The following is a 53,884-nucleotide window of genomic DNA, read 5'->3' as shown; positions in this document are numbered from 1 at the left end:
CCCTGGCGCTGCTTGTGCCGGGGGTTTTCGCAGATAACTCGAAGCACTCCCTTGCGCCGGATCACTTTGCACTTGGGGCATATTTTCTTGACGGAAGGTCTGACTTTCATCGCATATCTCCACTGATAGCCGTTTGGCCGTTGTGACGGCCCGTCCTGACGGCCCCGGCTATTTCGGGGCAGGAACAGGCATCTTTATCTATCTTTGCCTATTCTGTCAACCATCAATTGTGTGCCGGTTCAGACCGCGATCCGAAATACTCAGAATTCTCGGCCCTTCCGGGGTGATCGCCACGCTGTGCTCAAAATGAGCGGCCCATTGGCCGTCACGGGTCACAGCGGTCCATTTGTCATCCAGGATGTCCACTTCATAGGTACCGGCAGTGACCATGGGCTCAATGGCAATGACCATGCCGTTCTGCAGGGTCAGCCCATGCATGCCGGGCCTGAAGTTGGGCACCTCCGGCTTTTCGTGCATCTTCGCGCCCACGCCGTGGCCCACGAAGCGACGCACCACATTGAAACCGGCGGCTTCCACATAGTCCTGCACGGCGGCGCCGATATCATAGACGTCATTGCCTGCCCGCGCTTTCTCAATGCCCACATAGAGACTTTCCTCGGTCACCCGCATCAGCCTGCGGGCCTCGTCGCTCACCTGCCCCACCGGGTAGGTACGGGCGGCGTCGCCCACGAAACCTTCGAAGACCACTCCCATGTCGATGCTGACGATGTCCCCCTCCTGTAGCAGCCGCGCGGAGGGAAAGCCGTGCACCACCTGCTCGTTGACCGAGCAGCAGACGGCAAAGGGATAGCCGCAGTAACCGAGAAAAGCCGGTTTCACCTTGTAGTCGGCGCACATGTCGCGCGCCAGTTCTTCCAGGCGCATGGTGGGAAGGCCGGGCGCCACCATATCGCCCACGGCGTCAAGAATATTGGCGACCATGCGGTTGGCTTCACGCAGACAACCCACTTCCCGCTCATTTTTAATGAATGCGCCGTGATATTTTTTCATGCTCCACGCCCCGCGCTATGCTTTTCCGCCCTTGCGCGCTTTCTGCATCAAGCCTTGATACTGGCTTGAAATCATGTGTGATTCAACCTGATTCATGAAGTCCATGGCCACGCCCACCAGAATCAGCAGGCTGGTGCCGCCGAAGTAGAACGGCACGTTGAAGTTGCTGATCAGCAACATGGGCAGCAGGCAGACGAGGGAAATATACACCGCGCCCGAAAGCGTCAGCCGCGAAAGCACGGTGTCAATGTATTCCTGCGTCTTTTCGCCCGGACGGATGCCCGGAATGAAGCCGCCGGCCTTCTTCAGGTTTTCGGACATATCCTTGGGATCAAAGATGATGGCCGTGTAGAAATAGCAGAAGAAGAACATCAGGGCCACGTAAATGATATTGTACAGAATGCCGTGGGGCGAAAAGAGCTCCGCCGCCCGCTTCACATACTCGTTGGTCGAAAACTGGCCGATGGTGGCCGGGAAGAGCAACAACGAGGAGGCGAAAATGGGCGGAATAACGCCCGCCGTGTTCAGGCGCAGAGGCAGATGCGAATTCTGCCCGCCGAACATCTTCCGGCCCACCTGACGCTTGGCGTAACTGATGGGGATTCGCCGCTGAGCCCGCTCCACAAAGACGATGCAGACCGTCACGGCGGCCATGAACACCACAATGACCACGGCCATGAAGATGCTCATGTCACCGGCCTGAATCAGGGCCACGGACTGAATGATGCCGCGCGGAATACCCACGACGATGCCGCAGAAGATGATCAGCGAAATGCCGTTGCCGATGCCCCGTTCGGTGATCTGCTCACCCAGCCACATGACCAGCACCGAACCCGCGGTAAAGGTCATCATTGTCACCAGCCGGAAATGCCAGCCCGGATTGAGCACAATGGGCGAACCGGCGGGACTGGTCATATTTTCCAGGCCCACAGCGATGCCCAAGCCCTGCACCAGTGTGATCAGCACCGTGAGGTAACGGGTATACTGGGTGATTTTGCGACGGCCCGCCTGCCCTTCTTCCTTTGCCATGCGCTTGATGTCCGGGCTGACCACCTGCAAAAGCTGCATGATGATGGACGCCGAAATATACGGCATGACGCCCAGCGCAAAGACGGAAACGTTACGCAGGCCACCGCCCGAGAACATGTCGAAGAGGCTGAACAGGGTGCCGGACATGCTTTCAAAGAAAGAAGCCAGGGCCGCGGCGTCCACGCCGGGCACCGGCACATGCACGCCGATCCGGTAGCAGCACAAAATCAGGAAGGTCCAGCCCAGGCGTTTGGCCAGGGCGGGCTGGCCCGCCATATTGTTTGCCGATCCTACTGCCATGAAAGACTCGTTGCGTTTGCGCGCCCGAGGGCGCCGTATGCGCGTAAGCGTCATAGCCCGCCGCGCGCGGCGGGCTATGACGCCGCAATATTCCGTTCCGGCCGCTCGCGCGGCCGGGGATTATTCGGCTGCGGGAACCGCTTCCAGCTCGCTGACTTCACCACCGGCCTGGCGGATCTTCTCCGCCGCGGCCTGGCTGAACTTGTGGGCTTCCACCTTGAGGGCGGATTTCACTTCACCGCGCGAAAGAATTTTCACCGGCGCGCCCAACCGGGCGAGACCCCGGGCGTAAATGTCATCCAAGGTAATGCTGCCCTTGCCCTCAAAGGCCTGGGTCAGCACATCCAGGTTGATCACGTCGTACGTCACTTTGAAGGGCGCGTTCTTGAAGCCGTGTTTAGGCAGACGACGCTGCAGAGGCATCTGGCCGCCTTCAAAGCCGGGGCGCACGCCGCCGCCGGCACGGGCGTTCTGGCCTTTGTGACCCTTGCCCGACGTGCCGCCCAAGCCGGAACCACCGCCCCGGCCCACACGGCGGCGGGTCTTGCGCTCTTCCGGAAAGGGAAAGAGATTGTGCAGTTGCATACTATACTCCTCGCGCGGCCGTTAGTCCACGACGGCCACAAGGTGCGAAACTTTGGCAATGATGCCCCGGATGGCCGGGGTGTCCTTGAACGTCTTGACCGTCTCGCGACGCTTGAGGCCAAGGGAGTCCAGCATTTTGCGCTGGGCCGGCGTGGTGCCGATGCGCGAGCGCACGAGTTTGACCTTGATTTCCGTCATGGCTACTTCCTCGGAGCTTCCAGCTTCTTGCCGCGCAGGACCGACACATCCTCGGCGCTACGCAGGGAAACAAGACCCTGTATGGTGGCGCGAAGCACGTTATGCGGATTATTGGTGCCGATGGCCTTGGCCAGCACGTCGCGCACGCCCACGGCCTCCATCACGGCGCGCACGGCGCCGCCGGCGATGATGCCGGTACCCTCGGAGGCGGGTTTGAGCATGACGCGGCCCGCGCCGAAGCGGCCCAGCACCTCATAGGGCAGGGTCCCTTCGACCAAGGGCACATGCACGCGGTTTTTGCGCGCGCGCTCCGTAGCCTTGCGCAGAGCCTCAGGCACTTCCTGGGCCTTGCCCAGACCAAAGCCCACGCCGCCCTTGCCGTCGCCCACCACCACAAGGGCGCTGAAGCTGAAACGGCGACCGCCCTTGACCACTTTGGCCACACGGTTGAGGGAGACGATCTTTTCGATTTCGCCCAGCTCGTTCTGCTGGGTTTCGCTATTGTTCGAGTTATCCTGACGCATATTAGAACTCCAGACCGCCTTCGCGGGCGCCGTCGGCTACAGCCTTGACGCGACCGTGATAAATATACCCGTTGCGATCGAATACCACCTTGCTGATATTCTTTTCCTTGGCCAAGCGGGCAATTTCCTTGCCCACGCGTTCGGCGCCGCTCTTGTTGCAGTGCAGGCCGGATTCGGTTTTGGAAAGGCTAAGGGTGGAGGCGGACACCAGAGTCGCGCCTTCCAGATCGTTCACGATCTGGGCGTAAATATGCAGGTTGGACCTGTAGACCACGAGACGCGGACGTTCAGCCGTGCCGTTGACCTTTTTACGGATGCGGATCTTGCGGCGCTGACGGGATTCATTCTTGCTATAATTCATGACGCAGCCCCTACTTCTTGCCGCCGGACTTGCCCACCTTGCGGCGGATGGTCTCGGTCACGTACTTGATGCCCTTGCCCTTGTACGGCTCGGGCTTGCGGATACGGCGGATCCTGGCGGCCATTTCGCCCACCAGTTCCTTGTCCACGCCGCTGATGGTCAACACCTGGCCTTCCACGGCGGCCTTGATACCGGCGGGCAGTTCCAGCACCACGGGGTGGGAAAAGCCTACGGCCAGTTCAATGATGTTGCCTTTCACGGCCACGCGATAGCCCACGCCGATGACTTCCAGGGCCTTGGAAAAGCCCTTGGTCACGCCGTCGATGCAGTTGGCCAGCAGCGTGCGGCGCAGGCCGTGCTGCGAACGGCTTTCACGGGTTTCTTCGAGGCGGGTCAATGTCACATGCCCGTCGGCCAGCTCATACTTGAGCAGAGAGCAGAGAGGCGTGCTCAGCGAGCCCTTGGGGCCTTTCACTTCCACAACATCCGTTCCGATCTTGACTTCGACGCCATTGGGAACGGGAATGGGCAGTTTACCTATGCGAGACATAACGCACCGCCTACCAGATTTCACACAGAAGTTCGCCGCCCACCTTCTTCTCGTGGGCGGTCATGCCGTCCAGCACGCCGCTGGACGTGGACAGAATGCAAATGCCGAGGCCGTTCTGCACCTTGGGGATCTGACGCGAATTCACGTACACCCGGCGGCCCGGAGTGCTCACGCGCTTCAGGCCCGAAATGACGGGCTTGCCCTTCAGGTACTTGAGAGTGATGGTGATGGTACTGTCGGCCACGGCCACGTCTTCGACGTAACCTTCCTGCTTGAGGATGGCGGCTAACGATTCCTTCATCTTCGAGCGCGGCACATTCACTTCCTTGTGCAGGGCCAAATGTGCGTTGCGGATACGGGTCAGCATATCCGCAATGGGATCTGTCAACATCGAAAGCTCCTGAGAGTTTTGAGCGCGGGGTTAACGGCCCGATGCCGCCACTTCCCACAGGCGCGGTGTTCTCCGCGCCGCCCGGACGCTCCCGCGTCCGGCAATGCTTTTACCAGCTCGACTTGCGCACGCCGGGCAACTCACCGCGCAGGGCCATGTTGCGGAAGCAGATACGGCAGATGCCGAACTGGCGCAAAAAGGCGCGGGAACGACCGCACAGCGGGCAACGATTGTAGGCGCGCGCACTGAACTTGGGCTTACGTTTGGCCTTCACTTCCAGCGAAGTACGGGACATACGGCAGACTCCTATTTACGGAACGGCATGCCCAACTGGTCCAGAAGGAACTTGCCTTCCTTGTCCGTGGCCGCCGAAGTAACAATGGTGATGTTCATGCCCTTGGGATTTTCCACACGGTCGATTTCCAGCTCGGGAAAGATGGTGTGTTCCTTGATGCCCAAGGTGAAGTTGCCGCGCCCGTCAAAGCCGCGATCCGGAATGCCGCGGAAGTCGCGCACCCGGGGCAGGGCAAAGTTCATGAGCTTGTCCAGGAAGTCCCACATGCGGTCCTTGCGCAGGGTGACGCGAGCGCCGATGGGCATGCCTTCGCGCAGCTTGAAAGCGGCAATGGATTTCTTGGCGCGGGTCACCACAGCTTTCTGGCCGGCAATGGCGGTCAGTTCCGCCACGGCCTCCTCCATGATCTTGTTGTTCTGGGTGGCGGCGCCAAGGCCGATGTTCAGAGAGATTTTTTCAATCCCGGGCAGCTGCATAGAGGAGGTATAATTGAACTCCTTCTGCAACACCGGAACCACTTTCTCTCTATATATCTTTTCAAGGCGTGTCATCGTATCACCTTATTCCATGACTTCGTTGCACTTTTTGCAGAAGCGCACTTTCTTTTGCTTGCCTTCGGACTCGATGTACTTGTAGCCCACCTTGGTGGCTTTGCCGCACGCCGAGCAGACCACCATGACGTTGGAGACATGGATGGGCATTTCCTTTTCCACGATGCCGCCGGGCTGCTGGGCATAGGGATTGGGGCGCATGTGGCGTTTGGCCATATTGGTCTTTTCCACCAACACGCGATCCTTTTTGCGCAGGATCTTGAGCACCTTGCCGATCTTGCCCGCGTCCTTGCCGGTGATCACCATCACCTTGTCGTCCTTGCGGATGCGATACGTTTTCATGACGATCTCCTAGAGCACTTCCGGGGCAAGGGAAATAATTTTCATGAAGTTCTGGGCGCGCAGCTCACGGGCCACGGGGCCGAAGATACGCGTGCCCACCGGCTCGCCCTGGTTGGAGAGCAGCACGGCGGCGTTGCCGTCGAACTTGATGTAGCTGCCGTCCATGCGCCGCACTTCCTTGGCGGTGCGCACGATAACGGCCTTCATCACGTCGCCCTTCTTCACCTTGCTGTGGGGCATGGCTTCCTTGACGGAAACCATGATGATGTCGCCCACCGAGGCGTAACGGCGGTGCGAACCGCCCAGCACCTTGATGCAGGCCACCTTTTTGGCGCCGGAATTGTCGGCCACCTGAAGCGTTGATTCTACCTGGATCATGGCACTACCCTACACGGCTTTTTCAATGATGGAGACCAGATGCCAGCGCTTGTTGCGCGACATGGGACGGAACTCCACGATTTTGACCTTGTCGCCCATACCGCATTCGTTCATGGGATCATGAGCCGTGAACTTCTTGCGGCGCCTCACATACTTTTTGAGCAGAGGGTGCTTGACCAGGGTCTCAACGCGCACGACAATGGTTTTGTCGTTCTTGTCGCTCACCACAATGCCGGTCAGCGTTCTGCCCTTGCGTTCTTCCAGAGCTTGCATTTTCAGGCCCTCTGTTCCTTTTCGTTCAACACGGTCTCAATGCGCGCCACCTGCTTCCGCATGGCTTTCAGCTCGGAAGTCTTTTCAAGCTGCGCTGCGGCGTGCTTGAAGCGGGCGTTCATCAGTTCCTGCCGCTGCTCGGTCAGCTTGCCGCGCAGTTCTTCCGCGCTCATATCGCGCAGCTTGCCGGCGGCATCCCGGACAGCCTTGTCACTTTTTTTCTTGGCAGCCATTAGAAGCCCTCCCTCACCACGATGACGGTCTTGACAGGCAGCTTGTGCGCCGCGCGGGTCAAGGCTTCGCGGGCCAGTTCCAGGCTGACGCCCTTGATTTCATATAGCACGCGGCCGGGTTTGACCGGCGCGCACCAGCCCACCGGCGCGCCCTTACCGGAACCCTGGCGGGTTTCCAGAGGCTTGGAGGTAACCGGACGGTCCGGAAAAACGCGAATCCAGACTTTGCCGCCGCGCTTGATGTGACGCATCATGGCGATACGGGCGGCCTCAATCTGCTGGCTGGACAGATGTCCGTGCTGCACGGCCTTCAGGCCGATGTCGCCGAAGGCAATGGAGGCGCCGCGCGTAGCCAGCCCGCGCAAACGGCCTTTCTGCCACTTGCGGAATTTAACTTTTTTGGGCGCAAGCATTATTGTTCAACCTCTTTGTCAAGGATTTCACCCTTGTAGATCCACACCTTGACACCAATGATGCCATAGGTGGTACGCGCTTCGGCAAAGCCGAAGTCAATGTCGGCGCGCAGGGTCTGCAAGGGCACGCGACCGTCGCGATACCATTCGGTACGGGCGATTTCAGCTCCGGCCAGACGACCGGCGCACGTCACCTTGATGCCTTCGCCGCCGAACTTGCGGGCCATGGACACGGTACGCTTCATGGCGCGCCGGAAGGCCACGCGGCGCTCCAGCTGCTGGGCGATATTCTCGGCCACGAGCTGGGCGTCCACTTCAGGACGACGGATTTCATTCACTTCCAGGGAGAATTCGCGCCCGAACTTCTGGCGCAGGTCTCCACGCAGCTTTTCAATTTCCACGCCTTTGCGCCCGATGACGATGCCGGGACGGGCCGTGGAAAGAATCAGGCGCACTTTGCCGCCTGCGCGTTCAATCTCGATCTTGGACAGCCCCGCATGATAGAGGAGCTTTTTGACGAACGCGCGGATCTTGCTGTCTTCGTAGACAAAGGCAGGATATTCCTTCTTGCTGAACCAGCGGGACTGCCAGTTCTTGTTATACCCAAGCCGGAAGCCGAACGGATGTACTTTCTGACCCATAGCCTATTCCTGCCCTTCTGCGAGTATGACGGTGATGTGGCTGGTGCGCTTGTGAATCTTGCTGGCCCGGCCCTGAGCGCGGGGCATGAAGCGCTTCCACGAAGGGCCCTCGTTGACCACGATTTCCTTCACCACCATGGCATCCACATCCACGCCGCCCAGCTGCGAGGCATTGGCCAACGCGCTTTTGAGCACGCCGAAGAGCACGCCCGCGGGCTTGTTGGGGGTGAAGCGCAGAAGATTCATGGCTTCCTCAACCCCAAGGCCCTGCACGTTTTTAGCCACAAGCCGGGTCTTGCGCGGCGAAACGCGCTGGAATTTCGCAATAGCTTTCGATTCCATAGTTCTACCCTACTTCTTGCCGGCCTTGGCCTTTTTATCGGCAGCGTGCCCGTGGAAGGTACGGGTGGGCGAAAATTCGCCCAACTTGTGGCCCACCATGTTTTCGGTGACAAACACCGGCACGAACTTCTTGCCATTGTGCACCGCGAAGGTCAGACCCACCATTTCCGGCAGGATGGTCGAGCGGCGCGACCAGGTCTTGAGCACGCGACGGTCGCTGTTGGCCACCGCGCTGTCGACCTTGTTCATCAAATGGCCGTCCACGAACGGCCCTTTTTTCAATGATCTCGGCATGAGCTACTCCTACTTCTGGCCGCGGCGTTTGATGATCAGCCGGGAAGAGGCCTTCTTCTTGTCACGGGTCTTGTAACCCTTGGCGGGCATGCCCCACGGCGACACAGGATGACGGCCGCCGGAGCTTCTGCCTTCACCGCCGCCCAGCGGGTGGTCGATGGGGTTCATGGCCACGCCGCGCACCTGGGGCCGACGGCCCAGCCAGCGGTTACGGCCGGCTTTGCCCAGCGAGATGTTTTCGTGGTGGATGTTGCCCACCTGCCCCACGGTGGCCACGCAGGAGGCCAGTACCTTGCGCACTTCGCCCGAGGGCAGGCGCAGCAGGGCGTATTTGCCTTCCTTGGCCACAAGCTGGGCATAGGTGCCCGCGGCACGGCAGAGCTGGCCGCCCTTGCCGGGGTAGAGCTCCACATTATGGATCACGGTACCCACGGGAATACGGGCCATTTCCAGCGCGTTGCCGGGCTTGATATCGGCCGTTGCGCCGCTGCGGGTGTTGACACCGCTCATGACCACGTCGCCCTGGTTCAGGCCCACGGGCGCGAGGATATAGCGCTTTTCGCCGTCCGCATAGTGCAGCAGCGCAATGCGGGCGGTGCGGTTGGGATCGTATTCAATCTGCGCCACAGTGGCTTCAATGCCGGTCTTGTCCCGCTTGAAGTCGATGAGGCGGTACAGACGTTTGACGCCGCCGCCGCGACGGCGACTGGTGACGCGGCCACGGTTGTTGCGGCCGGCCTTCTTGGGCAGACCTTCGGTGAGCGACTTCTCAGGGCGCGTCCGGGTGATTTCCTCAAAGTCGGAAACCGTCTGGAAGCGACGCCCCGCGGAGGTCGGTTTCAGCTTGCGGACAGCCATGATTACACTCCCTCGAAGAACTCGATTTTATCGCCCTGGCGCAGCGTCACATACGCTTTCTTCCAGCCGGGCTTGCGGCCCACAACGCGGCCCTGGCGCTCCCTCACGGAAGGCGCACGGCGCACTACGTTGACCGCTTCCACTTTCACATCAAAAGCCTTTTCCACAGCCTGCTTGATCTCAAGTTTGTTGGCCTTGGGATGGACATAAAAAGCCACCTGTTGCGCCTCATCCTTGAGCAGCGTCGTTTTTTCCGTCAGCAGGGGCTTGAGCAGAACGTACGTCGTTTCCATCTTAAGCCCCCTTCTTGGCAAAACGCGCCTGCACAGACTCCACGGCCCCTTCCAGAAGCACAAGCTGCTTGTGCTTGAGCACGTCCAGCACGCTCAGGCGATCGGGCGTGGTCAGGGTCAGGCCGGGGATGTTGCGGGCCGAGCGGCTCAGAGCCTCATTGTCCTCGGGCGTCACGATGAGCGCCTTTCCGAGGCCGAGAGCACCGGCCACCTTGGCAAAATGCTTGGTCTTGGCTTCGGGCAGTTCAATGCCCTTGACCACCAGCAGGCTTTCACCGGCCAGACGGCTCGACAGAGCCATCTTGAGAGCCAGGGCGCGCACTTTGCTGTTGACCTTGAAGCCGTAGTCGCGCGGGCTGGGTCCGAAGATGATGGCGCCGCCGCGCCAGATAGGCGAACGGTTGGAGCCGGAGCGAGCCCGGCCGGTGCCCTTCTGCTTCCAGGGCTTGACGCCGCCGCCGGAGACGAACGCGCGGGTCTTGGCATTGTGCGTGCCGGCGCGTTTGGCCGCCATCTGGGCGCGCACCACGAGGTTGAGGATTTCAGGCCTCACCTCGATTTCGAACACGTCAGAAGCCAGCGTCATTTCGCCGCTTTCCTGCTTGTTCTGGTCGTATACTTTCACGGTAGCCATGTTGCTTCCCCTACTGCTTGCGGATCAGCACCAGCCCGTTCTTGGGGCCGGGCACGGAACCTTTGACCAGAATGACGTTGTCCTCGGGACGCACGCCGACGATCAGAAGGCCCATTTCCGTCACGGTTTCATTGCCCCAATGGCCCGCCATCTTACGTCCTTTGAAGACGTGGCCGGGGAAGGTATTGTTACCTACCGAACCATTGTTGCGGTGCACCTTTTCGCAGCCGTGCGTATCCTTGGAGCCGGCGAAGTTCCAGCGGCGCATACGGCCCTGGTAGCCCTTGCCCATGCTCTTGCCGGTCACCTTGACCACATCGCCGGCGGCGAAGATGTCCACGGTGAGCTGCTGGCCGGGCTGCTGCTCGGGCGCGCCCGAAAGCCGGATTTCACGCGTGTGGCGGAAAAGCCCGGTGCCGGCCTTGGCGAAGTGGCCGCGCATGGCTTTGCCCACATGCTTTTCCTTGGCTTCGGTCAGCGCGATCTGCAGGGCGTTGTAGCCGTCCTTTTCCACGGTTTTGACCTGGGTGACGGGGCAGGGCCCGGCCTCAATGACCGTCACGGCCACGGCGGCGCCGTCACCGGCGAAGATGCGGGTCATGCCAAGTTTGCGACCCAAAATTCCCATTTTCTCAGCCATGACTGCCTCTCGCTAGAGCTTGATTTCCACGTCCACACCGGCGGGCAAGGAGAGCTTGCCCAGCGCGTCGACGGTCTGCTGCGTGGGTTCCAGAATATCCATAAGCCGCTTGTGAATGCGCATTTCAAACTGCTCACGGGACTTCTTGTCCACGTGCACGGAGCGCTGAATGGTGTACTTATGGATGTTGGTGGGCAGGGGAATGGGTCCCGCCACACCGGCACCGGTATTGCGCGCCGTATCCACGATTTCCGCAACGGCTTTATCCAGAATGCGGTAATCGTAGGCTTTGAGCTTGATCCGAATGCGATCGCTGCTAACAGTTGTCATTGTGCCTACTCCGTTTGCAAAAACATCCCGCGCGGCCGACACGGCCCCGGCGGGCTCCTTCACAGCATACGCGGGCCATGAAGCACGGCCCGAAGGCCACCACACCCTGGCGACGGACGGAACAAGGCTACGTAAGGGGCTGCGCGAGTTGCGCGCATCACACCTGAAATCAGGAATTCGGAAGATGATGGACGCCTGGGCGCTCCGGCATCATCCGTGTGATGCTCCCCGGCGCAGCCCAGGCCTGGCCGCCGATGAAAACGGCGGCGCGGCGGTCCCGCAGGGTCACCAAATGGGGTTTACCCCCAATACCTTACAGCCCCGGGTCACTCCGGCCTCTCGGCCTCGGTGGGGTCCGTCCTCGGGCTGGAACGGCTCGACATTGTCCGGCATTTGGTAACGCCTGCGAATGTCAAAGCCCGTGGCGGCGATGGAACCATGATGGCATCCGAACCGCTTCCGGGCGCAGCAGGACAGGCTCAACCTGCCCTTCCCTGCCGTCCAGGGAATGCTTCCACGGGAAAACCCGTTGAAGCGACGTCTTGTTTAGCCAAAACCCGGCCTGACGTCAAGGCTTTTCCATAAAAAAATTCAATCGACCGCAAGACCGCCGCCCCTGCTCCGGCGCGCCGCGCGGGTCGGGCCATCTGCTTGACAAAGCAGGTCGGCCGGGCCTACATGCTTTCGATAAACTATGCCGTGCGCTTGCGTCCCCACGCCTTTTCCGCGCCCGGCCTTTATCCTACCTACGAAGTGCGGTAGCTCAGACGTGTTACGCAGCGCCAGGCCGGAGCGAAAAGTTATACTTTCCGGCCTGTTCGGCATGCCTTTTCAGACAACCAGCGGTCGTTTTGTCCGCGACAGCAGGAGCCATCCATGCCTATTGATCCGGCCCTCAAGGCCAAACAAAATCTATATGAAGATACTGTCATCCACTATATGAACAAGGAAGACGGCCACGTCATCGTACTCAGCGACGACCAGGCTTTCTCCACCCAACTGCGCCTGACACTGGCCAAGGAGCTGGGACTCTCCTCCCCCAACATGCTCACGGCCCTGTCCGACCCGCATCAGTTGCTGCGCGTGCTGCGCGAAGTGACCCCCAAGCACCCGGCCCCGATGCTGTTTCTGGAGCGGATCATGGGCGGCCAGGATCTCAGTTTTCTGGTCAACCAGATCAAGCAGGCCTACAGCAAGCTGCGGATCATCATCCTGACCACAGACGTGCAACGCGACCGGCTCATGCTTTTGCACGAAGTGGGCGCGGACAACTTCATCGCCAAACCGGTGTCCGTGAATACGCTGATCGAAAAAATGGCCTTCACCCTCAAGCCGCAAAGCAAACTCGGCCAGGCCATTGATCTGGCCAAGTCTTTTCTGGCCCACCAGAAATACGCCGAGGCTCTGGCCGCCTGCCAGAAGATCCTGACGCTCAAGCCCGGCAGCGCCGCGGCCTACCTGGTTATCGGTGATACCCAGCGTGCCATGAAGGATTATGAAAAAGCGCGCGTGGCCTATGAAACGGCGGCCAAATCCTCCGACCTCTACCTTGCGCCGCTGCAACGGCTGGCCGAAATGTATGAGGAACTGGGCGACCAGCAATCCCAGTTGCGCTGTCTGCAAAAGCTCGACACCATCTCGCCGCTCAACGTCAACCGCAAGGTGAGCCTTGGGGAAATCCACCTGGCCATGGGCGAGCCGGAAAAGGCCGAGGAGCTCTTCGACAAGGCCATGGCCCAGATCACCAAGGAGGCCATGGACGGCATCAGCGCCCTTTCAGGCCGCATCGCCTCCATCTATGCCGACCGCGACTCGGCCAAGGCCGAAAAATTTCTGCGCAACAGCCTGGAGGTCAAGGGCAAATATCTCTCCAAGGGCGACATCATGCTCTTTAACCAGCTGGGCATCAGCCTGCGCAAGCAGGGCCGCTGGAAGGACGCCATCACCGAATACAAACGGGCCATCAAGATCGCGCCCGAGGATGAAAATCTCTATTATAATGTCGGCATGGCCTTCGCTGAAGGCGGCGACTTTTTGCAGGCCAAGGCCAATTTGCTGAAAGCCGTGGACCTCAATCCGGACATCCCCGGCGCCAGCCCCAACATCGCCTATAATTTCGGGGCGGTCTTTCTTCAGTCCAAGGACCGCGAGCGGGCGGCCCAGTTCTTCAAACTGGCCCTGCAGCTGCGCCCCGATTTCCCGGCCGCCCAGGACGGCCTGAAACGGGCGGGGGGGTAATAGAGACGCGCCATGTCTTCAGAACACCGCGACGACACCTCGGACGACGAGAGCCTGGCCGAATCCACCATCGTCAATGAAACGGATTCGTTCATCTACATCAGCGATCCTCAGACGTATGATGTGCTCTATGTCAATAACTTCGGCAAAAGGGTGCTGAATCTGCGCGACGTCAGGGGGCACAAGTGCTACCGCCTCTTTCAGGGCAGGGAAACACCTTGTGAATTTTGCACCAACCACCTGCTCGGCAGCGAAGAATTCCACACCTGGGAGCATCTTAACGAGCTCACCGGCCGAAACTATCTGCTCAAAGACAAACTCATTGAGTGGAAGGGGCGTCAAGCGCGCCTGGAAGTCGCCGTGGACATCACGGACAAAGAGAACACCAGCCGCGCCGTCCGGGACAAGTTGGAAATGCAGCGCGCCCTGGTGGATTGTCTGCGTATCTTCTATACCGCTCCGACTTTCAACGAAGCCATCAATAGTATTCTGCGCATGCTCGGGTCAATTCATAGGGCCGACCGGGCCTATATCTTCGAGTATACGGACGACGAGCACGGCACGGTCTTTTGCAGCAACTCCCATGAATGGTGCGCCGAGAACATCAAACCGCAGATAGACAATCTGCAAAACCTGTCCCTGGACCTTCTCCCCGACTGGAAAACATTTTTCGGTCCCGAGCAAAGCATCGCTATCCGGGATATTGAATTAATCAAAGAGAGCCACCCGCAGACCTACGACATCCTGAAGATGCAGGAAATCAAAAGTCTGATGATCGCGCAGCTGAACGTGGACGGCGTCGCCACCGGCTTCATCGGCTTGGACAATCCCCGGCACATGGGGGAAGATCTTTCCCTGCTCTGGTCTCTGTCCTATTTTGTGACCATGGAACAGCAAAAACAGCGCATGGAAAGCAACATTCTGTTCCTGAGCCGACATGACAGCCTCACCGGGCTGGGCAACCGCCATAGTTATATGCGGCTTCTGAGCGAGTTGGAAAACGCGGAAAATGTCGAGACAGGCGTCGCCTTTGTGGATCTCAACGGACTGAAATCGCTTAATGACCGCGAGGGGCATACGGCGGGGGATATCTTTCTCAAAACTATGGGTGAAGTTTTCACCCGGCATTTCAGAAAAGATGAGGTTTTCCGCATCGGCGGCGATGAGTTCGTTATCGTCAGCCGGGGCATCTCCGCTCATCGCTTCAAAAAGAAGATCCGGGCCATGCGCGACGAGGCCGACGCGCTCTACCCCGGCGCCCTGGCCCTGGGCAGCGTCTGGAAAAAAAGCGGAACCAGCCCTTCCGAGATGGCCCGCCTTGCCGACAAACGCATGTATGCGGACAAGCGCCGTCATTACCGCGACCGGAACCGGAACGATCAGCCCGCCCGCGCCTGCCGTTCAGCGCCGTCCGACACCATGCAGAAAGCGCTTTAACGCCTCCGCCGTCTCCCTTTTGCGCAGGCGGCTGTAGCAGCGGCCGATTTCCTCATAAATCCAGGTCCGGAGCGCCGCGTCCTCCCGGGCCGCGAAAAGGGCCGCGCCCAGCAGTTCCAGTCCTTTTTCCGTCTCATCCCGCATAAAATGCAGATTGGCTCCCAGCATCAGGGTCAGGGGCGTGGCCTGATAGCGGCGCAACCGGGCGTAGCGCCGGAAGGCCCGCTCCATGTCGCCGGATTGCCCCAAGGCCGCGATGGCGGCGATCTCCTCCTCAGGACGGGCCGCGCAATCCCGCGTGACCACGGCGGCAAGTTCTTCAGGCGGCATGCGGCCGAACGCCTTCTGCACGGGCAGAAAAGGCGCAATGGCCATATCAGGCGTACCGGTCCGACTGCTCTGACGGTAAAAATCCTCCAGGGTCCAGCCGTCGCTCCCGCATACGGCGGTAGCCAGGCCGCGTTGGATTTTTTCCTCAAAATCCTGCTGTGATTTATAAAAATAATGATTGATGCGGATTTTTTCCGCCACGGGATAGGAAGAGGCTCCCAATACGGGCACGCGGTCCTCGTTGACGCAGAAGCGTCCCTCCGCATAGGCGAAGTGATGCGGTGACAGGGGCTTGAGCGCCCATTGCGGCTGCACCAGGCTTTTGACGTGATGATGCAGGCAAAGGCCGTCGGTATAGCTGCGCGTCACGCCCGCCGACGGCCTGCGCAAATGGCCGCCGGAGCCGAAGACCATCCAGTGCGCCGCCAGACCGGCCCAGGCCTCATAGTCTTCCAGCAGATCCCGCACGTCACGGCGGCCCAGAGGCAGCACGAATTCGTCAATATCAATGAAGGCCAGCCAGCGGCTGCGTGTTTTCCACTGGCGCAGACAATGGTAGTAGGCCGACAACTGCGGGGCCTCGCGCCGGGGAAAGTCAACGACCGTCAGCAGACCGGCGTCGGCCAGATCCGCCAGCGTCCGCGCCGCGGGCACGGCGCTGCCGTTGTCGTAGAGCACAATATGCTCGAAGCCCACGGCAAAATGGTGCAGCGCCCACTCGCGCAGATGGGGCGTCTCATCCTTGGCGATGGCGCAGACGCAGGCGTAGTACACAGACGGCCCTCCGGTTCGGTTAATTTCCGGCGGCGGGCTCACCCAGCAGGGCGCGGGCGTAATCCGCGCCGTTGAAGGGGCGCAGATCCTCCATTTTTTCACCCAGGCCCACAAAGGTGATGGGCAGATGATGCTGCATGGCCACGGCAATAGCCACGCCGCCCTTGGCCGTGCCGTCCAGTTTGGTCAGGATCAGCTCGTCCACACCGGCGGCCTCCTTGAAAAGCTTGGTCTGGGAAAGGGCATTCTGGCCGGTGGTGGCGTCCAGCACCAGAATGCTGCGGTGCGGCGCGCCGGGATGCTTCTTGCCCAGCACCTGGCGGATCTTGGTCAGCTCTTCCATCAGGTTGACCTTGGTCTGCAAGCGCCCGGCGGTATCCACAAAGAGCACGTCCACACCTTCCCGCACGGCCCGCTCCACAGCCTCAAAGGCCACGGAGGCCGGGTCCGAGCCCGCCGGACGGGCGTGGAACAGAGCGCCCACCCGCTCGGCCCAGACCTGCAACTGCTCAATGGCCGCCGCGCGGAACGTGTCCCCGGCCGCGATCATCACCTTCTTGCCCTGCATGCGCGCGCGATGCGCCAGCTTGGCGATGGTGGTGGTCTTGCCCACGCCGTTGACCCCGATCATCAGCACCACTTCGGGCGGATTCACGGCCGAAATGCGGCGCGGCGCGTGGAAGATCTCCTCCAGTTCGGCCAGCAGCAGTTCACGGGCCTGTTCGGCGCGGGTGGCTTTTTCCCTCCGGGCGCGCTCCTTGAGACGCTCCACCAGTTCCAGCGAAGGCTCGTAACCCAGGTCGGCCATGATGAAGAGCTCTTCCAGCTCTTCCCAAAACTGCTCGTCCAGTTCGCCGTGGCCGGCGAAAAGCGTGTCCAGGCGACGCGCGAACTGTTCGCGGGTGCGCGAGAGCCCTTCGCTGATCTTCAGAAAAAGGCGGCTGCGCTCATCTTCCTCATCCTCCAGGTCCAGGGCCAGGGCCAGGCGGTATTGCAGTTCCGAGCGGAATTCCTCCACATAGCGGTATTCCATGCGTTCAAGCCAGTCCTGAAAATCGCGCACAAAGGCCTGAACCTCGTCCTGCGGCGCGTCCAGGGAGCGCAGCAGAAATGCCAGGCGCTGCCAGAGCTGGTCGCCGACGCCGTCCACATCCTCCAGGATGATGCCCAGCCAGATTGAAAGTCGGGGTTCGGCCTCGCGCAGGCGCAGGGTCAGGGCCTCGTCTTCCCCGGAGATGCCGGAAGCCGGAGCGGGCGCCCCCGCAACACCCTTTTCCTCAAACAGAGTGGGGGCGGGTTCCGGAACAACTTCCGGGGCCGGGCTCACTGGCGCCGCGGCTTCCTGGGGCAGTGCGGCCCCGCCCCCAGGCTCACGCGCTGGCGCTGTTTCGGGCTCATGCCGCGCTTCAGCCCCAATTTCGGAAGATTGCGACTCGTCCGCGGCATCGGAAGGCTGCGGCGCATTTTCATCCTGGCGCGATCCGCCGAAGATTTTTTTGACGGCTGAAAAAAAGCCCATGACACACTCCTTGCTTGTGGAAGCCCCGCGCAAAAAGTTACCCAGCGCTTCCCTTATTTCTCTCCACCCAACGCCGCCAGCACATCCTCCAGGGCGCGCATGCACTCTTCCACGGCCAGCGCGGCGGTTTCACACTGCGGGTCATTGAGGGCCGCCTGCATGGCCCGTGCCGCCTCGGCCAGGCGGGTCGCGCCCAGACAGGGGGCCGCCAGTTCGAGCATGCGTCCCAGATGACAGAGTCCCGCCGTTTCGCCGTCCGCATACAGGCGGCTCAGGAGTTCGGGCGCGCGGGCAAAGCACTGGCGGAACAGCCCGGCGGTAATCTGCCAGGCGTCGGCATGCTTGCGCTGGAAACTCCGGCCCAGCGCCGGATTGACCGGCGCAAAACAAGGCACGGGCGCGCCGTGGGCCTGTGGAGCCCGGCCCTCCCCCCCGTCCGGAGCGTTATCGCCCTCGGTCGTGGAAGCGCTCAGACCCAGCACGATTTTTTCCGGCGCGGACGCATCAGGTCCGGGCAGGGCCGCATCCGCTTTTCGGGCCAGCAGGCGGCGCAGGCGGGCCAGATCCCCCCAGTGCCAGAGCAGCAAAAGCAGCGCTCCGGTCCAGAACAGGGCCGCCAGGGCAAACCGCCAGACTTCGCGCCGGGCCGTCAGGGCCTGCTCCTCCGCGCTCAAACGCGGCGAGAGATATACTTCCACCGAGCCGACGGTCCGGCCTTCCATCTTGAGCGGATTCATGCCCTGTACGGTGTTTTCCGCGATTTCATCGTCCCAGGGCACGGGCTCCCACTGATAATTGCGACGCTGGCCTTCCAGCATGCCCCGCTTGGTCTGGACCTTGACCGCGTAAATGCTGTCGTCCTCCATGGCGGCCATGACGATCGTGCGGGCCGTCAGCTCGTCCAGCTCCCAGGCGGGCAAAGAAAGCAGGGCCGCCAGTTGCGCGGCCGTGCGCCCGGCCTCGCTGATGAGCCGGTTTTCCGCATCCCGGCGGCTGCTGTTCAGATTCCAGAGGCCGAGCAGCAGAAAAAGCAGAAGTCCCGCCGCCCAGGCGGCCAAAGCCAGCCAGCGGCGCGTGCCGTGTGTAATGTAGGGCATATGTTTCGTGTGCGCAAAGCCGGCGGCCTTACGCCCTCCTTCTCATTTTGCGCGCAGATCGCGCAGGCGGCCCGTCAGAGCGGCCAAATCCTCATTGCCCACGGCGGCCAGACAGAGCAGCCATCCCGCCAGCCCGGCGGCAATAGCCAGGGCCAGTGCGCTCCACTGCCCGCCCCACCAGCAACCGGCCGTTTGGGCGGCATCAGCCGCGCGGACGGCCAGGGCAGCGGCAGTTCCGGCGGCCAGAGCCGCCACCGCCTGCTGCGCCAGCGCCCGCCGGGGCACTGCCGGAGCGGCCTGCCCGCAACGTCGCAAGGCCAGACGCAGCCCGCGCCAGAGCAGGCAGGTCTGGAGCCAGAGTCCCAAGCTCACGGCCAAGGCCGGGGCCATGGACGACCAAAGCGCGGGAAGACTATGGCCCAGCACGGTCCCGGCCGCAAGTGTCGCCGCCACGGCCCAGCCCGCGCTGACGGCGGTGCGCCGCGTTTCGGCCAGAGCGTTGCAGCCCGCCAGCAAACTGCGGTTGAGCGCAAAAGCGGGCAGGCCCGGCAGATAGGCCCAGAGCGCCAGCCCGGTTTCATACGCGGCCCGGTCGTCAAAAGCCCCGTGCCGCAGCAGGGCGTCCACCAGGTCCGGGCCCACGGCCCAGAGACCGGCGGCGGCGGGCAGGCTGAACAGCAGGGTCCAGCGCAGGGCCGTGCCCAGTTGACCGGCAAAGGCCGAAAAATTCCGTTCCGCCGCAAGGCGGCTCAAGGTGGGCAGGCTGGCCATGCCCAGGCAGACGCCCACCAAGCCCAGCGGCAGTTCCAGCAGGCGCTCGGCGTAATACAGCGCCGCCACCTGCCCCTGGCCCAGGCCCGACGCCAGGCTCATAGCCGCCAGCATGGCCAACTGCGGCGCGGCGGCCCCCAGCAGACCGGCGGGCAGCTGCGCCAGGCAGCGCCAGGCAACCCGGCCCGGATTTTCACGCACCGCTTGCGCCCGGATGTCGTAATCCGGACGGCCAGGCCAATCTGGACGATCAGGCCGATCCGGGCGCACCGGCTCCGGCAACGCCTCGCCCGGCAGCAGGCGGCGCAGGGCCAGCCACTGCGCCAGCCATTGGACCAGCCCGCCGCAGAACATGCCCAGAGCCAGGGTGGACGCGGGCGGCCAGCCGCCGAGGGCCGCAGCGGCCGTAAACAGCAGCATGGTCAGGTTGAACAGCGCGGGCGACAGGGCGGGCAGCCAGAAAATCCCCATGCTGTGCAGCAGAGCCATGCCCAAGGCGGCCATACCCGCCGTAAGCAGGTAGGGCAGGCAGATCCGCAGCAGATCCGTCACCCGCGCCGCTTCCGGGCCGGAAAAGCCGGGAGCCAGCGCCGAGGCCAGCCAGGGCGCCGACAGCAGGCCGGCCAGGGTCAACACGACCAGCACCAGGCCCAGGCGCACAGCCAGAGCCGACGCCAAGGGGCGCAAAGCATGCGCCCGCCCCCGTTCCTCCGCCGCATTGCGCGCCGGGCCGTGGGAACGGCGCACCAGACCGGCGGTAAGGGTCATGGACAAGGAGCCTTCACCCAGCAGGCGGCGCAGCACATGGGGCAGACGCATGGCCGCCACCAGGGCGTCCGCCGCCGCCCCGCCGCCCAGCAGCCAGGCCATGCCCATATCCCTGGCCAGGCCCAGCAGACGCGAACCGAGGGTAAAGCCGCCCAACAGGGCCGCCGTGCGCAGCATCCCGCCCGAAGCGGCCCGCGCGGGTTGAGGACAGGCGCGATCCGGCATGCTCAGATCCGTTTCTCCGACGCCGAGCCCTCAGGGCCGGTGCGGATCAATCTCCGACCGCCAGGCCCGCACGACCTCGCGCACGCGCCGGTCCTGCTCCTCGGGCATTTCCTTGAACTCCTCGGCGAAAACATGGATGCGCGTGCCGCCGCGCGGCACGAACAGGCCTTTGACCCGGCACCAGCAGGGCGCGAGCAGCTCGCGCAGGTCTTCCAGCACGGTGTTGGTGATCGTCTCCATGAAGGACTGGTGATTGCGGAAGGCGAACATATAGAGTTTAAAGCTCTTGGATTCCACGCAGAGCTTGTCCGGCACGTATTCCACACTGATGGTCCCGCAGTCCGGCTGGCCGGTCACCGGGCAGAGCGAGGTGAATTCGGGGAAACTGATGCTGACCACATAGGGCCGCTGCGGGTAACAATTGGGAAAGGACTCCAGCAGACCGACGCCGGGGCCGTCCTCAAAGGCCGGAAGACGGCCCGTGCCGAGGATATGCAGGTTCTGGGTCTGGTCCTGACTGCGGGTGGGCATGCGCTACTCCTTGGAACATTAATAACACATGAAATGCGCGGTTACGGCGGCAAAGACCGCCTGCTCGCATTTCGCGGCAAGGATTTGTCCGCAAATTCTTACAGAGCAGTCGAGGCATTTCATGCGTCAACCGTCTAGAGCAGATTAACTTTGAAATTTTACAAATTTCAAAGTTGACATTCTGGCGAAAAACGTGCTTTTCGCCAGAATCCACGCCGTTTCGCGGCGCGCCGCACCATGTGCGGCGTTAAAGCACTTTCAAAGTGAAATGGCTCTAACTCACATCATTCCGGCAACCCGCCGGAAAAAACACGGGAAGCCTCCGGCGCGTAACGGACTTGTAACCCATTGCGCTTACGGCTACAATATTCTATTCGGGCGCTGCCCGAGGCGCTGCCTCCGGAGCAGGTTGACGCTGAAATTAATTTGCTCTGAAAAAAATTTTGTCCTTCCTGCCCAAAAAACGCTTTTTGTGAAGGGCATACGTCCGCGAGGCAGGCGGCCGGAGCAAAAAATGCGTCTGTCTTGACTGCCGTCGGCATCGCAATACAACCGGAAGACAAAGGAACTTTTTCAGCAACAGCGCCGGGCGAGCAATCCCTTTCGGAGGAGCCATGCATCTCAGCCTGCGATTACAGCCCTGCCGGACCGGCGACGGTCTGCCGCTTTTTCCCGCCGCCCTGCCCGGCGCGGATGTCTGGCCCGCCCACTGCCTGACGGAAGCCGTTCCCCGCCCCATGCCCCGAATGTCGGTAGGAACCCGCCTGTACACAGAGGACGGGACGGCGCTGTTCTGCGTCACCGGGCGCATCTGGCTGACCACTCCGCCCAGGCTTAGCCATGCGCACGCCTACAGTTGCCCCATGCTCACCGCCCTCACGGATATCGCGCCGCTCCCCAATATGGACGACGCCGTACGCCTGGAAGTACGCAAGGAAGGCCATTCCCTGGCCTGGATCACGCTTTCGGACAAGGGCTCCCAGGGCATGCGCGAGGATTTGAGCGGCCCGGCCATCGCGGATCTGGCGGCAGCGCATTTGCCCCTCTGCCACAGCCAGGGGTTCCTGTTGCCGGACGATGCCGCGCTCTTGCGCGCCCTGCTTACGGATCTGGCCCTGAACCAGGGCTACGACCTGATCTGTACCACCGGCGGCACGGGGCTTTCCCCGCGCGATATCGCGCCCCAGGTCACGGCGGCCCTGCTGGACCTGCCCCTGCCCGGCTTCAGCCAGGCCATGATGGCGGCGAGCCTGAGCAAAACGCCGCACGCCGCCATTTCCCGCGCCGTGGCCGGGGTACTGGGCCAAAGCATCATCATCAACCTGCCGGGCAGCCGCAAGGGCGTGCAGGAAAATCTGGCCGCCGTGCTGCCCGCCCTGCCCCATGCCCTGGACAAACTGCACGGCGACCCCGCCGACTGTGGAGGATAACAGCATGCGCACGCCTTTTGGCCAGTTTGCCGACATCTGCCGGATGATCAAGATCGAGCATTCCGTCTTCGCGCTGCCCTATGCCTGGGCCGGAGCCTTTCTGGCCGCGCGGGGTCTGCCGCCGTTGCGCAGCCTGATCTTTCTGACCATCGGTATGGTGGCCGTGCGCTCCTTTGCCATGGCCTTCAATCGCCTGGTGGATCTGCCCTTTGACCGCGACAATCCCCGCACCATGGACCGTCCCCTGGTCACCGGCGACATCAGCGTCGCCCAGACCTGGGCCTTTTGCGGGGTCATGGCCCTGATTTTCATCATTGCCTGCGCCTGCCTGAACAGTCTCTGTTTCTGGCTGGCCGTACCGGCCCTGCTGTTCGCGGCCGCCTACAGCCTGCTCAAGCGTTTCACCGCCCTCTGCCACTTCTGGCTGGGAGCCACCCTGGGCCTGGCCCCTCTGGCCGGATGGATCAGCGTGAACCCCGCAAGCATGGACCTTTCGCCCGTGCTGCTCTTTCTGGCCGTGACCTTCTGGGTGGGCGCCTTTGATATTTACTATGCCTTTCAGGACCTGGATTTCGACCTGGCCTTCGACCTGCGTTCCGTGCCCTCGGTCTACGGGCCGGACACGGCCCTGGCCCTGGCGGCCTTCTCTCATGTGATGACCGCCATTTTCCTGCTGTTGACGGGCCTGGCGGCCCATCTCTCCTGGCCCTGGTACGCCATTTGCCTGGGCATCGGCGTTCTGCTTCTGGTAGAGCACAGGCTGATGCGCCCTCAGGACCTGCGCCATGTGAACACCGCCTTTTTCACGCTTAACGGGATCATCTCGCCGGTGGTGCTGATGGGCGTGATCCTGGGCATTTACATCTGACCGGAATCATCATGCCCCGTAAAAAAAGTTATCAGTGGCAGGCAGGCGGCAACGCGGACAATGCGGAAGCCCCCAGCCGTTCGGCCAAAAAACGCCAGAGCCTGGCCCTCCAGGCATTGGGCGAGGAACTGACCCGCCTGTCCCCGGCGGAACTGCAACATCTTGACCTGACGCCGGATCTCAGGGAAGCCCTGACCCTGTATGCCCGCATCCGCGATCATGAGGGCCGCCGCCGACAAATGCAGTATATCGGCCGCCTGATGCGCGAAACCGCTGCCGGGCCCCTGCGCGCGGCCCTGGACGCCAGGCGGGACGCGGCCGCGGCAGACACCGCGCGCTTCCATCAGGTGGAGCAATGGCGCGAGCGCCTCCTGGCCGCGCCCGAAACGGAAGTGGAAAGCCTGCTGGAAGCGCTGCTGCGGGCCATGCCGGACGCTGACGCCCTTCCGGCGGACCGGCCCGCGCCTGAGGAACTGCGCCGCTGTGTCCGGGAAGCGCGGGAGGCCCGCGCCGCCCAGGCGGCAACAACGGCCAAAATCACGCCGCATGCATCCCGCGCCCTGTTCCGGACCCTGGCCCGCGCGTTGGCTCCAGTCCAGGACAAAGCCTGACGCGGGACGCGGATTACATAAACATCTGCAACACGCTGGCCGCCAGCAATCCGGCCAGCAACAGGTTGAGCGCGCGCCCGTGCCGCCGGAACGTCTCCCGTAGCAGGCCCCCCGCCCCGGCCCAGAGCAGGTTGCAGGCTACGCCCAGCGCCGCGAACACGAGGGCGCAGCCCAGCACATGCGGCCCGTCCGGCGCGTGCGGCAGCACAAATCCGGTCAGGGCCGTGAGGCCGCAGAGCAGCACCTTCACATTGACGAATTGCAGCGCAAGCCCGCTCCAGAATCCCAGCGGGCGTCCCGCAGCGCCGCTGTCTCCCTCCTCTCCCACGCCGCCCGCCACCATGCGCCAAGCCAGCCGGAGAATATAGAGCGCCCCCGGCCAGACCAGCCAGGCGGCCAGCCCCGGCAGCACGCGCGCCAGGGCGAGCGCCGCGCCGCCGCAGAGCAGCATGACGGCCAGAAACCCGGTGCTGATGCCCGCCAGCAGGGGAACGCTGCGGCGCAGGCCGTGCGCCGCGGTACTGCTCAAGGCCAGGATGTTATTGGGACCCGGCGTCACGGCGGCGATCAGCGCGTAGTTCAGGAAGGAACAGAAGGCAACGAAAGACATGACATTCTCCTTGCTTTTTGCCAGCATAGCGTCGATAGTTTCATCGGAATAGTGAATATTTTTGCTTTTATTCTTTGATAAATCCGATGAAAAGGAGGCGGGTATGGACCTGCGCCGCCTGGAGGCCCTCAACGCCGTGGTGGACGAGGGCAGCTTCGAGAAGGCCGCGCGCCGCCTCTGTTGCGCGCAATCCACGGTCACCTTCCAGATCCGTCAACTGGAACAGGAGCTTGGCCTGCAATTGTTCGAGAAGGTGGGCCGCCGCATGCGTCTCACCGAGGCAGGCCACGGCCTCATGCCTCAGGTGCGCGAACTGGCCAGGGCCCTGGACGGCCTGCGCGCGGCTGCCCGGCGGGAAGAGCCGCGCGGCCTGTTGCGCGTGGTCGCGGGCGAAACCCTGCTGGCCTACAAACTGCCTGAGGTTTTGCGCCGTTTCCGGGCCAGCGCCCCGGAAGCGCGCCTGCACCTGCAATCGCTCAACTGCTATGTGATCCGGGATGCGCTGCTCAGCGGCGCGGCGGACGTGGGAGTATTTTACAGCCAGGGGCCGGACGCCTCGCTGGCGCAGGAATCTCTGGGGGATTTTCCCCTGGCACTGGTAGCCGCGCCGCAGTCGGCGGACATGGATTTCACCCGCCCGGACCAGAAGCTGCCCACCAGCCTGATTATCAACGAACCCCAGTGCATGTTCAGGCTGTTCTTTGAAAACACGCTGCGCCGCCGCAACATCAGCCTGAACGGAACCATCGAACTGCTGAGCATTGAGAGCATCAAAAACTGCGTGGCCGCCGGCCTCGGGATTTCCTATTTGCCCCGCTTCTGCGTGGAGAGGGAATTGCGCGAAGGCCTGCTCCGCGAGCTGCCCTTTGTCGAACCGGCCCACACCCTGCGCGCTGTCTGCGCCCGTCATGTCAACAAGGCCCGGAGCCCGGCCCTGCGTCTTTTCACTGCCCTGGCAGAGGAATACATCGGCGGCGTTTCGCTCCACGGCGCGGGATCTGACGGCCTGCGGGCGGACTGAATGCAAAAAACTCCGCCGCAAGACTTGACTGCGGCCCGCCGATAGGATAGAAGCCATCTTCGTCAACAGCGCCCTTGTAGCTCAGTCGGTAGAGTGCATCCTTGGTAAGGATGAGGTCATCAGTTCAATCCTGATCAAGGGCTCCAGAAAAAGTACCCGCGCCTATTGTTATAGGCGTCAGATTATGAAGACAAAGGCCCGGTTTCCACGAAACCGGGCCTTTGCGCCGCCTGCGGCGGTAAAAGCATCGGGCGGAAAGGCACAAAAGTCAGTAACGCCCGCATGCTTATGATTCCATGGGCATTTTTCGCGCAAGGCAGGCGGCCATGCAGATTCCCGTTCCCCTTGTCACCGTGGGCCTGCTCACGCTGTCCAATATCTTCATGACCTTCGCCTGGTACGGGCATCTGCGTTACAAGGGCGTGGCCCTGCCGCTGGTAATCCTCACCAGCTGGGGCATCGCCTTTTTCGAATACCTGTTGCAGGTTCCGGCCAATCGCATCGGTTACGGTTATTTTTCCGCCGCTGAGCTGAAAACTATCCAGGAAGTCATCTCCCTGACCGTCTTCATGCTTTTTTCGACATTCTGGCTGCATGAATCCCTGCGCTGGAACCACATTCTGGGCTTCGCGCTGATCGTGCTGGCGGCCTGGGTCATCTTCAAGGAATGGTAGGGCGGCATGTTCACCCTCACGCTGAGCACTATCCTGATCTGCACCGGCGCGGCCCTGGTGGGCGGCTTTATTGACGCCATCGCCGGGGGCGGCGGCCTGATCACCATGCCCGCCCTGCTGCTCACCGGCGTGCCGCCGCATCTGGCCCTGGGTACCAACAAGGTCAGTTCCTGCGTGGGCACCAGCGTGGCCTTGGGCAATTTCGCCCGCAGCCATCTGGTGCTCTGGCGTCTGGCCCTGGCGGGGCTGGCCTTTTCCCTGTTGGGGGCTTACGCCGGTTCCATCCTGGCTCTTTATGTGAACAGCGAAATTCTGGGCAAAATCCTGGTGGGCCTGCTGCCTGTGGGCATGTGCGCCACCCTGTTGCCCAAAAAGGAGCGCGAATGCGCGCCCCGCCCGCTGGAAGGCGCGCGCTTCTGGACGCTGGTGCCCCTGGTCTGCCTGTTGATCGGCGCGTATGACGGCTTTTTCGGGCCGGGTACGGGCAGTTTTCTGATCCTGGCCTTTCACTGGATTCTGCGTGTGGGGCTCATCGAGGCCTCGGCCACCTCCAAGGTGCTCAACCTGGCTTCCAATTTCGGCGCGGTGGTGGCTTTCATCTGGCACGGCAAGGTGCTCTGGCCCTTGGCCCTGGCCATGACCGGGGGTTCCGTAATCGGCAACTGGCTGGGCAGCCGCACGGCCATCCGGGTGGGCGCCAAGGCCGTGCGGCGCTTCCTGACTGTCTCGCTGTCCCTGCTGTTGCTCACCCTGATCTGGCAATACTTTCTGGCTCCGGCCCGTTGAGCCTGGGACCACACCTTGCCTTGCCGTTTCGGCGCATGTTACCGTAATGCTGCTTCAGCGGAGCCGCCGCACGGCGGTCCGCCCCCACCCTTTACAAGGAGCAGCGTTATGCGTCGCATTCTTCCCCTTGCTCTGATGCTTCTTCTGCTGGCCGCCACGGTTCAGGCCGCCGGCCCCCAAAAACAACTGCCCGGCGATCTGACCTTGGCCCAGGCCCAGGAAGTGCTCAAGGCCGCCCTGGTCAAAGCCGAAGCCCAGGGCGTGCCCATGAATATCGCCGTGGTGGACGCGGGCGGCAACCTCAAAGCCTTTGCGCGCGAGGACGGCGCGTTTCTGGGCAGCATCGACGTCGCCACCAAAAAAGCCCGCACGGCCCGTTTCTTCAATATGTCCACAGCCCAGTTGGGCGCGGCCTCCCAGCCCGGCAAAGAGCTGTACGGCATTGAAGTCACCAATGACGGGCTGGTCATTTTCGGCGGCGGCGAGCTGCTGATCAAGGACGGCGTCATTGTGGGCGCCATCGGCGTGAGCGGCGGCTCGGTGGCCGAGGACACAAATGTGGCCAAGGCAGGCGCGGCGGCCTTTGACTCCACGGCCGGGAAGAGCAAATAACAGCTAATTGACATTCCATGAGAAAGCCCGGCTTGCGCCGGGCTTTCTCATTCAGACGCGCTTTTCCGTGTCGTTGTACGGCGCCGCGCGCTTCGGGATGCGACTTTGGACGTCGCCTTGGGCGCGGGATCCGTGAGGCCCGGAACGGCCCCGCCGGCCACGGCCCAGAGGTACAGACTGGCTACTGTGGCATGGGGCGCGTAACGCCGCCGGTATTTGTCGAAGAGTTTGCGGTCGACACGACGGTGGCGGTAAAGCATGCGCAGGCCGCGCTGAATAGCCAGATCGCCGTAACTTATGACGTCGGGCCGCTGCAGCGAGAAAGTCATCAGCATTTCGGCCGTCCAGACGCCCACGCCGGGCAGGCGCGCCAGTTCGGCGCAGAGCGCGTTGTCGGGCAGGGTCCGCAGGGCCTCCACATCGAATTCGCCGGAAAGCACCCTCTCGGCGGCCGCCTTCATATAGCCCACTTTGCGGAAAGACAGGCCGAAAGCCTGCAAGCCAGTCTCGGACGTTTCCCGGATGACGCCGGGCGTGATCGCGCCCAGGCCCGCGCGCATGCGCGCCCAGATGGTCTGCTGAGCCCTGGTGGCGATCTGCTGGCCCACAATGGCGTGAATCAGAGCCTCAAAGAGGTCCGGCACGACCTCACGGCGCACCGGGCCGATCAGCTCGATGATTTCGGCCAGGCGCTTGTCCCGCGCCTTGAGGTGGGCGATTTCCTGTTCGCCGTATGTAAAGTACTGCGCCATGGCAATGCCGACCGGGGCAACGCCCCTTGGTCCACTCCCAGAGCAATTCAAAGTGAATTTGCTCTAAAGGTAACGTTTTGAGAAAAGGCAGGGGGCGTGTGGGAGAGAAACTTTGGTGAACGAAGTTTCTCTCCCACACGAAACGTCAGTTTTTCAGGCTGTGGATGGGCGCGGGAATCCGCCCGCCCAGACCGATGAAGCCCGAAGCGTCGCCCGGCGTCACCGGAATGATGGCGGCCTTGCCCAGCAGGCCGCCGAAGGAAACCTCGTCGCCCACGCCTTTGCCGGGCACAGGAATCACGCGCACGGCCGTGGTCTTGTGGTTGATCATGCCGATAGCCATTTCATCGGCGATGAGCCCGGAGATAGTGGCTGCGGGCGTGTCGCCGGGGATGGCGATCATGTCCAGCCCCACGGAGCAGACGCTGGTCATGGCCTCCAGCTTTTCGATGCTCAGGCGGCCGGACATGGCTGCGGCCTCAATGCTGGAATCCTCGGATACCGGGATAAAGGCCCCGGACAGGCCGCCCACCGAGGAGGAGGCAAAAGCGCCGCCCTTTTTCACCGCGTCGTTGAGCATGGCGAGCACCGCCGTACTGCCGGGCGCGCCGATGCTGGACAAGCCCAGGCTCTGAAAAATTTCGCCCACCGAGTCGCCCACCGCCGGGGTGGGGGCCAGGGAAAGGTCGGCCACGCCAAAGGGGATGCCCAGCCGCCGGGCCACTTCGGTTCCGATCATCTCGCCCACGCGGGTTACCTTGTAAGCCGTGCGCTTGATGACCTCGGCCATATCCAGCAGGGTCAGGCGGCCGCCCTGCTCGTTGTGTCCGGCGGCCAAAGCCCGGTCAATGGCCTTCTTGACCACGCCGGGGCCGGAAACGCCCACATTGATGACCACGTCCGGCTCGCCCACGCCCAGATAGGCCCCGGCCATGAAGGGCACGTCCTGCGGAATATTGGCAAAGACCACCAGTTTGGCGCAACCGATGCCGCCGCGCTCGGCCGTGGCCTGGGCCACCCGGAGAATCTGCTCGCCCATCAGAGCCACGGCGTCCATATTGATGCCGCTGCGCGAGGAGGCCACGTTGATGGAAGAACAGATGCGGTCGGTCTGGGCCAGAGCGTCGGGCAGGGCCTCGATGAGGGCGCGGTCGCCCTTGGCGAAACCCTTTTCCACCAGGGCCGTGAAGCCGCCCAGAAAATCCACCCCGGCTTCCTTGGCGGCCTCGTCCAGGGCGCGGCAGATGCGCACCATGCCGTCCGGGCCGAAGGGCGCGCCCACCACGGCGATAGGGCTGACGCTGATGCGCTTGTTGACCACCGGGATGCCGTACTTGTCACCTACTTCGTCGCAAACGGCCACGAGCTGCGAGGCATAGCGGCGCAGCTTGGCCCGCACGTTGGCGGTGAAGAGATCCAGATCGTGGCTCACGCAGTCAAACAGGCTCACGCCCAGGGTGACGGTGCGCACATCCAGATGCTCGTTGCGGAGCATGTTCAGGGTGCTGATGACTTCGCGTTCTGAAAGCATGGCGTATCCTGTGTACCAAGCGCGGCTTGCCGCCCTGCAAGAGGACCGGACTGCCGCTGCAAAGCTGAATGTTGTTTCCCGGCAAAAAGCCGGGCGCGGCTGTCCTTAAAAAGAGTTCACTCTGTGGACGGCCTCGAAAATATCGCGGTGCTGCACGCTCACGCGCAGATGGCGGCTCTGGCCCTCGCAGGCCAGCTCGCGGCGCAGGCGGCCCAGATCCGCGTCCTCGGGCACCATGACCTCAAACACGAAGAGCGCGTGATCCTCCCCGCCCTCGCCCAGGATGGCCTTGAGACTTTCGATGTTCACGCCGTGGCGGGCGAATACGCGGCTCATGGCCGCGATGAGTCCGGGCTTGTCCGGACCGTCGGCGGTGACCACAAAGGGATCGCACTTGAGGTCTTTGCCCCACTGCCCCTCAATGGCCGGACGCACCAGGACGGAGAGATCCACCTGGGCTTCGGCCAGACCGGCGGTGAGCTGCTCGCGCAGTTCCTCGGCGCTGCGGCCCTCCGGAGCCTGGACCACGAAAATGGCCGCGAACTCGCCGGAAAGGATGGTCTGGGTCACTTCCACGATATTGCAGCCCGTTTCACCCAGGATGCGGCTCACCGTGGCGACCACGCCGGGGCAGTCGCGGCCGAGAAAGGAGGCGGTGTATTTCTGCATGACACTGTCCTTGGAAAAGCGCCGGTTGCCCTGGAAATCGCGCCTCCGGCGGAAAGTGCATCTATACACGCAAACACGGGCGCAATTCAAGCCCGGAAAGCCCTTCCCGCCCGCGGCACGGTCGCCCCGGACGGCCGGACAATCTTGACGCTCCCGGCTGAATGGCATACCGTAACGCTCCTTTCCTGAACAGTGACGAACATGACGGCGCGGGGCCTGGCCTCGCGGAGCGTCAAGGCAGGGCCAGAGCGGGGGAATTCAGTGGAAAACCGGGAAAAGAAGAAAAAGCCTGTTGTCAAACTGGGCACCAAGTCTTCGCATGCGGCATACTTCATGCCCATGCTGGAAAGTTTCGCCGCGCGCGATGATCTCAACGAGGTCATCAAAAACCGAGTCAGCAAAGCCTGTGACCTGCTGGACGCGGGCGTGCCCCTTTTTCCCAATGATTTCCACAAAGACCATGCCGTTTCCTGGGTGCAGGAAAAGTTCGGCGGCCTGGAAGGCGACGACCTGGAAAAACAGGAAGACGTCTTTGCCATTGCCGGGCGCATCGTCTCTTTGCGCTCCTTCGGCAAGGTGGCCTTCTTCCACCTCATGGACCAAAGCGGCCGCATCCAGTGCTATGCCTCGCGCGAGCATCTGGACGAAGAGACTTACAAGATCGTCAAGAAGCTGGACGTGGGCGACATTGTGGGCGTTTCCGGCCACTTGTTCCGCACCAAGACCGGCGAACTGACCATTGCCTGTCGCAGCCTCAAGCTGATCACCCGCTCCATGCGGCCCCTGCCCGAAAAATACCACGGCCTCAAGGACATGGAGACGCGCTACCGCCAGCGCTATGTGGACCTCATCGTCACGCCGCGCGCGCGGGAGATCTTCGCCAAGCGCAGCCTGATCGTGCGCGAGTTCCGCCGCTTCATGGAGGAGCACGGCTTCATGGAGGTGGAAACCCCCATCATGCAGCCCCTGGCCGGGGGCGCCACGGCCAAGCCGTTCAAAACCCACCATAACGCGCTGGACCTGGATCTTTTTCTGCGCATCGCGCCGGAGCTCTACCTCAAACGCCTGCTGGTGGGCGGCTTTGAAAAAGTCTTTGAGCTGAACCGCAGTTTCCGCAACGAAGGCATCGACACCCGCCACAATCCGGAATTCACCATGTGTGAATTCTACTGGGCCTACGCCACGTTTGAAGATCTCATGAACTTCACGGAGAAGCTCTTCGCCCATCTGGCCATGGCGGCCTGCGGCACCACGGTGGTGACATATCAGGGCCAGGAAATAGACCTCACGCCCGGGCACTGGAAGCGCCTCAGCTTCTACGACTCGCTTACGGAAATCGGCGGGCATTCCCCTGATTTTTACAATGATTACAGCAAAGTGCGCAACTATATCCGCGAGCGCGGCGAAAAGGCCGCGGACAGCGAAAGCCTGCAAAAACTCCAGGCCAAGCTCTTTGACCTGGATGTGGAAGGCAAGCTGATCCAGCCGCACTTCATCTATCATTATCCCACGGAAATCTCGCCCCTCTCCCGCCGCAACGACCTGCGGCCGGAAATCACGGACCGCTTTGAACTGTTCATTACCGGACGCGAGCTGTCCAACGCCTTTTCCGAGCTCAATGACCCCGTGGACCAGCGCCTGCGCTTTGAAGAGCAGGTGCGCGAACGGGAAGCCGGCGACGACGAAGCCCACAGCATGGACGAGGACTACCTGCGCGCCCTGGAATACGGCATGCCCCCGGCGGCGGGACAGGGCGTGGGCATCGACCGCCTGGTCATGCTGCTCACGGATTCGGCTTCCATCCGCGAGGTCATTCTCTTTCCTCTGCTGCGGCCCGAGTTTTAGAGCAATTTCACGTTGAAATTGCTCTAACGCCGCGAAGCGGCGTGGATTCCGGCGAAAAGCACGTTTTTCGCCGAAATGCCGACTTTGAAATTTGTAAAATTTCAAAGTTACTCTGCTCTAAGCCCGGATCGGGCACCAGCCAGCAAAATCCGACACAAAAAGGTGAACCGGCGGCAACAGGCCGTCAGTCCGTCTTTTTTATTTGCAAGAGTAAGGAACCACGCTTCGAATTCGATGAGGAAGCGCAAGAAACAAACTTCTGCCCCGATTGGATACCCGTTTCATAATGCAGACCATACATCCCCTGTATTTCCTGCAACGCTTTTTCCTGCCCTGTTTTCCCGACTTGCACGATACTACGCAAAAGCAGTGACCACCGGCAGGTAGGCTGAAAAATCAGCCGGATCCGGAACAATATGTCTCGCATTATCAGGCGCGGGCTAAACCGGCAATACAATATCCCCGGTACAAAGAACACTCGCCCTACCGTCATATGCCCGGGGCATCCGCCCGCTTGTCATGGCCACCCATGAAGGTTATTGAAGTTGCGGACTTGCCGCCGTGAGATTGCAGAAAGCCACACCGCACCAACCCGCCGACATTCTGATACCATGAAAATCAGTTACCCCGTTTTCAAAAGTCTTGTCGCCCTGTCCCTGGGGACGCTGGGCGTCTGCATGTCGGAATTTTCCATTATGGGCATCCTGCCGGAAGTGGCCCACAGCCTTTCCGTCAGCATTCCCGATGCCGGGCATTTTATTTCGGCCTATGCCCTGGGCGTGTGCTTGGGGGCCCCGCTGACGGTGCTGATGGCCCGCTCCCGTCCGTTGCGGAGTATTCTGCTGGCGCTGATGCTTGTCTTCATCGCGGGCAATACTCTGACCGCACTGGCTCCCAACGCCTCCATGATGCTGGCGGCCCGTTTTATCGCCGGGATGCCGCACGGGGCATATTTCGGGGTGGCCTCCATTGTGGCGGACAAGCTGGCAGGCAGGGCTTTTTCCGTACTGGCCGTCTCCATTGTGGTGTCCGGCGCGACCATCGCAAACCTTGTGGGCGTGCCCGGCGCGACCCTGGTGACGCAGATTTTGTCGTGGCGGGTCGCCTACGGCATCGTCGCCGGCGTGGGCCTTCTGGTCATCATCGGCGTGCGGGCCTGGGTCCCCCGATTGCCGGGGCTCAAGGACACGGGCTTCCGGGGGCAATTCCGTTTTTTGAAATTCCCGGCTCCCTGGCTCATCTTTCTGGCTATTGTGCTGGGGAACGGAGGCATGTTCTGCTGGTACAGCTACATTTCTCCCTTCATGGGCAAGGTGGCGGGAATTGACTCCGTCCACATGACTCTGGTCATGGCCCTTGCGGGTCTGGGCATGGTGCTGGGCAACGCCCTCAGTGGCCGGCTCTCCATCCGTTTCCCGCCGACCGGCATTGCGGAAGGCATGCTGGCCGTCATGGGCACGGCCCTGCTGCTGGTCTTCTTTTCGGGACAGCATACAGCAACAGCGCTGGCTCTGATGTTCATCTGCACCGCCTGCCTGTTCGGCGTTTCAGCCCCGCAGCAGATGCTTTTGCTGCAAAACGCCAAAGACGGGGAAATGCTCGGCGCCGCCCTGGCGCAGGTGGGTTTCAATATCGGCAATGCCATCGGGGCCTATTGCGGAGGGCTCTCCATTGCCGCCGGGCACGGCTACGGCAGTACGGCCCTGATCGGAGCGCTGCTCGCCGCCGCGGGTTTTCTGCTGCTTCTGGGATACGCCCGCAAATACGGCTCCCCCATTCTGGGCGATTAAACCGTTTCATCTAAAAAAAGTCTTGAATCTCAGGCCAAGCTGGGCCAGAATGCCGCAAATGTCCTTTGAACTCTTTGTGGCCCTGCGCTACCTCTTTTCACGGCGCAAGCAGACTTTTATCTACATCATCTCCCTGATGTCCATTCTGGGAGTGGCTATCGGCGTGGGCGCGCTGGTAGTGGTTCTGGGCGTGTACAACGGCCTGACCACGGACATGCGCGACAAGATCCTGGGCGCCAACGCCCACGCCATTGTCATGTCCTATGTGCCCTCGGCTTTTGAGCACGACCAGGACCTGACCCAACGCATCCGCTCGGTGGACGGCGTCACCGGCGCAACGCCCTTTATTTACACCGAAGTGATGCTTTCCGCGGGCGGCGGCGTCAAGGGCGTGGTGCTGCGCGGCATCGACCCGGCCAGCGCGCCCGAGGTGCTCTCCCTGCTGCACCAGATGCGTTCCGGTTCGCCGGAGGATCTGCAAAAAGAGGGCACGCCGGGCATCATCATCGGCGAGGAGCTGGCCCGCCGCCTGGGCTTGGCCGTAGGCAGCCGGGTCAATCTGCTCTCCCCTTCAGGCCAGAAGACCGCCTCCGGCTATTCCCCGCGCATCCGGCCTTTTGAGGTCGTGGGCATCTTCAAGACCGGCATGTTCGAGTACGATTCCTCCCTGGCTTTCGTCACCCTGAACGCCGCCCGCGACGTGCTGGGCCTGCCGCCGGGCTTCCTCTCGGGCATTGAAATCACGGTCAGGGACGTCTTCAAGGCCGATCAGGTCGCCGCGCGCCTGTCCACGGAACTGGGTTCGCCTTTCTACGTGCGCACCTGGATGGAAATGAACGCCAACCTCTTCGCGGCCCTCAAGCTCGAAAAGGTCGGCATGTTCATTCTGCTGGCCATGGTGGTGTTGATCGGCTCTTTCTCCATCGTCACCACCCTGGTCATGCTGGTCATGGAAAAAACCCGCGACATCGCCATCATGATGTCCATGGGGGCCACGCGCGGCATGATCCGCCGCATCTTCATGCTTCAGGGCACTATCATCGGCGTCATCGGCACGCTGCTGGGCTATGTTTTCGGCCTGAGTCTGGGCTGGCTGCTCAAACGCTACCAGTTCATCAAACTGCCTGAAAACGTCTACACCCTGGACCATCTGCCCATCATCATCACGGTTTCCGATGTGCTCATCGTAGGGGCCAGCGCCATGCTGCTCTGTTTTCTGGCCACTCTTTATCCGGCGCGCCAGGCCGCCCGCCTCGAACCGGCCGAAGCCCTGCGCTACGAATAATCATGTCCGAGCTCTACAAATTTTCTGACGTGGGAAAAAAGTTTTCCGGGCCTGGAGAAAATCTTGAAATTTTCAAGAATATCAATTTGATTGTGGAAGAAGGCGAAGCCCTGGCCATTGTGGGGGCTTCCGGTTCCGGCAAGTCCACCCTCTTGCATCTTATGGGGGCTCTTGATACTCCAAGCACGGGCGTCGTGGCCTTTGACGGCCGGGATATGGCCCTGATGAGCCCGGACCGGAAAGCAGCTTTCCGCAATAAAACCCTGGGCTTTGTTTTTCAGTTCCATCACCTCCTGCCGGAATTTTCGGCACTGGAAAACGTGTCCATGCCCGCCCTCATCGGCGGCGCGCGCCGGGCCGCCGTATTGCTCGAAGCCCGCGCCATGCTGGAGCGGGTAGGCTTGGCCGCCCGCGCGGACAGCAAGATTGCCACCCTGTCAGGCGGCGAACGCCAGCGGGTAGCCATCGCCCGCGCGGTCCTGTTGCGGCCGCGCGTCCTTCTGGCCGACGAACCTACAGGCAATCTGGATGAAATCAGCGGCGCCCAAGTGGGGGATCTGCTGCAGGAACTCAACCGCGAACTGGGCATGACCCTGGTAGTGGTGACGCATAATCTGGAATTGGCCGCCAGAATGGACCGCGGCCTGGAACTTAGAGCGGGGGCTCTGTATGAGAAGTCTTTTGCATAGTGTGCTGTTCAGGGCCGTGTGCCTTGCCGCCCTGGCCTGCGCCTTACAGGCGCTGTCCGCCCAGAATGTCATGGCGGCCAAGGCCGGGCAGCCCCTGGTTCTGGTGCTGCCCTTCCAGGTCAATGCCGGGCCGGAGATGCCCGATGCCTCCCGCGATGTGCCGCAGCTCATCGTCAGCCAGCTGGAACAGAACGGCCTCAAGGCCGTGCCTATGAACCGGGCCCGCGCCCTGTTCGAACGCAGCGGCGACAACAGCATCGACCTGGCCACGGCCCGCCGCCTTGGGCGCCAGGCCGGCGCCAAACTGGTCATTTACGGCAGCTTCAATCAATTGGGCGACGGCTTCACCATGGACACCCGCCTGGTGCCCGTGGAGCAGGGCGAAGCCGTGCCCGCCGGTTTTGAGCGCAATTCCCTGGTGGCTCTGAGCGAGTGCGCCACGGCCGTGGCCGGGCGCGCTTCGGACATGCTGGGCGCCGCCGCGCCCGCCGCTCCGGCCCCGCAGGCCGACAACGGCCCCGGCTTCGTGCCCATGCACTCCCCGGCGGCCGCCGGTGACGGCCTGGCCGACGTGCAGGTGCGCGGCATGAAGATCATGGACCCGGACACCGTGCTCATGCGCCTGACCATCCGCAAGGGCGACAAGCCGGACGCCAACGCCATCAACGAAGAAGTCAAACGCATCTGGGACATGGGCTATTTCAGCGACGTGCAGGCCTCCATGGAAGGCAGCGTCCTGGTTTTCACCGTGGTGGAAAAGCCGCGCATCGACAATATCGTGGTGGAAGGCTCCAAGGATATCGACCAGGAAGACGTGCTGGCCGCCATGGGCACCAAGTCCGGCAGCGTGCTCAACGAGCAGATGCTTTCCGACGATTTGCAGAAAATCACCGAACTCTACCGCAAGGAAGGCTATTACCTGGCCAAGGCCACCTATCGCCTGGAAGACCGGCAGGGCGGCCGGGGTGCGGTGCTGGTCATCTCCGTGGACGAGGGCAACAAGCTCTATATCAAGGAAGTGAAGATCGAGGGCCTCAAGGAACTCAAGCAGGGCGACATGGACAAGTACATGGCGCTCAAGCCCCGCAACATCTTCTCCTGGTTCACGGGCAGCGGCGTGCTCAAGGATGAATACCTGGAGCGCGACACCAACGCCATTGCCGCCTACGGCCTGAACGAAGGCTTCATCGACATGCAGGTTTCCGCGCCGCAGGTGGACTATAAGCCCGACGGCATCTACATCACCTTCACCGTGCACGAGGGCCCTCGCTATACCGTGCGTAACGTGAAATTCGCCGGCGACGTCATCGACAGCGAAGACAACATGCTCAAGGTGGTGCAGATGGACGATTGGGAGAAGTCCAACAAATACTTCTCCCTGACGGTCATGCAGGAAGACTCCAAGCGCCTGACGGACTACTACGCCGATTACGGCTACGCCTTCGCAGAAGTGGACACCAAGCTGATGAAGGCCGACGACGGCAGCGCCCAGGTGGACGTGGGCTATCTGATCAACAAAAAGCAGAAGGTCTTCATCCGCCGTCTCACGGTGGAAGGCAACACCAAGACCCGCGACAACGTCATTCTGCGCGAAATGCGCCTGGGCGACGGCGATATGTACGAGGGTGCCAAACTGCGCCGCTCCAGCGAACGCCTGAACCGCCTGCGTTACTTCTCCGCCGTGGACACGGAGCTGATTCCCACAGGCAATGAGGACGAGGTGGACCTCAAGGTCAAGGTCAAGGAAACCAACACCGGCGCCATCATGGGCGGCATCGGCTACTCGACCTATTATGACGTGGGCGTCACCGCCTCCATCATGGAGCGCAATCTCTTCGGCCGGGGCTACTGGCTCCAGTTGCAGGGTTTCTTCTCCTGGCGGCGCACCACGGGCATGCTGTCCTTCACCAACCCCCGCGTCTACGACACGGACCTTTCCCTGGGCAACGACCTCTATTACACGCACGATTACTGGGACGACTTCACCAAGGACACTGTCGGCGACACCATCCGGGCCTCCTATCCCATCGGCGAATACACCTCCGTGGGCCTGGCCTACCGCCTGGAGCGCTACGAGCTGTATGACGTGCACAGCGACGCCTCGCCGTATATCAGCGACTACAAGGGCGTGAACTGGACCAGCGCCCTTTCCGGCCGCATCCTGCGCGACACCACCGACGCCAAGGACCGCCCCACCAAGGGCACCATCACCCGTCTTTGGGCGGAATACGGCGGCGGCGGCCTGGGCGGCACGGACAACTTCGTCAAGGCCGTGGCCGACTGGCAGGGCTTCTGGTCCTTCAATCCCCAGAACACCTTCCATGTGCGCACCCGTCTGGGCGGCGTGTTCCAGAACACCGACGACCCGGTGCCCGTGTTTGAACGCTTCTGGTTGGGCGGCATGGACACCATCCGCGGCTATTCCTACTCCGATCTTTCGCCCCGCGACTACAAGTACAAGGGCGAACAGATCGGCGGCGACCGCATGGGCGTGTTGAATGTGGAATATATCTGGACCTTCCAGAAGGATATGGGCCTGGCCTTGGTGCCCTTCTTTGACGGCGGCTTCAACATCGACCAGAAGACCATGGGCAACGACCTGGACAAATATCTGGTGGCCTCCGCCGGTCTGGAGCTGCGCTGGCGTTCGCCCATGGGCGATCTGCGCATCGCCTACGGCATCCCCCTGGTACAGGATTACGACAAGGAAATGGAATCGGGAAGGCTTGAGTTCAGCATGGGCCAGTTCTTCTAGAGCATTTTGCGCTTGTTCGAAATATATGGTCTGAAAAGCCGCCGCGAAATTCGCGGCGGCTTTTCTATTGGCACAAAATCTGCAATAATTTTTCAACGGCGGGCTTCGCCCATGTCGCCGCAGGTCGGCAAGCCCTTAAGTACTGACGCCGGGCGGCCGATAACATAACCAGTCCGGCTTACGCCGGTGTCGGAAAACCGACGGACAACAGCGCACTCTCTCAGGGAACGGAAAAAAACAGTGGCCGGAAAAAGTAAGCAACATAAACAGACGGACAAAGCCCTGGTCAGGCGGCTCGCGCCGCCGCTGGCCTTTTTGCTGGCGCTCTGTCTGCTGGTTATCTGTTGCTATGATGCCGGTTACAGTGCGCTACCGCCCACGGAAAAACGCTATGCCGCCGCCAAGGCGGATATTGCCAATCTCAAACTGGACGACAAGAAAGGCAATCTGCGAGAACCGTGGGAAAAACTGGCTACGGAATTCCGGGCCATTTACGATACGGATCCGGCTTGGCCCAACCGCCCGGCCGCGTTGTTCCGGGCCGCCGAAAGCCTGGAGGAGCTGGCAAAACGCTCCTTCGCCAAAGCGGACGCCCGCAAGGCCATAGAATGTTATGAATCCCTGGCCCTGCGCCATGCCGATAGCCGCCTGGCCGACGACGCCCTGTTCCGCGCGGCGCGGATGCGCGCGGCCTGGCTCAAGGACGACAAGGGCGCGCTGGCTTTGCTGACCCGGATCAAGAGCCAGTACCCCAAGGGAGATATGCTGCCCGAAGCCCTGGCTCTGGAAAAGGCCCTCAAGGCCTCGGCCAGCGGCCGCACCGCGCCGGAGGCCCGCCAGGTGGCGGCTGCGGACAGGAAGGAAGCGGTGGAGGATCAGCCTGCCGCGCCGGAAAAATTTTCCTCCCCGCAGGTTTCTGTCCAGCCTGCTGTTTCGCCTGCTGTTCCGGAAGGCCAGCTGTTGCCCCGCTATCGCGCGGCCAAGGCCCGCATGGAAGCCCTCCGGGCGGACAAGGTCAAATCCTGCTGGCGTCAGCCCTGGGAAGAACTGCAGGCCGAGTTCCAGCGCATCTATGAAAGCCGTAAGAACTGGGCTGTGGCGCCCGGCGCGCTGTTCCGTTCCGCCGCGAGCCAGGAAGCTCTGGCCGACTGTTCCCATCTGTCAGGCGATTACCGCCGTGCTTTGGAACTCTATTTGTCCCTGACCCGCGAATTTCCCAAGAGTGCGCTGGCCGACGACGCCTTGCTGTGCGCGGCCCGAATCCAGAGCACGCGCCTGGGCAAAACCAGTGAAGGTCTCGCCCTGCTGGACGAAATCGCCGCCAATTACCCGCGCGGCGACATGGCTGCGGAGGCCCGCAGCCTGCGGGCCCAGTGGAGGGGCACTCTGGCGGACGCCGAGAAGACAGGGGCCGGAGCGGGTGCAGGGCGCGCGGATTCAGCCTCAAAGGCCGCGTCCCGGCCTGAGACGCCGGAAGTGCAGGTGCTTTCCTGGGATTCCCTGAACAAAAACAGCGTGGAAATCGTTCTGGAAATGAGCGGCCCCACGCGCTATTCCACGCGTCTGGTCAAGGCCCAGAAAGGCGCTCCGGCCCGGCTGTATCTGGATTTGGAGAATGCCGCCGTGGTCAGTGACGTGCGCAAGGGCGTCACGGTGCGCGGCAGCCTTTTGCAGGCCGTGCGCGTGCGTGAGCGCAAGGAAGGCGGGGCCAGCCTTCAGTTCGATTTCCGCGAGGTGCGGCGTTTCGATGCACGCATAGAGGATGACCCGTGCCGCATCGTGCTCAGCGTGGCCGCGGGCAAGACCCCTCTGCCGCGCAAGGCCGGAGCTGCGGCGGCCTTTGCCGCCGGCGAGGAAGACGCGCCCGCGCCGCGCGCGTCCAAAGCCGGCGTCAAGAGCCGCCAGGTCAGCGACATGGCCAGCCAGCTCGGCCTGACCGTGCATACGGTGTTCATCGACGCCGGACACGGCGGCCGGGATCCGGGCACCAGCCACAACAAGGTGCTGGAACGCCTGATTACCTTGGACGTAGCCATGAGTCTGGGCCGTCTGCTGGAGGCCAACGGCCTGGAAGTCGTCTACAGCCGTACCCGCGACACGGCAGTCTCCCTGAGCGAGCGTACGCGCAGGGCCAATGCGGCGCGCGCCGACCTTTTTGTCTCGGTGCATGTCAATGCCAGCGAAGATCCACGGGTCAGCGGCATGGAAACCTATTATCTGGACCTGGCCAGCAACCCGCAGGCCGCGCGTGTGGCCGCGCTGGAAAACGCGGGCAGCGATCATCGCCTCGGCGACATGCAGAACATGCTGGCCGACGTCATGCTCAACGCCCGGGTGGAGGAGTCACGCCGCCTGGCCGGGGACATCCAGCGCCTGTCCATGTTCCGCCTGAAACGGCGGGAATTCACGGTCAGGAACAACGGCGTCAAGGCCGCGCCCTTCCACGTGCTGCTCGGCGCGCAAATGCCCGCCGTGCTGGTGGAGCTGGGTTACTGCACCAATCCGGCCGAGGCCCGCAACCTGGCTGACCCTAAATATCGTCACGCCCTGGCCGAAGGGCTGGCCGAGGGTATCCTGGCTTACAAAGATCGCCTTCTCAAGCGCCAGACCGCGCAGAATTCCTTGACGCCCAACGGCCCCGGTGCTATGTGAAGTCCGTGTTTCACAGTTGCGCCGCGAGCATCGCAAAGCCGCGCGCAACAAGCGGACCGGGCTTTTTTTGCGCTCTCTCGTGTTTGCATCGGCCCGTCCGGAATATTTTTAGAGACGAGCTTCTTACGGCGCGTGGGCATACCTGTTCCGCAAGGGCGGCATAAAATTCAGCAATTGGGGAAGGAGAACTTTCATGCGTAATGTTGTGTTGATGACCCTTGCGGCTTGTCTGCTGCTGGCCGGAACGGCTTTCGCCGCTGATGAAAACGCCGTGCCCGCGGCTAAAATCGGCGTGGTGGACATGCAGACCGTAGCCACGCAGAGCGAGCCCGCCCAGGCCGCCAAAAAACAGATGGAATCCAAATACGGCAAAGAGCGCCAGAGCTTGGAAAAACAGGGCGAAGCGCTGAAGAAAAAGGCTGAAGACCTGAAGAATCCCAAAGCCAGTGAGGAAAAGAAGCTGGCCTTTATCCGCGCCAAGCAGGAACTGGATCAGAAGACCCGCAATTTCCTGCGCAAGGTGGAACAGGACGAGGTTAAGCTGCGCCAGGACATGGTTACCCTGGTGTTCAGCGCCACCTATGAAGTGGCCCGGGCCAAGGGCTTCAATTTCGTAGTGGACGTCACGGCCGGCGGCGTGCTCTATGCCGATCAGTCCATGGACCTGACCCAGGACGTGCTGGCCGAGGTGAACAAGCTGTATAAGGCCGGTGGTCCCAAAAAGGACGACAAGAAGTAAGCGCCGGACATTTTTCGTCGCAAAGCCTCTCGACCCTGACGGGGCGAGAGGCTTTTTTTCTACAGCATTTTACGTTTGAAATCTTACACATTTCAAACTCTACGCCGCCCGCGTGCTGCGGAAAAACGCGGTTTTTCCTTGCGCTTGGGCGCGGGTGTCCGCTCACGCGGCCACCAGAGGAATTCACTCATTTCAATCGTGAATTCCTCTACCTTTTCACAGGCGCCGGACGCGCCGGGGAGAACATATGCAGGATACGGTCACTCAGAGCCAGACTATGGATATTCAGCGCATTTTGAGCATTCTGCCCCACCGTTACCCTTTTCTCCTGGTGGACCGGGTGGTGGAATGCGTGCCGGGCTCGCATATCAAGGCTTATAAAAACGTCAGCGTCAACGAACCCTTTTTCCAGGGCCATTTTCCCGGCGTGCCGATCATGCCGGGCGTACTGATCTTGGAGGCCCTGGCCCAGACCGGCGGTCTGCTGGCCGCGGCGGGCATGGGCGACCTCGCGGACAAACTCTTTCTTTTCACCGGCCTGGACGGCGTGAAGTTCCGCCGTCAGGTGGTTCCCGGCGATCGCCTGGACCTGGAATGCTCCAATATGCGCATGAAGCTGAAGCTCTGCAAGATGGAAGCCCGCGCCTTTGTGGACGGCAAGCTGGCCGCCGAGGCCCGGATTACGGCCGCCATCGGCGACAGACCGGGAGCCTGAGATGCGCGTGGCCCTTGTCCACTACTGGCTTGTCGGCATGGCCGGCGGCGAGCGGGTGCTGGAAGCGCTCTGCCGCATGTACCCGCAAGCCGACATTTTCACCCATGTGCTGGACCGCAGGGCCCTTTCCCCGGACATTGCCGGGCACCATATTGAAACAACGTTCATCAACCGTCTGCCCGGCAGCCGGAAGCAGTACCAGCGTTACCTTCCGCTCATGCCTCTGGCACTGGAGCAGCTTGACCTCACGGGCTATGATCTGGTCATTTCCAGCGAGTCCGGCCCGGCCAAGGGCGTGATCACCCGCGCGGACAGCCTGCATGTCTGTTACTGCCACACGCCCATGCGTTACCTCTGGGATACCTGGCCCGACTACATGGCCTCGGCCGGGGCGCTCACCCGTCTGGGCATGCGCCTGCTGCTGCCGGGCCTGCGGCGCTGGGATCTGGCCAGCTCCTTTCGGGTGGACCATTTCGTGGCCAATTCGCGCACTGTGGCCCGGCGCATCCGTAAGCACTGGCGGCGTGAGGCGGCGGTAGTCTACCCGCCGGTGCATATCGCGGCCTTTACCGCGCGTGAGCGGCCGGGCGGGGAGTTTTATCTCTGCCTTGGCCGGTTGACGCATTACAAACGGGTTGATCTGGCGGTCAAGGCCTGTTCGCGGCTGAATCGGCCCTTAGTGGTTGTCGGGAAAGGAGAGGCGCTTAAAGCCCTACAGGCCGAAGCAGCGCCCTGCGTCCGATTTCTGGGCCGTCAGGATGACGTTGCGGTGGCGGACCTGCTGGCCCGCAGCAAAGCCCTGCTTTTCCCCGGCGAAGAGGACTTCGGCATCGTCCCCCTGGAAGCGGCGGCCTCGGGCACGCCCGTACTGGCCTATGGCCGGGGCGGCGCCACGGAAACGGTATGCGACGGCGTCACCGGACTCTTTTTCACGGAACAGAGTGTGGAGGCAGTGGAAGCCGCCATTCTGGAGTTCGAACGCCGGGAGCGGGATTTTGACCCCCAGCTACTGCGCCGTCACGCCGAGAGCTTCGGCGAGGAGCGCTTCAGACAGGAATTCGCGCGGCAGGTGGAACTGGCGTGGGCGGCGCAAAGCCGTCCGCCGGAAATTCAATAAGCGCCATAGCCGGAAAGCACCACCGGCACGGTTCTGCCCAGAATCCACAAATCCATCCAGACCGACCAGTTGTTGATGTAATAGTGGTCGTAGGCCACACGCTCCTCATAGCTGGTGTCGTTGCGGCCCGAAATCTGCCACAGTCCGGTGATGCCGGGCTTGACGCGGCAGTATTCGTCATAGACTTCGCCGTACTTCTCGATTTCCCCGCTCACAATGGGGCGCGGCCCCACAAGGCTCATGCCGCCCAGAACCACATTGATGAGCTGCGGCAGCTCGTCCAGGCTGGTCTTGCGCAGAAAAGCCCCCATGCGGGTGACCCGGGGGTCATGCTTGAGCTTGTGGTCGCGCTCCCATTCCTCACGCAAGGCGGGGTCGCGAGCCAGCCAGTCTTCAAGCACAGCGTCGGCATTGGCCGCCATTGTCCGGAATTTATAGATTTGCAGCGCCCGGCCGCCCTGGCCGATGCGCTGCTGCCGGTACAGGATCGAACCAGGGCTGTCCAGACGGATCAGCAGGCCCAGAATCAGGCCCAGCGGCAGAAGCACAGGCAGGATCAGCAGGCAGAAAAAGAGATCAATACAGCGCTTCATCCGCAAGCGGCGCTTATCATGCAGATTCTGGCGCAAGAGCAGGCCTACCACATTGCCCAGGTCGCGCGGCGTCAGCCAGTAACATTTGAAGTCTTCCCCGAAGGAGGGCACCAGCAGCACCTTGCTGAAATAGCGGTTGACTTCCGTGACGTAATCCAGCACCTGCCCCTGCCCGACCTTTTGCAGAATCAAGGCTATGGCGTTGGGCCAGCGCCGGGCGGCGGTGCCCAGCAGTTCCCGCACGCGCAGCGCATCATCGGGCAGGCCGAAAATTTTCACCGGCATCAGGCCCCGCTCCGGATGGCGTCTGAGGTAGTGCCAGAGATCGCGCCCCCGGTCGCTACGGTCCAGAATGATCAACGGCCTGCCCCACCAGCTTTTCCGGCAGAAGCGGCGGCGGCAGATGCCGCGCAGGGTGGGCAGGGTAAAAATGGTGGCGGCCCAACTGCCCAGAATGACCAAGCGCGAATACAGGTCCCCGGTTTTTGCCAGAAAAAGCGCGGCCAGGATCATGCAATACGTCAGGCTGATCATCAGGAAGAGGGCTTTCAGTTCGCGGTGCGGCGGCAGGCTGATGCTCTGGTACAGGCCCAGGCTTGCGCCGAGCAGCGGCCCCAGCAGCAAAAGCGGCAGCACCCAGCGGTAAAGGATGGAGTCAAGATTGTCAAAAGCCGCACGCAGCAAAAAAACCGCAATGGCCGTGCCCAGCAGGGCCAGGAGGTCGGACAGCACAAGCAGAACTTTCTGCGGCGACAGGCCGAAGCGGCGCAACAGGCGGATGGCGGGAGAAAACTGGGACATGACTGACTTGACCGTAGGCGGTAAGAGGCTGGCACAGATCACAGACGCCGTTCGCCACGCTTTGCCTGAAAACACGAGCAGGGCCGCGCCCTTCCAGACGTACTTTCAACATTATATTTTTGTTAGTATAGCCCGCCTCGGCATGGAGCACAAGACCTCCGCACCTCCGCCGCGCGGCGGACAACGTTCCGGCGAAAGCGACCTTGCGTCAGGCGCGCGCTTCTGTTACAAAAAATTCTTGTTTTGCCGGGGTCCGGCCGACGCATACGCGTTCAAGGCCGCAGTCTGTTGTTCTGTCTTCTTTCGAGGGGGAAAATGAGCATGAAAAAATTTTTTGTCTGCGCACTGCTGGCTTCGCTGCTGGCCGCCGTGCCCGCCTTTGCCAAAAAGAGCTACGTAAACGGCATTGACCCCAACTACCCGCCCTTTGCCTACATGGATGAAAAGACCGGCCAGGCCGCCGGTTTTGACGTGGATTCCCTGAACTGGATCGCCAAGACCATGGGCGTGGAAATCACCCATAAACCCATGGCCTGGGACGGCATTATTCCGGCCCTGCTGGCAAAACAGATCGACATGGTCGGCTCCGGCATGAGCATCACGCCGGAACGCTCCAAGATGGTGCAGTTCTCCGATCCCTACTGGACCGTTTCGCGCGTTTTTCTGGTGCCGGCCGATTCCAAGCTGACGCCTGAAGACATCCTGAGCCAGAAGATCAAGCTGGGCGTGCAGCGCGGCACTTCCGAAGCCAACGCCATCAAGCAGGAGCAGCAGGAAAAGGGGTATCCCTTTGAACTGCGCTTCTATGAATCCGCGCCTCTGGCCGTGGAAGACCTGCTCAACGGCCGCATCCAGGCCGCGCTCATGGACGAACTGCCCGCCGACGACGCCATCACCAAGGGCCGCGCCGTGAAAAAGGCCGGCACCCACGGCAAGCCCGACGGCTTCGGCGTGGCTCTGCGCAAGGACGACAAAGAGTTGCGCGCCCTGATCGACGAAGGCTACCGCAAGCTCATGGCCGATCCGTACTGGAAGGAACTGCAGAAAAAGTATCTGAACAAGTAAGCGGAGGCGGCCCGGCCGCCTTCGACATTCGTTCCCGCTTCCTGCCGTGACAACGCGACACGGCGCGGACCGCCGGGCTTTTCCGGCGGTCCGCGTTGCGCGGTGATTTGACTGCAAATTTTCTGCCCGGCGCTGCCCATGAATTCATTGACCGTCGTTTTCAACGCCCTGCCCGCCATCCTGGCCGGAAGTTTCGTGACCATCGGCAACGTGACCGCTTCCTTGGCCATGGGGCTGGTGCTGGGCGTGCCGCTGGCCGTGAGCCAGGTCTACGGCGGCCCGTGGCTGCGTCGGCTGGTGGCGCTGTACGTCTGGTTTTTCCGAGGCGTGCCCATTCTGGTGCTGCTTTTTCTCTGCTACGGCCTGTTCATCAGCCTGGGCCTGCCTGCCGATCCCTTTCTGATCTGCTGTCTGGTGCTCGGCTGTACCAGTACGGCTTATCAGTCCCAGATTTTCCGCGGGGCCATCGAAAGTCTGCCCCAAGGGCAGCTCAAGGCGGCGCGCGCCCTGGGCATGAATGATTTCACGGGCATCCGCTGCATTGTTCTGCCCCAGGCCCTGCGCCTGTCCATCCCCGGCTGGGCCAACGAATTTTCCATTCTGCTCAAGGACTCGGCCATCTGCTACGTCCTGGGCACTCAGGACATCATGGCCCGCACCTCCTTTGTGGCCGCGCGCACCCACGAGCATCTGGCGCTCTACGCCGCAGCGGGTCTGATCTATTTCGTGCTGACGCTGGTGGTGCTCAAGCTGCTGCGCCGCCTGGAAGACAACGTCCATGTGCCGGGCTATTCCACGGGAATGGGCATGGAAGGCATGGGAGCGGGATAAGCCATGTGCGCAGAACAGGAAGTGGTATTGCGGGTTGAGGGTATCTCCAAGCAATTGGGCGGCAGGCCTATTCTGGACAATTGCTCGCTGACGGTCCGCCGGGGCGAGCTCAAGGTGCTTATCGGTCCCTCGGGCGCGGGCAAGAGCACGCTTCTGCAGTGCATCGACTGCCTGATTCCGCCTGATTCCGGTGAAATCTGGCTGGAGGGCGAACGCCTGGAGATGCGCGACAAGCGCAAGCTCTGCGCCTTCCGCGCCCAGGTGGGGATGATCTTTCAGGATTTCAATCTCTTCGACCACCTCACGGCCGAGGAAAATGTGGCTATCGCCCTGCGCAAGGTGCGCGGCATGTCCCGCAGGGACGCCAAGGCCCGCGCCCTGGAAGAACTGGGCCGCGTGGGCCTGGCCCGGCGCGCCCTGCTCTACCCGGCCCAGCTTTCGGGCGGCCAGAAGCAGCGCGTTGCCATCGCACGGGCCCTGGCCATGGACCCTAAAGTCATTCTGCTGGACGAGCCCACCTCGGCCCTGGACCCGGAGCTGGTGGGCGAAGTGCTGGCCGTGATCCGGGATCTGGCGCGCGGCGGCATGACCATGATCATGGCTACCCACCAGATGGATTTCGCCCGGGCCCTGGCCACGGAAATCCTGTTCATGGAGCGCGGCAGAATCATTGAACAGGGCATTCCGGACGACCTGCTGGCCGAGGGTTCGGCCACGCGCACCCGTGATTTCTGCGCCCGCCTTCTGGAAATGGGGGCCTAGAGAGATATTACGCCGCCTGCGGCGGCGCGCAGGTCCTTACGGGTTTGCGAATTGTAAACATTCCGAGCATAGGTATGCTCTCAATTTTCGCAGGATCGTCAGCGTAAAAACGTGGTTTTTCGCTGACTCACGGCGGCTGCGCCGCCGCAAAACCCTACTGGTTTTGTGTGTCTGATTTGAAAAATCAGACACTAGCCACCGGGAACACGCATGTTGGATACGGTCTTTTTCAGCCATGAGCTGCTGCCCGCCCTGAACAGGGGGCTGCTGGTCTCCCTTGCCCTGATCATCCCCGCCGGTAGTTTGGGCTTTGTGGGCGGCGTGCTCATCGGCTGCATGCGCACGTTCGGCCCGCGCTGGCTGCGCCGCCTGGGCGACTGGTACACCGCCATCCTGCGCGGCGTGCCCCTGGCCGTGCAATTAATGATGATCTACTACGCCCTGCCCAAGCTGGGCATCTATTTCGCGCCCTACGGCGCGGCCCTGACTTCCTTCATCCTCTGCACGGCGGCCTATCAGTCGGAATACATACGCGGGGCCCTGCTTTCCATCCGCCAGGGACAGATCCGCGCGGCCCAGGCCCTGGGCTTCAGCACCTGGCAGACCGTGGCCTGGATCGTGGTGCCCCAGGCCGCCCGCCGGGCCCTGCCCGGCTGCGGCAACGAGATCATCTATCTGATCAAGTACAGCTCCCTGGCCTATCTGGTGACCTGCATGGAACTGATGGGCGAAGGCAAGGTGGTGGCCTCGGACACCTTCCGCTTCACCGAAGTCTTCATCACCGTGGGTGCCTACTATCTGATCATGGTCACCCTGGCCACCTGGCTGCTGCGCTGGCTGGAAAAACGCTTTCATGTGCCGGGCTTCGGCGCACGCTGACAAAACCGTTCATCACAACAGCCGGCCGCCGGACGGAATGCGTACTTTTGCGGTACGAACCCGACCGACGACCGGCTGTCTGTTGTCGCAATTCAGATGCAATGCCGCTGCGCGGCAACGTCTGGAGCATGTAGCGTTTGAAATGCTCTACTGTTCCAGCTCGCTTTTCAGCCAAGCCTTGATCTTGGGAGTGGGCTCGCTGATGCCGCGCCATGTGCCGTGGGCCTGACGGAAATCCGCCAGCAGGCTGTCCGGCAGAGGCACGCTGATGAGATCGTCGGCCCGCTCGGAATTACGCCGCACCAGCCGCACCACCGGCGGGTCCTGCCAACTGTCCACCACAAAATAATGGGAAACATCCTCTTTGGAGCGCACCGGCGGGTATTCGGCATGCCAGTCGTTGTTGCCCCATTCCAGATACATGGTAACCGCGTGTTCCGGGGTGAGATTCCAATCTATATTGCAGAGCGCGAAATCTTTCAGATCCGGCATAAGAGCCTCCTTGCAACGGAATTTAGAGCATTTAACATTTGAAATGCCTGTTTACGGCGAGCAATGCCCGCCTGCCCGCATTTCGCGGCGAGGATTTGCTGGCAAATCCTCGCAGAGCGGTTGACGCATCGGTATGCGTCAACCGCTCTTATTATCAATAATATTTATTAATAAATTTGGCAAGCCCGGACCCGGCAAGCAGGCGATTCAGTCTTTCATCCGCTCTTTGAGCTGCCGCTGCACTTCCCGATCGCTTTCGGCCCGCTGACTGCGGCGGGCATTTTCCGCCTCGGCCATACGCTGGCGGCGGATGCGTTCCAGGCGCATCTGCTGCGCCTTTTCCCGCTGATCGCGGGCCTGCTCCAGAAGTTTTTCCCGCTTGCGGTCAAAGACCAAGGTGGTGTGCAGGGCCCCGATGCCGATGGCGATGATGGTGATAATGACCGCCAGCACTTTCTGGATGGACCACTGATTTTCGCCCAGCAGATTCTTGAGCCAGCCCAGATAGAGACTGTCGCCCCAGAAGACCACGACGGGCACGCCGATGAAACAGAACAGCAGGCCCACAATCTCCACCCAGATAAAAGTCTTGCCCATGGTCAGGGTGAAAAGCGTGCCGTCGCGTACCATGCGCAGGAACTTGAGGCGCTTTTTCAGATTGCGCAGCAATTCGTTGAGCCGAGGCGTGGTGTCCTGCGCGCGCTTGAAGGTTTCGGCCTCGTTGAAGTTGCAGGCAAAGGCCCAGTTGATGATGCCCGCGCTTTCGTTGAAATCGCTGCTGAAGTCGCGCAGGACAGAGGGGAAGGGGAACCAGGAAGCCTCGTCGCGGATTTCCTGCAACACGTCCAGGTAATACTTGTAGCGGTTGCGCAGCTCCTCCACCTCGCGCTGGATGCTTTCTTCCAGCTCCTTTTCCAGCACCGGGCGCTGCTCCACCACCTGGAGAAACGCAATATAGTTATTAATGTTGCTCAGAGCTTCCAGCTTATGAATCTTGCTTCCGAGCTGCAACTGCACCGGATGGTCCGGCGGAAACCAGTCATTGAGCCGGGCCTCCAGAGCGTTGATTCTGGTCCGCTCATCTTCGGCGTTCTTCTTGGCCTCGGCCCAGAGATCATAGAGCGAGGAAAGGATCAGCAGGCGCCCGCGCTCCAGGCCGGGATCAATGAGCACGCGGTTGAAATAGGAAGGCTCCTCCCGGACCAGCTTGGTGATCTGCTCCAGCACCTGCTCGGCAAAGCCCATTTTGACCCGGCAGACAATGCCCCGGTACTGCACGTCGCGCCATTGGGGCATGACCCGCCAGACCTGGGCATACTGCTCGATGGCCGGGCCGTACTGGCCCTGCTCTTCCGAGAGCCGCCCCTGCAAAAATTCATTCCAGGCCTGAAGCGTGGGGGCCGGAGTCAGGCTGGCCGCTTCGCGGAAGCAGGCCGCCGCATGGCTGAAATCGTTCTTCTCAATGAGCAGAAAAGCCCGCACCATGCGCAGGCGCGGATCGCGCTGGTGGCGGGTAATGGTCTGGAGTACCTTTTTTTCGAGATCGGACAGTTCGTCGGACGCGGCGCGGGCCAACTGGTCCAGCAGATCCCAGGCCGGGCTGTCGTCGCGGGTGGGCTTTTCCTCGTCCTGGTCCGGCTCGCGCATGCGGTAGAGCCAGTGCCGGGGCACGTTGCGCAACTGGCCCGGACCATTGATGTCCAGCACGGCCTGCATCAGCAGGGCCGCGTCGTCCTTGCCCTCCAGCAGTTCCTCGTAGCCCTCCACGCTGTCCTGTCCCAGCACCATCTCAATGCGCCGGAAGGCCTCGTTGATGTTTTCCAGGTCCAGGCCCGCCAACTCGTCCCAGATTTCAGGCCTGCTCGGGAAATAGGTGCGCGTGGGGCACTCCGCCGCCGTATGGCTGGGAATGCCGCAATAAAAGCAGCCCCCGGCCCCGCTGCTGCCCACGGTAAGCCGCCCGGCCATGAGCAGGGGGATGGAACGGGCGCTGATGCTGTTTTCGTCCAGCAGCACGTTGCACCAGCTGTCCATGCTGGCCTGCTCGCCGGTAAAACGCAGATCGCGCACCGTGAAGCCGTCGCCCAGCAGATAGGCATTGCGGTAACTGATGTACGGGAAATCCGGCATCAGATTATCCCATTGCAGGCCGATTTTCTTGGGAAGGTCGATATTGAAATTGAGATTGTTGCGGTCGGCCACCACGCAGACGCAGGGCCAGTAAGTGCCGGGCTCGTTCTGCTCCTTGTCGAAACTGCGCAGGTAGTCGCGCAAAAAGGTGCGCAGCATCAGCAGGTTGTCCACGGACACCATGACGAAGGTTTCGTGCACGATGGACTTGATCTTGTGCTTTTGCAGCAGCGCCTCGACGCGCTTGAACATGGAGCTCCAGCCGCTCTGAAAGGCCTTGTCCAGGGGGCTGCCCAGAGGGTGCAGAATGGCGAACCAAGCCTGGGTGGAGGAGTACGGCATGCGCACGTCCACCACGGGCGTGGCCCAGTCCACGGAAGCCATGCCCTGGCGGCCCGGACGGCTTTCAAAGGAGATGCCGGGCAGGGCGCTGCGCCCTTCCCGGCTCTTGGGATGCACCCAGACTTCCAGGCTGTCCCTGACCAGCATTTCCTGGGCCCGCAATGCGCCGTCCAGGGAAAGGCCGGCGTCGCGCTTGCTGCTCAGCTGCAGGCGCCCGGGGAAAAGCTCAATGCTGACGGCCAGTTCATTGAAATTGCCCCAGACCATCAGCCGGGCCAGGGCCAGAAAAACGTCGTCGGTGAAGAAGAACCAGAGGGCCTGCTCGCGCTCCTCGCCCACCAGCATGCCGCCGTAGTTGAGCAGGGTCTGGTTCACCGCCGGCGTGAGATTGTTGTGCCAGCAGACCCAGAGCACATGGCCCATGGTGCTCATGTGCACGTCCTTGCCCTCGGGCAGGCGGGCCAGAAGCTGCGATAACTGCGCCATCAATAAAATCCTTTATGGCCGGGCGGCCTGCATATATACTTGCCGCAATCAGCCACTCTTTCAACCAAGGCGGTCTTCATGGATATTAACAAAACTCTTCAGGAACTCAAAGCCCGCCCCGGCTTCACCGAACACGTGGGCATGATGCTTGTGCACAACGGCGTGGTGCGCGGCTGGTCCCGCAAGGACCACGCGCCGGTCAGCGCCGTGCGCGTCAGCCATGACAACGCGAAAATGCGCGAAATCTGCCGCGAGATGGAACAGCGCCCCGGTATTTTCGCCATTGTGGCCCAGGCCGAGGAAGGCCTGCTCAAACCCGGCGACGACCTGCTCTTTCTGGTGGTGGCCGGGGATATCCGCGAGCACGTCAAAGCGACGTTCGCCGAACTGCTGGACCGGATCAAGGCCGAAGCCGTCATCAAACAGGAATACCACGAGGCCTGAGACCGGCGCGTCTTCCCCTCTACCCGTTTTATCGGCCGCTTGCGCCCGGCGATTAGCCGGGCCGCCCGGCTTTTTGCGTTGTTGTGCTTCTTTTTCGGCCCGGAACCGCCGCATCCCGTTACTTACGGTCTGAAAAGCACGATATTTCACATCTGAAATCATGAATTATGTCCGGTCGTGTGCGACTTCAGTCATCCACGCCCGGCGTGAGGATGAGATATCCTTTTCGGCGCGCCCTGAAAGACAACGGGGCGCGCTTCGCATTTTTGCATCCCCTGTTGGTTACGAAAAATAAGAAGCAGATTTCAAACCGGATTTAATTTCTTATTTTATAGGATAGTTATAATATGTTGATCTGAGCATCTAGCAAAATTTTTTACGATATTCCTTGATTTTCGTAAATTTTTACAAAATAGTCTCTCCTGCACTAAAGATTATCTTTTTTATCACGATATATAGTGATAATTACGTATAATTCCCGTAATGGCCTCCGAAGCCGGGAGACAGGCGCGAGAAAGAGAATCTGGAAACGGCCTTTGGGCGGGCGGGCCCGAAATGGAACACAGCGCGCTTTGGCCCTGTGATCAAGCCATGGTGAATAGACGTTCGCGTGAGGGAGTGTCATGGGGCAAACAAGCAGGCGTCCTCTTCTCTTGAGCCACCGCCGCACCGGAACTCCCGGCGCGGCTCTTCTTTCCGACAGTAGAGAGAGAGAGAGAGAGAGAGAGAGAGAGAGAGAGAGAGAGAAGAAC

Annotated in this window: 60 protein-coding genes and 1 tRNA gene (1 of these 61 only partly in view); 25 read left to right on the top strand and 36 right to left on the bottom strand. The window is 61.7% G+C overall.

The window, feature by feature from the left end; genetic code table 11:
• The 24 genes from rpmJ to rpsJ all read right to left on the bottom strand — a co-directional run.
• A protein-coding gene (rpmJ, locus tag HMPREF1022_RS17020; RefSeq protein ID WP_005027799.1) for a 50S ribosomal protein L36 crosses the window boundary here: on the bottom strand, window positions 1-110 show its 5' portion. 4 nt of this gene lie to the left of the window's left edge; the window shows 110 of its 114 coding nt (coding positions 1-110); the start codon lies at window positions 108-110; its stop codon lies off the left edge, out of view.
• 106 nt (window positions 111-216) lie between these two features.
• Entirely contained in the window at window positions 217-1,011 is a 795-nt protein-coding gene (gene map, locus HMPREF1022_RS04045; RefSeq protein WP_008685822.1) for a type I methionyl aminopeptidase, read from the bottom strand.
• A 15-nt stretch (window positions 1,012-1,026) separates the two neighbouring features.
• A complete protein-coding gene (gene secY, locus HMPREF1022_RS04040; RefSeq protein WP_008685823.1) occupies window positions 1,027-2,340 on the bottom strand; it encodes a preprotein translocase subunit SecY in 1,314 nt (437 codons plus the stop codon).
• 120 nt (window positions 2,341-2,460) lie between these two features.
• Complete coding sequence (rplO, locus tag HMPREF1022_RS04035) at window positions 2,461-2,925, bottom strand: 50S ribosomal protein L15 (protein WP_008685824.1); 465 nt, start codon at window positions 2,923-2,925, stop codon at window positions 2,461-2,463.
• Between the two features lie 21 nt (window positions 2,926-2,946).
• The gene (gene rpmD, locus HMPREF1022_RS04030) at window positions 2,947-3,123 is read right to left on the bottom strand and encodes a 50S ribosomal protein L30 (RefSeq protein WP_009301986.1); all 177 of its coding nucleotides are present in this window, start codon (window positions 3,121-3,123) and stop codon (window positions 2,947-2,949) included.
• A gap of 2 nt (window positions 3,124-3,125) precedes the next feature.
• Complete coding sequence (gene rpsE / locus HMPREF1022_RS04025) at window positions 3,126-3,647, bottom strand: 30S ribosomal protein S5 (protein ID WP_008685826.1); 522 nt, start codon at window positions 3,645-3,647, stop codon at window positions 3,126-3,128.
• A 1-nt stretch (window position 3,648) separates the two neighbouring features.
• Window positions 3,649-4,008 carry a 50S ribosomal protein L18 gene (gene rplR / locus HMPREF1022_RS04020; RefSeq protein WP_008685827.1) on the bottom strand — a complete coding sequence of 120 codons (360 nt, stop codon included), beginning with the start codon at window positions 4,006-4,008 and terminating at the stop codon, window positions 3,649-3,651.
• Window positions 4,009-4,018: 10 nt separating this feature from the next.
• Window positions 4,019-4,558, bottom strand: a complete 540-nt coding sequence (rplF, locus tag HMPREF1022_RS04015; RefSeq protein ID WP_008685828.1) for a 50S ribosomal protein L6 — start codon at window positions 4,556-4,558, stop codon at window positions 4,019-4,021.
• A 10-nt stretch (window positions 4,559-4,568) separates the two neighbouring features.
• The gene (gene rpsH, locus HMPREF1022_RS04010; protein WP_008685829.1) at window positions 4,569-4,949 is read right to left on the bottom strand and encodes a 30S ribosomal protein S8; all 381 of its coding nucleotides are present in this window, start codon (window positions 4,947-4,949) and stop codon (window positions 4,569-4,571) included.
• Window positions 4,950-5,058: 109 nt separating this feature from the next.
• Entirely contained in the window at window positions 5,059-5,244 is a 186-nt protein-coding gene (locus HMPREF1022_RS04005) for a type Z 30S ribosomal protein S14 (protein ID WP_008685830.1), read from the bottom strand.
• An 11-nt stretch (window positions 5,245-5,255) separates the two neighbouring features.
• Window positions 5,256-5,795 (bottom strand): 50S ribosomal protein L5, encoded by a 540-nt coding sequence (gene rplE / locus HMPREF1022_RS04000; protein ID WP_008685831.1) that lies wholly within the window; start codon window positions 5,793-5,795, stop codon window positions 5,256-5,258.
• A gap of 9 nt (window positions 5,796-5,804) precedes the next feature.
• Window positions 5,805-6,137 carry a 50S ribosomal protein L24 gene (gene rplX, locus HMPREF1022_RS03995; RefSeq protein ID WP_008685832.1) on the bottom strand — a complete coding sequence of 111 codons (333 nt, stop codon included), beginning with the start codon at window positions 6,135-6,137 and terminating at the stop codon, window positions 5,805-5,807.
• Window positions 6,138-6,146: 9 nt separating this feature from the next.
• The gene (gene rplN, locus HMPREF1022_RS03990) at window positions 6,147-6,515 is read right to left on the bottom strand and encodes a 50S ribosomal protein L14 (protein WP_008685833.1); all 369 of its coding nucleotides are present in this window, start codon (window positions 6,513-6,515) and stop codon (window positions 6,147-6,149) included.
• A gap of 9 nt (window positions 6,516-6,524) precedes the next feature.
• On the bottom strand, window positions 6,525-6,788 hold the full coding sequence (gene rpsQ / locus HMPREF1022_RS03985) for a 30S ribosomal protein S17 (protein ID WP_008685834.1): 264 nt from the start codon (window positions 6,786-6,788) through the stop codon (window positions 6,525-6,527).
• Window positions 6,789-6,790: 2 nt separating this feature from the next.
• Entirely contained in the window at window positions 6,791-7,021 is a 231-nt protein-coding gene (rpmC, locus tag HMPREF1022_RS03980; RefSeq protein WP_008685835.1) for a 50S ribosomal protein L29, read from the bottom strand.
• Complete coding sequence (rplP, locus tag HMPREF1022_RS03975) at window positions 7,021-7,434, bottom strand: 50S ribosomal protein L16 (RefSeq protein WP_008685836.1); 414 nt, start codon at window positions 7,432-7,434, stop codon at window positions 7,021-7,023. The genes rpmC and rplP overlap by 1 nt, the downstream gene beginning before the upstream one ends.
• Window positions 7,434-8,075, bottom strand: a complete 642-nt coding sequence (rpsC, locus tag HMPREF1022_RS03970; RefSeq protein WP_008685837.1) for a 30S ribosomal protein S3 — start codon at window positions 8,073-8,075, stop codon at window positions 7,434-7,436. The genes rplP and rpsC overlap by 1 nt, the downstream gene beginning before the upstream one ends.
• A 3-nt stretch (window positions 8,076-8,078) precedes the next feature.
• A complete protein-coding gene (rplV, locus tag HMPREF1022_RS03965; RefSeq protein WP_008685838.1) occupies window positions 8,079-8,417 on the bottom strand; it encodes a 50S ribosomal protein L22 in 339 nt (112 codons plus the stop codon).
• 9 nt (window positions 8,418-8,426) lie between these two features.
• The gene (gene rpsS / locus HMPREF1022_RS03960) at window positions 8,427-8,711 is read right to left on the bottom strand and encodes a 30S ribosomal protein S19 (protein ID WP_008685839.1); all 285 of its coding nucleotides are present in this window, start codon (window positions 8,709-8,711) and stop codon (window positions 8,427-8,429) included.
• A gap of 9 nt (window positions 8,712-8,720) precedes the next feature.
• Window positions 8,721-9,569 carry a 50S ribosomal protein L2 gene (gene rplB, locus HMPREF1022_RS03955; protein WP_008685840.1) on the bottom strand — a complete coding sequence of 283 codons (849 nt, stop codon included), beginning with the start codon at window positions 9,567-9,569 and terminating at the stop codon, window positions 8,721-8,723.
• Window positions 9,570-9,571: 2 nt separating this feature from the next.
• A complete protein-coding gene (gene rplW, locus HMPREF1022_RS03950) occupies window positions 9,572-9,862 on the bottom strand; it encodes a 50S ribosomal protein L23 (protein WP_008685841.1) in 291 nt (96 codons plus the stop codon).
• A 1-nt stretch (window position 9,863) separates the two neighbouring features.
• Window positions 9,864-10,496, bottom strand: a complete 633-nt coding sequence (rplD, locus tag HMPREF1022_RS03945) for a 50S ribosomal protein L4 (RefSeq protein ID WP_008685842.1) — start codon at window positions 10,494-10,496, stop codon at window positions 9,864-9,866.
• A gap of 10 nt (window positions 10,497-10,506) precedes the next feature.
• The gene (rplC, locus tag HMPREF1022_RS03940) at window positions 10,507-11,136 is read right to left on the bottom strand and encodes a 50S ribosomal protein L3 (protein ID WP_008685843.1); all 630 of its coding nucleotides are present in this window, start codon (window positions 11,134-11,136) and stop codon (window positions 10,507-10,509) included.
• Between the two features lie 12 nt (window positions 11,137-11,148).
• Window positions 11,149-11,466 carry a 30S ribosomal protein S10 gene (gene rpsJ / locus HMPREF1022_RS03935; RefSeq protein ID WP_006008400.1) on the bottom strand — a complete coding sequence of 106 codons (318 nt, stop codon included), beginning with the start codon at window positions 11,464-11,466 and terminating at the stop codon, window positions 11,149-11,151.
• Between the two features lie 876 nt (window positions 11,467-12,342).
• On the opposite strand from rpsJ, the gene HMPREF1022_RS03930 reads away from it, so the two are divergent.
• Window positions 12,343-13,704 carry a response regulator gene (locus HMPREF1022_RS03930; RefSeq protein ID WP_009301985.1) on the top strand — a complete coding sequence of 454 codons (1,362 nt, stop codon included), beginning with the start codon at window positions 12,343-12,345 and terminating at the stop codon, window positions 13,702-13,704.
• Between the two features lie 12 nt (window positions 13,705-13,716).
• Window positions 13,717-15,141, top strand: coding sequence for a GGDEF domain-containing protein (locus HMPREF1022_RS03925; protein ID WP_009301984.1), 1,425 nt, complete (start codon window positions 13,717-13,719; stop codon window positions 15,139-15,141).
• Here the strand turns inward: HMPREF1022_RS03925 and HMPREF1022_RS03920 are convergent.
• Genes HMPREF1022_RS03920 through queF form a run of 5 tightly spaced genes read right to left on the bottom strand, consistent with a single transcriptional unit; the run spans window position 15,106 to window position 21,156 of the window.
• Window positions 15,106-16,245, bottom strand: a complete 1,140-nt coding sequence (locus HMPREF1022_RS03920) for a glycosyltransferase family 2 protein (RefSeq protein WP_009301983.1) — start codon at window positions 16,243-16,245, stop codon at window positions 15,106-15,108. The two genes, HMPREF1022_RS03925 and HMPREF1022_RS03920, sit on opposite strands and share 36 nt — an antisense overlap.
• Window positions 16,246-16,264: 19 nt before the next feature.
• Window positions 16,265-17,764, bottom strand: coding sequence for a signal recognition particle-docking protein FtsY (gene ftsY / locus HMPREF1022_RS03915; protein WP_009301982.1), 1,500 nt, complete (start codon window positions 17,762-17,764; stop codon window positions 16,265-16,267).
• Window positions 17,765-17,817: 53 nt separating this feature from the next.
• A complete protein-coding gene (locus HMPREF1022_RS03910; RefSeq protein ID WP_009301981.1) occupies window positions 17,818-18,861 on the bottom strand; it encodes a hypothetical protein in 1,044 nt (347 codons plus the stop codon).
• Between the two features lie 42 nt (window positions 18,862-18,903).
• A complete protein-coding gene (locus tag HMPREF1022_RS03905) occupies window positions 18,904-20,625 on the bottom strand; it encodes a lipid II flippase MurJ (RefSeq protein ID WP_009301980.1) in 1,722 nt (573 codons plus the stop codon).
• Window positions 20,626-20,655: 30 nt separating this feature from the next.
• Window positions 20,656-21,156, bottom strand: coding sequence for a preQ(1) synthase (gene queF / locus HMPREF1022_RS03900; RefSeq protein WP_008685857.1), 501 nt, complete (start codon window positions 21,154-21,156; stop codon window positions 20,656-20,658).
• Between the two features lie 614 nt (window positions 21,157-21,770).
• Between queF and HMPREF1022_RS17015 the strand changes: the two genes are divergently transcribed.
• Genes HMPREF1022_RS17015 through yjgA form a run of 3 tightly spaced genes read left to right on the top strand, consistent with a single transcriptional unit; the run spans window position 21,771 to window position 24,065 of the window.
• Window positions 21,771-22,586 carry a MogA/MoaB family molybdenum cofactor biosynthesis protein gene (locus HMPREF1022_RS17015; RefSeq protein ID WP_009301979.1) on the top strand — a complete coding sequence of 272 codons (816 nt, stop codon included), beginning with the start codon at window positions 21,771-21,773 and terminating at the stop codon, window positions 22,584-22,586.
• 4 nt (window positions 22,587-22,590) lie between these two features.
• Window positions 22,591-23,454 carry a 4-hydroxybenzoate octaprenyltransferase gene (locus HMPREF1022_RS03890; protein ID WP_009301978.1) on the top strand — a complete coding sequence of 288 codons (864 nt, stop codon included), beginning with the start codon at window positions 22,591-22,593 and terminating at the stop codon, window positions 23,452-23,454.
• Window positions 23,455-23,465: 11 nt separating this feature from the next.
• The gene (yjgA, locus tag HMPREF1022_RS03885; RefSeq protein ID WP_009301977.1) at window positions 23,466-24,065 is read left to right on the top strand and encodes a ribosome biogenesis factor YjgA; all 600 of its coding nucleotides are present in this window, start codon (window positions 23,466-23,468) and stop codon (window positions 24,063-24,065) included.
• 13 nt (window positions 24,066-24,078) lie between these two features.
• Here yjgA and HMPREF1022_RS03880 read toward each other — a convergent pair whose 3' ends face one another.
• Window positions 24,079-24,675 carry a hypothetical protein gene (locus HMPREF1022_RS03880; RefSeq protein WP_009301976.1) on the bottom strand — a complete coding sequence of 199 codons (597 nt, stop codon included), beginning with the start codon at window positions 24,673-24,675 and terminating at the stop codon, window positions 24,079-24,081.
• Window positions 24,676-24,778: 103 nt separating this feature from the next.
• Between HMPREF1022_RS03880 and HMPREF1022_RS03875 the strand changes: the two genes are divergently transcribed.
• The 5 genes from HMPREF1022_RS03875 (at window position 24,779) to HMPREF1022_RS03855 (ending at window position 27,768) form a co-directional block, all read left to right on the top strand.
• Window positions 24,779-25,696 (top strand): LysR family transcriptional regulator, encoded by a 918-nt coding sequence (locus HMPREF1022_RS03875; protein ID WP_009301975.1) that lies wholly within the window; start codon window positions 24,779-24,781, stop codon window positions 25,694-25,696.
• Between the two features lie 70 nt (window positions 25,697-25,766).
• Window positions 25,767-25,842 (top strand) — tRNA-Thr (locus tag HMPREF1022_RS03870).
• Between the two features lie 180 nt (window positions 25,843-26,022).
• Window positions 26,023-26,370, top strand: coding sequence for a DMT family protein (locus HMPREF1022_RS03865; RefSeq protein ID WP_009301974.1), 348 nt, complete (start codon window positions 26,023-26,025; stop codon window positions 26,368-26,370).
• A gap of 6 nt (window positions 26,371-26,376) precedes the next feature.
• Window positions 26,377-27,156: a sulfite exporter TauE/SafE family protein gene (locus tag HMPREF1022_RS03860; protein WP_008685869.1), complete on the top strand. Its 780-nt coding sequence runs from the start codon at window positions 26,377-26,379 to the stop codon at window positions 27,154-27,156.
• A gap of 108 nt (window positions 27,157-27,264) precedes the next feature.
• A complete protein-coding gene (locus tag HMPREF1022_RS03855) occupies window positions 27,265-27,768 on the top strand; it encodes a GlcG/HbpS family heme-binding protein (protein WP_008685871.1) in 504 nt (167 codons plus the stop codon).
• A gap of 47 nt (window positions 27,769-27,815) precedes the next feature.
• Here the strand turns inward: HMPREF1022_RS03855 and HMPREF1022_RS03850 are convergent, their stop codons facing one another.
• From HMPREF1022_RS03850 to HMPREF1022_RS03840, 3 genes are all read right to left on the bottom strand, one after another.
• Window positions 27,816-28,520 (bottom strand): DNA-3-methyladenine glycosylase family protein, encoded by a 705-nt coding sequence (locus HMPREF1022_RS03850; protein WP_009301973.1) that lies wholly within the window; start codon window positions 28,518-28,520, stop codon window positions 27,816-27,818.
• A gap of 145 nt (window positions 28,521-28,665) precedes the next feature.
• Window positions 28,666-30,051, bottom strand: coding sequence for a PFL family protein (locus HMPREF1022_RS03845; RefSeq protein ID WP_008685875.1), 1,386 nt, complete (start codon window positions 30,049-30,051; stop codon window positions 28,666-28,668).
• 105 nt (window positions 30,052-30,156) lie between these two features.
• Window positions 30,157-30,720: a glycine cleavage system protein R gene (locus tag HMPREF1022_RS03840; protein WP_035060773.1), complete on the bottom strand. Its 564-nt coding sequence runs from the start codon at window positions 30,718-30,720 to the stop codon at window positions 30,157-30,159.
• A gap of 261 nt (window positions 30,721-30,981) precedes the next feature.
• On the opposite strand from HMPREF1022_RS03840, the gene lysS reads away from it, so the two are divergent.
• The 10 genes from lysS (at window position 30,982) to HMPREF1022_RS03795 (ending at window position 44,307) form a co-directional block, all read left to right on the top strand.
• Window positions 30,982-32,565 (top strand): lysine--tRNA ligase, encoded by a 1,584-nt coding sequence (gene lysS, locus HMPREF1022_RS03835; RefSeq protein WP_008685881.1) that lies wholly within the window; start codon window positions 30,982-30,984, stop codon window positions 32,563-32,565.
• 41 nt (window positions 32,566-32,606) lie between these two features.
• Entirely contained in the window at window positions 32,607-32,852 is a 246-nt protein-coding gene (locus tag HMPREF1022_RS17940; RefSeq protein ID WP_008685883.1) for a hypothetical protein, read from the top strand.
• A gap of 324 nt (window positions 32,853-33,176) precedes the next feature.
• Window positions 33,177-34,355, top strand: coding sequence for an MFS transporter (locus tag HMPREF1022_RS03830; protein WP_009301970.1), 1,179 nt, complete (start codon window positions 33,177-33,179; stop codon window positions 34,353-34,355).
• A 58-nt stretch (window positions 34,356-34,413) separates the two neighbouring features.
• Window positions 34,414-35,640 (top strand): lipoprotein-releasing ABC transporter permease subunit, encoded by a 1,227-nt coding sequence (locus HMPREF1022_RS03825; RefSeq protein ID WP_035060568.1) that lies wholly within the window; start codon window positions 34,414-34,416, stop codon window positions 35,638-35,640.
• Between the two features lie 2 nt (window positions 35,641-35,642).
• A complete protein-coding gene (locus HMPREF1022_RS03820; RefSeq protein ID WP_008685889.1) occupies window positions 35,643-36,329 on the top strand; it encodes an ABC transporter ATP-binding protein in 687 nt (228 codons plus the stop codon).
• Window positions 36,310-39,084, top strand: coding sequence for an outer membrane protein assembly factor BamA (bamA, locus tag HMPREF1022_RS03815; RefSeq protein WP_009301968.1), 2,775 nt, complete (start codon window positions 36,310-36,312; stop codon window positions 39,082-39,084). Before HMPREF1022_RS03820 ends, bamA begins: the two co-directional genes overlap by 20 nt.
• Before the next feature lie 240 nt (window positions 39,085-39,324).
• Complete coding sequence (locus HMPREF1022_RS03810; RefSeq protein ID WP_009301967.1) at window positions 39,325-41,736, top strand: N-acetylmuramoyl-L-alanine amidase; 2,412 nt, start codon at window positions 39,325-39,327, stop codon at window positions 41,734-41,736.
• Between the two features lie 193 nt (window positions 41,737-41,929).
• On the top strand, window positions 41,930-42,475 hold the full coding sequence (locus tag HMPREF1022_RS03805; RefSeq protein ID WP_009301966.1) for an OmpH family outer membrane protein: 546 nt from the start codon (window positions 41,930-41,932) through the stop codon (window positions 42,473-42,475).
• A gap of 247 nt (window positions 42,476-42,722) precedes the next feature.
• Window positions 42,723-43,190 carry a 3-hydroxyacyl-ACP dehydratase FabZ gene (fabZ, locus tag HMPREF1022_RS03800; protein WP_008685896.1) on the top strand — a complete coding sequence of 156 codons (468 nt, stop codon included), beginning with the start codon at window positions 42,723-42,725 and terminating at the stop codon, window positions 43,188-43,190.
• Between the two features lies 1 nt (window position 43,191).
• Window positions 43,192-44,307: a glycosyltransferase gene (locus HMPREF1022_RS03795; protein ID WP_008685897.1), complete on the top strand. Its 1,116-nt coding sequence runs from the start codon at window positions 43,192-43,194 to the stop codon at window positions 44,305-44,307.
• Here HMPREF1022_RS03795 and wbaP read toward each other — a convergent pair.
• Window positions 44,301-45,701 (bottom strand): undecaprenyl-phosphate galactose phosphotransferase WbaP, encoded by a 1,401-nt coding sequence (gene wbaP, locus HMPREF1022_RS03790; RefSeq protein ID WP_008685898.1) that lies wholly within the window; start codon window positions 45,699-45,701, stop codon window positions 44,301-44,303. The two genes, HMPREF1022_RS03795 and wbaP, sit on opposite strands and share 7 nt — an antisense overlap.
• A 321-nt stretch (window positions 45,702-46,022) precedes the next feature.
• On the opposite strand from wbaP, the gene HMPREF1022_RS03780 reads away from it, so the two are divergent.
• The 4 genes from HMPREF1022_RS03780 to HMPREF1022_RS03765 all read left to right on the top strand — a co-directional run bounded on the left by HMPREF1022_RS03780 (window position 46,023) and on the right by HMPREF1022_RS03765 (window position 49,238).
• Window positions 46,023-46,766 (top strand): ABC transporter substrate-binding protein, encoded by a 744-nt coding sequence (locus tag HMPREF1022_RS03780; RefSeq protein WP_008685900.1) that lies wholly within the window; start codon window positions 46,023-46,025, stop codon window positions 46,764-46,766.
• A 138-nt stretch (window positions 46,767-46,904) separates the two neighbouring features.
• Window positions 46,905-47,597, top strand: a complete 693-nt coding sequence (locus tag HMPREF1022_RS03775) for an amino acid ABC transporter permease (RefSeq protein ID WP_008685901.1) — start codon at window positions 46,905-46,907, stop codon at window positions 47,595-47,597.
• Between the two features lie 3 nt (window positions 47,598-47,600).
• Complete coding sequence (locus tag HMPREF1022_RS03770; RefSeq protein WP_009301964.1) at window positions 47,601-48,359, top strand: amino acid ABC transporter ATP-binding protein; 759 nt, start codon at window positions 47,601-47,603, stop codon at window positions 48,357-48,359.
• A gap of 210 nt (window positions 48,360-48,569) precedes the next feature.
• Window positions 48,570-49,238, top strand: coding sequence for an amino acid ABC transporter permease (locus HMPREF1022_RS03765; RefSeq protein ID WP_008685903.1), 669 nt, complete (start codon window positions 48,570-48,572; stop codon window positions 49,236-49,238).
• Between the two features lie 147 nt (window positions 49,239-49,385).
• On the opposite strand, the gene HMPREF1022_RS03760 is transcribed toward HMPREF1022_RS03765, so the two are convergent.
• Together HMPREF1022_RS03760 and HMPREF1022_RS03755 are read right to left on the bottom strand one after the other, a co-directional pair.
• Window positions 49,386-49,730, bottom strand: a complete 345-nt coding sequence (locus tag HMPREF1022_RS03760; RefSeq protein WP_008685904.1) for a DVU0772 family protein — start codon at window positions 49,728-49,730, stop codon at window positions 49,386-49,388.
• 207 nt (window positions 49,731-49,937) lie between these two features.
• A complete protein-coding gene (locus tag HMPREF1022_RS03755) occupies window positions 49,938-52,688 on the bottom strand; it encodes a hypothetical protein (protein ID WP_009301963.1) in 2,751 nt (916 codons plus the stop codon).
• A 78-nt stretch (window positions 52,689-52,766) separates the two neighbouring features.
• Between HMPREF1022_RS03755 and HMPREF1022_RS03750 the strand changes: the two genes are divergently transcribed.
• Window positions 52,767-53,132, top strand: a complete 366-nt coding sequence (locus HMPREF1022_RS03750) for a molybdenum cofactor biosynthesis protein MoaE (protein WP_008685906.1) — start codon at window positions 52,767-52,769, stop codon at window positions 53,130-53,132.
• The last annotated feature ends 752 nt before the right edge of the window (window positions 53,133-53,884 follow it).

The sequence above is a fragment of the Desulfovibrio sp. 6_1_46AFAA genome (genome assembly GCF_000224635.1).
In the GTDB taxonomy this organism is placed as follows: Bacteria; Desulfobacterota; Desulfovibrionia; order Desulfovibrionales; family Desulfovibrionaceae; genus Desulfovibrio; species Desulfovibrio fairfieldensis.
This window is presented reverse-complemented; position numbering and strand designations above follow the sequence as displayed.

What these genes read in the sequence shown, in the direction of transcription:
- secY (WP_008685823.1), bottom strand. Translation starts at nt 2,340, where the DNA reads ATGGCAGTAGGATCGGCAAACAATATGGCGGGCCAGCCCGCCCTGGCC.
- ftsY (WP_009301982.1), bottom strand. Translation starts at nt 17,764, where the DNA reads ATGGGCTTTTTTTCAGCCGTCAAAAAAATCTTCGGCGGATCGCGCCAG.
- HMPREF1022_RS03780 (WP_008685900.1), top strand. Translation starts at nt 46,023, where the DNA reads ATGAAAAAATTTTTTGTCTGCGCACTGCTGGCTTCGCTGCTGGCCGCC.
- HMPREF1022_RS03830 (WP_009301970.1), top strand. Translation starts at nt 33,177, where the DNA reads ATGAAAATCAGTTACCCCGTTTTCAAAAGTCTTGTCGCCCTGTCCCTG.
- rpsE (WP_008685826.1), bottom strand. Translation starts at nt 3,647, where the DNA reads ATGCGTCAGGATAACTCGAACAATAGCGAAACCCAGCAGAACGAGCTG.
- rplO (WP_008685824.1), bottom strand. Translation starts at nt 2,925, where the DNA reads ATGCAACTGCACAATCTCTTTCCCTTTCCGGAAGAGCGCAAGACCCGC.
- HMPREF1022_RS03775 (WP_008685901.1), top strand. Translation starts at nt 46,905, where the DNA reads ATGAATTCATTGACCGTCGTTTTCAACGCCCTGCCCGCCATCCTGGCC.
- rplE (WP_008685831.1), bottom strand. Translation starts at nt 5,795, where the DNA reads ATGACACGCCTTGAAAAGATATATAGAGAGAAAGTGGTTCCGGTGTTG.
- HMPREF1022_RS03930 (WP_009301985.1), top strand. Translation starts at nt 12,343, where the DNA reads ATGCCTATTGATCCGGCCCTCAAGGCCAAACAAAATCTATATGAAGAT.
- HMPREF1022_RS03795 (WP_008685897.1), top strand. Translation starts at nt 43,192, where the DNA reads ATGCGCGTGGCCCTTGTCCACTACTGGCTTGTCGGCATGGCCGGCGGC.
- map (WP_008685822.1), bottom strand. Translation starts at nt 1,011, where the DNA reads ATGAAAAAATATCACGGCGCATTCATTAAAAATGAGCGGGAAGTGGGT.
- rpsC (WP_008685837.1), bottom strand. Translation starts at nt 8,075, where the DNA reads ATGGGTCAGAAAGTACATCCGTTCGGCTTCCGGCTTGGGTATAACAAG.
- HMPREF1022_RS03840 (WP_035060773.1), bottom strand. Translation starts at nt 30,720, where the DNA reads ATGCAGAAATACACCGCCTCCTTTCTCGGCCGCGACTGCCCCGGCGTG.
- rplV (WP_008685838.1), bottom strand. Translation starts at nt 8,417, where the DNA reads ATGGAATCGAAAGCTATTGCGAAATTCCAGCGCGTTTCGCCGCGCAAG.
- HMPREF1022_RS03910 (WP_009301981.1), bottom strand. Translation starts at nt 18,861, where the DNA reads ATGCCCTACATTACACACGGCACGCGCCGCTGGCTGGCTTTGGCCGCC.
- HMPREF1022_RS03865 (WP_009301974.1), top strand. Translation starts at nt 26,023, where the DNA reads ATGCAGATTCCCGTTCCCCTTGTCACCGTGGGCCTGCTCACGCTGTCC.
- HMPREF1022_RS17015 (WP_009301979.1), top strand. Translation starts at nt 21,771, where the DNA reads ATGCATCTCAGCCTGCGATTACAGCCCTGCCGGACCGGCGACGGTCTG.
- rpmC (WP_008685835.1), bottom strand. Translation starts at nt 7,021, where the DNA reads ATGGCTGCCAAGAAAAAAAGTGACAAGGCTGTCCGGGATGCCGCCGGC.
- rpsQ (WP_008685834.1), bottom strand. Translation starts at nt 6,788, where the DNA reads ATGCAAGCTCTGGAAGAACGCAAGGGCAGAACGCTGACCGGCATTGTG.
- HMPREF1022_RS03890 (WP_009301978.1), top strand. Translation starts at nt 22,591, where the DNA reads ATGCGCACGCCTTTTGGCCAGTTTGCCGACATCTGCCGGATGATCAAG.
- rplW (WP_008685841.1), bottom strand. Translation starts at nt 9,862, where the DNA reads ATGGAAACGACGTACGTTCTGCTCAAGCCCCTGCTGACGGAAAAAACG.
- HMPREF1022_RS03765 (WP_008685903.1), top strand. Translation starts at nt 48,570, where the DNA reads ATGTTGGATACGGTCTTTTTCAGCCATGAGCTGCTGCCCGCCCTGAAC.
- rplB (WP_008685840.1), bottom strand. Translation starts at nt 9,569, where the DNA reads ATGGCTGTCCGCAAGCTGAAACCGACCTCCGCGGGGCGTCGCTTCCAG.
- rplP (WP_008685836.1), bottom strand. Translation starts at nt 7,434, where the DNA reads ATGCTTGCGCCCAAAAAAGTTAAATTCCGCAAGTGGCAGAAAGGCCGT.
- rpsH (WP_008685829.1), bottom strand. Translation starts at nt 4,949, where the DNA reads ATGTTGACAGATCCCATTGCGGATATGCTGACCCGTATCCGCAACGCA.
- rplD (WP_008685842.1), bottom strand. Translation starts at nt 10,496, where the DNA reads ATGGCTACCGTGAAAGTATACGACCAGAACAAGCAGGAAAGCGGCGAA.
- rpsJ (WP_006008400.1), bottom strand. Translation starts at nt 11,466, where the DNA reads ATGACAACTGTTAGCAGCGATCGCATTCGGATCAAGCTCAAAGCCTAC.
- wbaP (WP_008685898.1), bottom strand. Translation starts at nt 45,701, where the DNA reads ATGTCCCAGTTTTCTCCCGCCATCCGCCTGTTGCGCCGCTTCGGCCTG.
- yjgA (WP_009301977.1), top strand. Translation starts at nt 23,466, where the DNA reads ATGCCCCGTAAAAAAAGTTATCAGTGGCAGGCAGGCGGCAACGCGGAC.
- HMPREF1022_RS03760 (WP_008685904.1), bottom strand. Translation starts at nt 49,730, where the DNA reads ATGCCGGATCTGAAAGATTTCGCGCTCTGCAATATAGATTGGAATCTC.
- HMPREF1022_RS04005 (WP_008685830.1), bottom strand. Translation starts at nt 5,244, where the DNA reads ATGTCCCGTACTTCGCTGGAAGTGAAGGCCAAACGTAAGCCCAAGTTC.
- rplF (WP_008685828.1), bottom strand. Translation starts at nt 4,558, where the DNA reads ATGTCTCGCATAGGTAAACTGCCCATTCCCGTTCCCAATGGCGTCGAA.
- HMPREF1022_RS03860 (WP_008685869.1), top strand. Translation starts at nt 26,377, where the DNA reads ATGTTCACCCTCACGCTGAGCACTATCCTGATCTGCACCGGCGCGGCC.
- HMPREF1022_RS03850 (WP_009301973.1), bottom strand. Translation starts at nt 28,520, where the DNA reads ATGGCGCAGTACTTTACATACGGCGAACAGGAAATCGCCCACCTCAAG.
- rplC (WP_008685843.1), bottom strand. Translation starts at nt 11,136, where the DNA reads ATGGCTGAGAAAATGGGAATTTTGGGTCGCAAACTTGGCATGACCCGC.
- rpsS (WP_008685839.1), bottom strand. Translation starts at nt 8,711, where the DNA reads ATGCCGAGATCATTGAAAAAAGGGCCGTTCGTGGACGGCCATTTGATG.
- HMPREF1022_RS03845 (WP_008685875.1), bottom strand. Translation starts at nt 30,051, where the DNA reads ATGCTTTCAGAACGCGAAGTCATCAGCACCCTGAACATGCTCCGCAAC.
- rplR (WP_008685827.1), bottom strand. Translation starts at nt 4,008, where the DNA reads ATGAATTATAGCAAGAATGAATCCCGTCAGCGCCGCAAGATCCGCATC.
- HMPREF1022_RS03820 (WP_008685889.1), top strand. Translation starts at nt 35,643, where the DNA reads ATGTCCGAGCTCTACAAATTTTCTGACGTGGGAAAAAAGTTTTCCGGG.
- HMPREF1022_RS03825 (WP_035060568.1), top strand. Translation starts at nt 34,414, where the DNA reads ATGTCCTTTGAACTCTTTGTGGCCCTGCGCTACCTCTTTTCACGGCGC.
- HMPREF1022_RS03855 (WP_008685871.1), top strand. Translation starts at nt 27,265, where the DNA reads ATGCGTCGCATTCTTCCCCTTGCTCTGATGCTTCTTCTGCTGGCCGCC.
- fabZ (WP_008685896.1), top strand. Translation starts at nt 42,723, where the DNA reads ATGCAGGATACGGTCACTCAGAGCCAGACTATGGATATTCAGCGCATT.
- HMPREF1022_RS03755 (WP_009301963.1), bottom strand. Translation starts at nt 52,688, where the DNA reads ATGGCGCAGTTATCGCAGCTTCTGGCCCGCCTGCCCGAGGGCAAGGAC.
- HMPREF1022_RS03770 (WP_009301964.1), top strand. Translation starts at nt 47,601, where the DNA reads ATGTGCGCAGAACAGGAAGTGGTATTGCGGGTTGAGGGTATCTCCAAG.
- HMPREF1022_RS03905 (WP_009301980.1), bottom strand. Translation starts at nt 20,625, where the DNA reads ATGCCGGATCGCGCCTGTCCTCAACCCGCGCGGGCCGCTTCGGGCGGG.
- rpmD (WP_009301986.1), bottom strand. Translation starts at nt 3,123, where the DNA reads ATGACGGAAATCAAGGTCAAACTCGTGCGCTCGCGCATCGGCACCACG.
- bamA (WP_009301968.1), top strand. Translation starts at nt 36,310, where the DNA reads ATGAGAAGTCTTTTGCATAGTGTGCTGTTCAGGGCCGTGTGCCTTGCC.
- HMPREF1022_RS03875 (WP_009301975.1), top strand. Translation starts at nt 24,779, where the DNA reads ATGGACCTGCGCCGCCTGGAGGCCCTCAACGCCGTGGTGGACGAGGGC.
- HMPREF1022_RS03925 (WP_009301984.1), top strand. Translation starts at nt 13,717, where the DNA reads ATGTCTTCAGAACACCGCGACGACACCTCGGACGACGAGAGCCTGGCC.
- HMPREF1022_RS03880 (WP_009301976.1), bottom strand. Translation starts at nt 24,675, where the DNA reads ATGTCTTTCGTTGCCTTCTGTTCCTTCCTGAACTACGCGCTGATCGCC.
- rplX (WP_008685832.1), bottom strand. Translation starts at nt 6,137, where the DNA reads ATGAAAACGTATCGCATCCGCAAGGACGACAAGGTGATGGTGATCACC.
- HMPREF1022_RS03750 (WP_008685906.1), top strand. Translation starts at nt 52,767, where the DNA reads ATGGATATTAACAAAACTCTTCAGGAACTCAAAGCCCGCCCCGGCTTC.
- rplN (WP_008685833.1), bottom strand. Translation starts at nt 6,515, where the DNA reads ATGATCCAGGTAGAATCAACGCTTCAGGTGGCCGACAATTCCGGCGCC.
- queF (WP_008685857.1), bottom strand. Translation starts at nt 21,156, where the DNA reads ATGCCCACCCGCAGTCAGGACCAGACCCAGAACCTGCATATCCTCGGC.
- HMPREF1022_RS03805 (WP_009301966.1), top strand. Translation starts at nt 41,930, where the DNA reads ATGCGTAATGTTGTGTTGATGACCCTTGCGGCTTGTCTGCTGCTGGCC.